Genomic DNA, 57671 nt, shown 5'->3' on the forward strand with positions numbered 1-57671 from the left:
GCTAAAACGCTGGCGGTATTGATATATGCTGGAAGAGAAAACACCTCGCTGTTATCCGAAAATAAAGACTTTAAATACTTTAAACTGTTTATAAAGTTCGATTTTCCACCTGCATTTTCTCCGACAATAATCGCCGTTTTCAAACAGTTGCAGTCACAGGAATGAGTTACATAATTATCTGGAAATCGATTTTTAACTTTGCCTTTTGCCGCTTCAAGTGAGAACTCAGTATTGCCCCAAAACGAACAAAAGTTATTGAACCGGTATCGAATTAGCATTTTCCATCCCTCCATTTTCAGCTTGCTAACCACAATCAAAGTATACCACTTTCAACCCAAATAAACCATATTATTGTTTTATACATTATATTTATACGAAAACGTTCCTATTTTTATTGTTTGAAAATCTTATTTTTCACTTTCATTATTAATTTGCAGGCAAATCTTACACAAAATTTCAAAACCGATAAACGACCTTTCTTTTTCATTCACTTCACACCTGCCACTTATGTTATGATATTGATAATTATAGATAGAAATCCAAGGTGAATTTCATGAAATCAATTTTGCGTAAAATCACGCTTTTGCTTCCGCTCTTCTTTCTGGCGTCCTGTGCGGTGACACCCCTAAGCACCAATGAAGCGCCAGTCGCGGAATACCTCAGCGCGCAGCAGCGGATCAAGCCTCTGATCGACGCCTATACTGAAATCAGCGCCCACTCTACTTTTTGGCATCAACAGCCGGATTTCCCTTATTCAGAAATGCTAGCCGAGATCATCATGCAGGCCGCAGAATCCATTGATGTCTACGATTACTGCACGCTGTTAGAAAGATTAACTGCGGTGACCGGTGATGCGCATAATCATTTCGGCTATAATACAGCGATGTTGAATTCCTTTGGCTATCTGAGCTATGAGCTGCAATATCTGGATGGACGTTATATCGTCACCGGCGTCAGTGAAACGTCTCAGATTCCCCTGGGTTCAGAGTTGATTCAAATCCAGGATCAGACGCCGCAGACTTATCTGGAAGAAAACATGGCACCGTTGGTTGCCGCAGAATCCTACCGGCTCAAGCAAAATCGAATGCTGGAACGTTTCACTTACAACCGCAAAGGAGAAAAAATTCTGCTGACCTGGAAAACCCCTGACAATCAAGAACGGACAACAGAGGAAGTCTATGTTTCCGGCGGGCGACGGATTATCGAAACCTACGATCAGCCTGAACTTGGAAATTATGTTACCGAAGTAATTCGTCAGGCTTCGGATTATGACGTTCTGATTCTTGAAAATCAGATCGTTTACATGCGTATCCGACAGATGAGTGATATTAGTGGCTCTTATTTTACAGAAGTTCTGCCCAAGATTGGAAGTGCTCGAAAGTTCATCCTGGATATCCGCGGGAATCGCGGCGGCAACGACATTGGAGCCTTTCAGCTGTTATCGGCTTTCTACGATGAAATTGAGAACTTCGCGACCTTTGAGCTGGCTGAAAGTCCGGAAAGCTTTGGCAATCACTCGGCTACTTTTCCACAGCGTTCTTTCGATTATTCCAAACCGGAAATCCTTGACTTAAAAACCCTTTTCCGCAGTGCTGAGATTCCAACAATTCCCTCTGATCAGCTTGTTTTATTAACCGATTACAACACGATGTCCGCCGCGGAAAGTCTAGCTCTGCTGGCTTCTTCGTTGAATAAGTTCACCTTGATCGGCACACCCACCGCCGGTTCCTGCGGACTTCGTTATGATGTCATTTTGGAAGACCTCGGTTTCTCTTTCGCCTTCACCACACGAAATTCGCTCGACTACGATGGGCAGTCTCTCTATGGAAAAGGGATCGAGCCTGACAAACTCGTTGAACAGAATGTCGATGATTTAAAACAGGGCATCGACACGGTGCTGGAAGCCGCGTTAGCTTTCCTGCATGATTCCCAGCCGGTGCAAAAGGAATAACAAATCAAAAAATCGCCGGATAGGAAGTTCAGCGCAGCTCCGCTCTTCCCGCCACAGCGATTTTTTTCTGACTTTGTTTTCAGGCTTTGCTACAAACTCATCGCAAAGAAATATCCGTCATGGGTAGCCTCCATAACACGGCCGACGCGTTTGCAGTCACCGATCAAGGCTGTCTGCGGAGTAATGCCGTAGAAGGCCAGCGCTTCTTCACGCTTAGACTTCATGCCCACAGCATAGATCACCGTATCCGCATTTACGATCTGTTCCTGCCCCTTGTCATCGACAACTTTCACATCCGTATCCAGCACTTCCAGACAACGGGTCTTTAACAGGGTATGAAAATTTTCCTTTACATCAAGAATCGCATGCTTCAGTCCGATCTTGTAGAAGAAATGCCCTTGGGCAGCCAATTCGTCATTCATCTCAATAACGGTTACATCATGCCCTTTTTCCGCTAACGTCAACGCCATTTCCGCACCGATGGTACCGCCGCCGATGATCGCGACGCGCTGTCCAATTTCTTCCATGTGCGTGTAGAGCGACGTTGCCTCCTGTGCCTTTTCAATCCCCGGGATGCGCGGCAGAACCGGTTCTGCCCCAACCGCAATCACCAGGGCGTCCGGATTCATCGCTTTCACCATTTCCGGGGTTGCGATGGTGTTGAACATCACCTGTACCTTGGACTTGGCAATCTGCACCTGAAGATATTTCTTATAATTATCGAGATCTTCCTTATGATTATCGAACGGGGCGTGCTTCAGCTGTCCGCCGACCGCATCGCTTTTTTCAATCAGGATGACCTCATGTCCGCGCTCTGCCGCAGTCAGCGCCGCCTTGCATCCGCCCGGTCCGCCCCCAATGACAACGACCTTTTTCATATTTTTAGCCGGAGTGATTTCCTGCGGTACCCGCCGTTCCCGGAACAGCCGCGGATTGACGGAACAGAACAAATTCATGTGATCTGTCGCACTGTGATAGCAATAATCACAGCGTAGACACGGTACAATATCCTCTTCCCGGCCTTCCATTGCTTTCTTCGGCCAGTTGGGATCGGCCACAAAGGAACGGCCGACGCAGACCGCATCGCCCCAGCCCTCAGCCAGCACTTCTTCCGCCAGCTGCACCGTGTTAATGCCGCCGCGGGGAATCGCGATCAGCTGCGGTGCTTCCTTTTTCATCCGCTTTGAGAATTCAACGGTAAAATCTTTCTTCTGGAAAATCGTTCCGCAATGAAAGACATTTTCATTCCACAGGTTGGTCGTATCCATACCGGAAGAGATGATAACCAGATCCAGAATTCCCTGCGCCCGTTTCAGAAATTCCATCATTTCCTCTTCCGTATGCGACAGATCGGCACTGCGCTGATCATACAGCTGACTGGAAATCGTGATGGCCATCGGCATGTCCTCGCCGATCGCTTCCCGTACTGCCCGCAATAACATCAGCGGATATCGGCAGCGATTCTCCATGGACCCGCCAAACTTATCCATTCGGTGATTTTCCTTCGCTGACAGAAACGAAGCGATTGCACTGCCATGGGCAAAGCCGCCGACCTCGACGTAATCAAAGCCAAATTCACGGGCGGCCTTAGCGCTGCGGCAGGCTGTTTCGATGGATTCCAGGATCATGGCTTCCGGCATCTCTTCACACGGATAGCCATCCCACATGCCTTTGGAAGCTCGATAATTCGGCAGCATCGGCTGGTTGCCGCTGCTTGGCTGACCTTTCGGCGTACCGCCCTCGATCTTCGCATAGTTGGGCTCAATGTCGGTGATCGGCGGAATTTTATCCGGATGGAAAGCAAACGGCATCACCCCGGCAGCGACCTTAGCCCCGGTCTGCGTAGCCATCGACATCAGCTCACGGATTTGATCGCGGGCATATTTTTCATAACGACCGTCAGCCTGAACCGGCCCTGTGGCAATCGTACAGCCGCCAAAGCCGCCCTGGGATTTGTCAAAGAACAACATCCCGGCATCGTAGAGAGAATCATAGGAAGAGGGATGACGATGCTTCGGCGAATGCCCCTGCGGAGAAAGGAATATCCGGTTGGGAAACATAATGCCGCGCACCCGCAGCGGTGTGAATAATTCTGGAAAATGAGTTTGCATAACGCTCCTTCTTTCTTTTTTTGATGCACAGCTGTTTTCGCAGAAAACAGCGCGCAGTGAGAATCATCATGATCCTTAAATTAGGCAGCGGGCTTAAGATTCTGCCAAATCGCTTTGATTCTGCCTGAACCCGCTCTTTTGAAAAGATGAACGGAGGGAGGTTTCCATTCATCTTTCCTTACACTTACCCGTAATAAAGCAGACTTCCGTGCGGGACGACACGAAACGCAACCGATTTGCCCAAACGGGCTTTGATCATTTTTTCAGCCTGATGAATCACAGCCTGCGTATCCTGCGCCTGTACCTCAAACACCAGCGCAATCGGATTATTTTTGTCCTTCCCGCAGTAAACTGCGTTTAACGGCGGCTGCTGCAAAGCCTCAATGATGGCGTCCATCGCCGCACGCTTGCCGGTTTCCACATTGATCTTCATGCGTTTGCCCGGCTTTCTAAAATACCGATGACTTCCTCGGCAATGACTTTAAAATCTTCAGCACTCATCATCTGACATTCGGCATGGACAAGAAGGAGGTCGACATGAACCTCAGTCCCAGCTGCAAATTGCGACAAAAGCTCTCCATGTGCCTGATGTCCTTGATTAAAGATCTGTTCACCCTCTGCCAGATGAGCGCGGGCGTTTTCCAGCTGTCCCGCCGCAGCCAATTCAATCGCTTCCACAAACAAACCTTTGGCGGTTCCTACTTTAGCGATAATTTCACAGCTGACCTTTGCCAATCCCTGTTCCATTCGTTTTCCTCCTTCCGCAGACGCTTTTACGCTTCCAAAAGGGCCTGAACTTGTTTAATCATCGCTTCGCCATCCATGGCGGCGTATAAGCGCATATCCATCAGAATCACCGGGGTATTCGGATAATCCTGTTGGACATGTTTCAAATTGTACCGAATCTGCGGTCCCAATAAGATGACGTCCGCTTTCGGTCCTTCATCCCGGACTTTGGCATACGGAAACGCCTTGATCTCATACTCCAGACCGAGCTTGTCCGCCGCCTGCTGCATTTTTTTGGTCATCATTTCCGTCGTAAAACCGTTGGCACAGAACAAACGTATTATTTTCATAAAGTTCCTCTTTCTTTAAGCTGCGTTTTCAATCTCACCCAAAGCCATCGCTTCCTGTTCCTCACGCAGACATTTTCGATCCCAGATCATTAAGAACGGGTACCAGATTGCGATCGCCACAATCAACATCACCGCAAAGACCAGAAATACACGGAAGTCTCCATAACAGGCAACAAAGGTTGAGAATGGCTGCGGCAAAGCAGCGATTCCGGACATCGCAGAGCGGTTCATGAAACCATATTTGACGGCTGCCATGTTGATCGAAACGATGATCGGCTGGTACAAAATAAACGGAATACCAAGAATTGGATTCAAGACGATGGGAATACCGAAGGTCATCGGTTCAGAAATGTTGAACAAAGTTGGAATAAAAGTCATCCGCCCAATTGCCTTGTTGCGCTTGGCTTTACAGGCAAACATCAGGATCAGCGGGATGAAGTAAAAGACGTTGCACATGTTGACGCCGCCGGTCGTGAAGTACGGCAGATCGGCAATCGCTGTTCCGGAAGCATACGCCGCCGACTGTTCCGCCAACAGCGCATTGGAAATCGGCATCGAGAAACCGGCCGTAATCGCCCAGCCATGCATTCCCAGCCAGAAGAACAGCTGCATTAAGAAGTGCAGAACAGCCTGGTACCAGATCGAATCGGAACCTTGGATCGCCGGCGTGACCAGCGATTGAATTAAGGCTGGAATGGAATTGCCGCTCAGACTGACAATCAGGCAGTTGCCGCCATAGAACACCGCAACCAGAATCATCAGTGGGATCAGCGCTTCAAACGACTTGCTGACAAGCGGCGGAACGGAGTCCGGCATGCGGATGCGCAGGTTGTGTTTCACTAAGAAATGATAAAGCTCAACGGAAACCAGCGCGGTCAGCACCGCCGCAAAGATTCCGGCATAACCGAAATACTGAGCGGAGAAGGCCATGTTTTCATAGGTCGACGCCATCAGCACGAAGCACAGCAGTGAAAGCAATCCGTTCATCATGCTGTCGGAATCTTCATAGTTTTTAGAATGCTGATACGCGACCGTGAACGAAACAATCAGCGCCATTAAGCCAAAGATGACATTGTAGGGAACAAGCAAGGCCGCATCCACGGCTTCGCTCCATTGCGGCAAAAACGACGCGACTTTCGGCAAAGCCTCCAAAATACTGAATATCGCAGCGACCATCGTCAGCGGCATCAGGCAGATCAGACCATTGGCAATCGAACGGAGAAATTTGTTGTTGGAGAGTACATCAGCGATCGGTGATAAAGCATGATCGAGTTTGTCTAAGAAATTATTCATGAGCTTCCCCTTTCCTCAAGATCCATGAGTTTCTCAAAAAACATTTGAAATGTCAGCACCTCCATCCTTTCTCCCGTATTCTTGACTTCAGTATAGCGGGAGTGACGGTGCGCCGCAATTTAAGGTTTGCCGCCTAGGCGGCAGGCGTTGCCCCGCAAAGCAGCACACTTATTTTGAAGGACTGTGATGGCTTCGCTCAGACCAGCGCCGGCCTTTTCACGGTGCGGCGGATCTGCCGGGCTGCGGCCATCATCCGCAAACGCATCATCAGCGACGGTTGTTTTTCCTTGTCGGCAGGATCTATCACCTTCCACACAAGTTTGCCGTCCTCCCCCCGCACCTGCTTTTCCGTCTGCTGGGTCATGATGAAACGGCAGCCGCGGGCTTCCTCGATCACATCATACACGGCGGTTCTCCGCAGATTTTCACGTGTGTAAACAACAGCGTAATGATGTGGATAACTGTACTCTGTCAGCCGTACCGAGGCGATCCGCGGCTTTTTCGGATTGTTGGAAATATTTTTCTGATACGTGAAACCTACTTTCAGCTGTGCGGGCGTAACCGTCCGTCCGGTATAAGCTAAAACATCCTGAAGCAAGACCGCGATGAAGTAATCAAAGATTTCTGCGCCTTTGACTTTCAGATGAAATGTATTTTTCATGATGCCGCTCCTTCCGCAACAATTTTGTTTTTCTTCCATTTCCCAGACAGATAGCGCGGCCAGGCGATCACGATGGAACAGAACCAGCCAAACGGATAACTCAGCCATAAAGCATAGCGGCCTAAGATGCCAACTAGGGCATAGGCGAAGCCCGCCCGCATCAGAAGATCGGTAATGGAGCAGAGAAACACCAGTTTGGCATCCCCCGCGCCTTTAAGAACACCGGTTAAAATAAACATGACGGCCATGACGAAGTAACTGAAGACCGCGACATGCAGATATTCCGCACCGATGTCGAACAGTTCCCGACTGGCCCCGCTGCTGACAAATAAGCCAAGAATCGCATCCGAAGCCCCATAGATCAGCACGCCTGTGACTAAGCAGCAGATGAAGGCAAAGAATACGGTGAAGCGCAGCCCGGTTTTGATCCGATCATACTGCTGCGCTCCGATGTTCTGCGCGGCATAGGTCGAAATTGCCGTCCCGAGCGAAACCATCGGCGACATTGCGATGCCATCGACCTTATTCGCGGCGGTATAGGCCGCAACCGTCACACTGCCGAAGCTGTTCAGAAGACTTTGCACCGCCAGCATCCCGGAGGCCGAGATCGCATTTTGGGCTACCGCAGGCAGACCGATCGCACAGATCGATTTGAACATCTGCTTATCAAACCAAGCCGGAGGTTCGGTTTTCATCTGATCCAGACGTTTCTGAATCAGCCGCCAGCAGGACAAGGCGGCAAATCCCTGACCCAAGACAGTCGCCGCCGCAACCCCAGCCGTACCCCAATGCAGGCCCAGCGTAAACACCAGATCGAGCACCACGTTGATGGCACTGGCGATCAGCAGCATCAGCATCGGTGTTTTGGAATCTCCCAATGCAATCGACACCTGATTGAACATGTTGTAAAGCATGACAAACACGACACCGATAAAGATCACACCCAGATAAGACAAAGCATACGGCATCATTTCAGCCGGGGTGTTCATCAGCTGCAGCATTGGATTCATGATCAATAACCCCAGCATACCGCCCGCCAGGCCCAGCGCTACAAACACGATCAGCGACGTATGAATTGCCGTTTTGACTTCTTTCAGTTTCTGGGCACCAAAATATTGGGCCGTAACCACTGAGGTGCCCACCGCCAGACCCATGCCAGCCATCGTCACGATGTTCATCATAACTCCGCTGGTCCCCACCGCCGCAAGCGCATCACTGTTGATAAAATTGCCGACAACGATGGTGTCAACCAGACTGTATGCTTGTTGAAACAACGCGCCGATCAGCATCGGCACCGCAAATTTCAGGATTGCCGAGGACGGCTTGTCCCGCAGCAGATCCAGTTCTTTTTTAGCCATCCGCTTCTTTCCTCTCTGCTTTCTTTTTTCGCTAGCTCAGATCTTCACCCTCACTGGCGATTACCTTGCGGTACCAGTCAAAGCTGTCTTTTTTAATTCGTTTCAGCGTACCCTGACCTTCATTATCGCGGTCGACATAGATCATGCCGTAGCGTTTTTTCATTTCTCCGCTGCCCGCACTGATGAAATCAATGCAGCCCCAGGCGGTATAGCCCATAACCTCAACCCCATCTTCATGGATCGCTTTGAGCAGTTCCCGAATGTTTTGACGATAATAATCAATTCGATAGGGATCATGAACCTGACCGTCGGCACTGACCACATCCTCTGCGCCAAAGCCATTTTCCACGCAGAACACCGGAATTTGATAACGGTCGTAAAACTGATTGAGGGCAAACCGCAGTCCGTACGGATCAATTCCCCAGCCCCATTCACTTTCCTGCAGATATGGATTTTTAACCATCCGCATCATATTGCCCTGGACTTTTTCAACAGGCCGGGTTGAGGAAACACCTGACATATAATAGCTGAAGCCGACGAAATCCACGCAGCCCGCACGTAAGATCTGCGCATCCTCCGGTTCCATGACCAGCTCGACGCCGCGGCGTTCCCATCGTTTCTTCGCCTTGTTGGAATAATAACCGCGCACCTGTGTATCACTGAAATAGAACATGTCATCGTTGTCCTTCATCGCCTGAATCTGATCCTCAGGCTTACAGGTTTCCGGATAAAACAAAGGATTGCAGACCATGCAGCCAATTTTGTTCTCCGGATCGATTTCATGCCCCAGCTTAACCGCTTTGGCACTGGCTAAAAGCAGATGATGCGCTACCTGAAGCAGCACCTGATCCCGATCAGCGCCTTCCGGAATCCGTACGCCGGTCTGTTGTTCACCGCCATGCATCATCGTGTTAATCTCATTGAAGGTCATCCAGATTTTAACCTTGCCCTTATACCGGCTGAAAACCGTACGGCAGTAGCGTTCAAAAAAATCAACGCAGCGCCGGTCGGCAAAGGAATTGTATTTCTGGACTAAAGCGTAAGGAACCTCATAGTGCGTCAATGTGATCACCGGCTCAATCCCATAGCGCAGCAGTTCGTCAAAGAGTTCATCATAGAAGCGCAGTCCGGCTTCATTGGGCTGTTCATCATCGCCATGCGGATAAATCCGGCTCCATGCAATGGAGGTTCGGAAAGCTTTATAGCCCATTTCCGCAAACAGTTTGACATCTTCTTTCCAATGATGATAGAAATCCGTCGCAATGTGCGAGGGATAGTATTTTCCTTCCTCGACCCCATCGGTGTACTCACGGCGCTGAGAGCGCGAACCTGCCGTAAAGCAGTCTGCCACGCTCAGCCCCTTGCCGTCTTCCAAATAAGCCCCTTCAAATTGATTGGCTGCCGAAGCTCCGCCCCAGAGGAACCCTTTCGGTGTTTTCATTCTTTTTGACTCCTTCCCCGCTGACTCTGCAGCTTAATTCTGGATGAAGAGCGCCTGACATCCGACAGATAAAGGCCCCATCTCAGGCAGAGTCCGATTCAAGCCGCTCTTCACTGAAGAAAGAAATACGGGATTTTCTTCATCCTCAGCATACTCGTTTTGCCTGCCGGCTCACAAACACGATTTTGCCTCAGTCGCGGCAACCGGAATCACCGGAAATCCTGCCCATTTAGATCTGGCTTGACTTCATCTATTCATCCGAATGATTTTCAACACTCAATAGAATTAAAAAAACTGGACTCCGTCGATGTCCGTCTCCTGCCTTTTGATCAAGGCCATCTCAGATCATTCTTATTCGGTTCCAGTTCTTTTACGTAAATCCTTAAAAGTTTCTTCAATTCTTCCGTTTTAGCCAGGGATCAAGAACCAACAGGAAATTACTTGTTGTTCTGCGCTGAGCATTTTCATTCATGAATACGGATTCAGGCAGGGATTGAATCCGCCCGGAAGTTTTAAAACGAATGGCTTCTTTGACTTTGTTTCCATTTTCCACTTTCCTTCCCCAGAAAACTTCCTCGATATTTCGATTCATCCAAATCAGAAAATATCCCTTTTGCTGGCAATAAGCCTTAATCTGTGAAGCATGGCGAAAATCACTGGGAAGTTCTTCATCTTTATCACACACATAAAAGACATAAGCCTGATCCTCGGCTGCTAATTGATCCATAAATTTTTCAATTGGACTTGAATTTGTCTTTTGGCGTAGTTGTATTTTCCATTCATATAGATAAACCGCAGAATCGTTTTGTGCTGATCAAACTGATAAAAATGATTCAGCGCCTGTTTTATATACAAACCGTCACTGTCATGATGTGCATCCTGACTTTCAACACAAAATATTAAAAGTTGTTTCACTGATCCTCATCCTCAAACAAGCCAAGAAAATCAAAAGGTTCAATATTAAAGGGGGAATTATCAATCATTCCATTTCGATATAAATTAATCACAGAATAATTCCCTTTCTTCTTCCAGGAAATAATTTCAGAATTATCAGACAAGAAGTCAATCGAATGTTTGCGTTTGCTTAATACTTCCATCGGTCCAAGATTATGCGTTGTAAAACAGAGCTGTCCTTTTCCATAAGCACAAAAATAATCCAGTAAACGACAGAGATAAACATCATGCAGATTCGCATCCAGTTCATCAATAAAGACAAGATCTCCGTTCATGAAACGCTTAAAAGCATTAAATAAAGTGATCAGCTTTTTGATTTCGGTGCTTTCAAATTCACTGGCGATTCTAAAGTCTTTGTAGACCAAATACTTTGTAATAACAAGATTTCCCTGAACTTCTTTGCATTCATTTTCAATACCAAGCAAATCCATCTTAAAGATCTGAATAAACTCTGCGAGTCGTTGGATTTGCCGCTGATATTGAGGATAGGCGGGAATTGGGATCACATCATCTTCCGTATTAAACTCAAATGAAGCTGAGCTTGTTTCTTCCCGCAGATCATCCAGCGTCCAATCGCTGAGCTGTTTTTGTTTTTGCCGAATCCAGCCACGATGCAGATCAGAAGTGGAAAGTTCAATATGCAGCGTTTCTGCAAAAAAATAAACAGAAAGAATGTTTTTTATGAACGTTGATAAAGGAATCTGCGCCTTATTTTCAATCGTATGTTGAATTAGAATAGCCGGAATTGTTTGTTTTTTCATTAAATTGGCGGTCATTGTTTTCAAAGATTCGATTTCTTTAAAATCTGAAGACTTCAGACTTCCCTCTTCAACATGGTATACGGTTTGTGTTTTTCCAGTATCCAGGGTTTGACCTGTATGCTTTTTTAACTGTTCCTCAGCAATCACGAAATCTTTAAAACCCGTTTGTTTCAGACAAATAGAATGGATAAGAATGGTCTGTATCTGTGCCTGGGCGTTCAGAATTAAAAAAGTCACCTCCATCTGCAGCTTTCGAGTTTTCTTATTGATGATTTCATTCAGAAATAACGTCGTTTCATGATCATAGAGATAATTACTGTTCATGACCAGTTCTTTATAAATGGCCATGGCATTTATAATCGCGGACTTTCCAGAACCATTAGACCCATAAATAGCCTTGATATTGGATTGACTCCAATCCAAATGGGATCTTATGGTTTTATCACAGAAATCCAGTTGAATCCTCTGATCTAAGTTTTTAATTCCAGCGACTTTAAAACGGGCTAAGTAATAACGCATGCTCTCACCTCGTTATTATTATACAACATAAATTTGTATTAAAAGTACATTTTGTATTTATTTCATATTTTTTTCAAATACAAGTCGATCGGCCTTGTTTTATTTCCTCAAATCAAACCTGAATTTAGAACACTGCAAACTCAATCTGATTCGCCTTTTGCGATTCCTGAAATTCTGCCCACCAAATGCCGATTAAAAACTTGCCGCGATCCTGGCAAATTTTAAATTTCACCTTTCCTTGTGTTTTAGTAAGGATTTTGATAATAATGATATTGAACAAGCAGGGGAGGGAAAATCATGATTGAACTTTCTCAGCGGCAATATTTGGCACTGCGTCTATTGCGGGAATATCAAAAGCCGATTCCGGGTCAGCAGTTCAGCCAGCTGCTGAATGTCTCACCGCGAACGCTTCGTTATGAAGTCAAAGCGATCAACCAGATTGCCGGTCAGCCGATCATCCTGTCCAGTAAAGAAGGTTATTCGCTGAGTGAAGAACCGGCGGTTCTTCAACAGATTCAGGACTGCCGGGTGGACGATGACCAACAGTTGGAAAAACAGCTGATTTTATCCCTGCTCGAATGCAAAGAAGCATCGATTTATGATTTGGCGCAGGAATACTATGTCAGCGAATCGACGATCTATGGTCTGATTAAGCGAATTATGCCGAAATTTCACAGTTTCTCCTTAAGTCTGCAGCGGCATGGCGAATGGTTGAGCTGTCAGGGAAAAGAAACCGACAAGCGTCGGATGCTTTCCCATTTCTTCTTTGCCGAAGCCAATTCGCTCGCGACTACGCTCGTGAACTTTGACGATTACTTTTCACCGTTCAGCTTAGCGGAGCTGGCACAGATGATCCATCAAACATTGGAAGAACTGAATGTTCAGATTGATGATATCTATATCAAAAACATCATCATCTGCATTGCCGTCTGTGTCCAGCGAATGCTTAACGGATATCCCAGCGACCGCAGTGAAGCCGAAGAAAACAAGTTAATCCTATCCTGTTCCCCACGCCTTACCCGCTTTGTCGATTCGGTTTGCGGACAGCTGGAAAATCAGCTGAAACTGACGTTTACCGAAGCCGATAAAGCTACGATTCTTGCCTTTATTACCGGATCCTTCCCAGAAGAAAACGAACAGATTCTTCAAAACGAATCCTTTCGCGGTCAAATTCGGAAGCTCCTGGATAAAACCTTCCGTCATTTCCAGCTGGAACTGGACTACTCCGCGGTCTTTGATAATTTTATACTGCACGTCCACTTTCTGCTGCTGCGCTGCCGCCATCAAAATTTTTTCCACAATGATTTCGCGACGTCGCTGCGGACTTCCCATCCTTTTATTTACGATGTTGCGGTTTATCTGGCCTATCAGCTGGAAAAAACATTTGAAGTGATCATTCCCGGAGATGAAATTGGATTGATCGCGATTTATCTCGGATCCATCGCCACCTATGTTCCGACTTACGATCTTCCCCGCGTGATCTGCATCTGTCCGCAATACCATGAACTGCGCAAGCTGATGGTCCAACAGCTCACGGAAAAGTTAAGCTGTACTCTCGATATTATAAAAATAGTATCCAGTCTGTCGGAAATCACAGATCAGGATCATGCGGATTTTTATCTTTCCACGGTCAGGACCGAAAAGAATCTCAACGATCTGATTCAGATCAGTCCGATTTTATCGCCTATCGAAATTCATCGCATTGAAAAGAAAAACCTCGAATTCATGAAAGTTCAGAAACGCCGTCGGCTGCGCCAGAATCTGCTTCGCTTCTTCGATGACCAGTTGTTTTTCTGCAATCATGGCCTGACTAACGAAGGTGAAATCCTCGCCTTCTTTGACAAACAGCTTCAGCAGATGGGTGTGATTGACGATCAGTTTATGGATTCTGTCCGGCAGCGGGAAGCGTTATCTTCCACGGCGTTCTTCAATCGTTTTGCCGTTCCTCATTCATTAGAAAAAGCGGCGCTGTCGACCAAAGTCGTCTATTATTACAGCGATGAGCCGATTCGCTGGTATGATTCCCGAGTCAATTTAGTCTTGTTGATCTTAAGCTCCAACGATGATGAACAATCCTCCAAGATCTACAACCTCATTTTTGACATTCTGATTGATGAAAGCTGTTATAAAAAGATGATCCTGTGCCGTTCCCGCAAAGAACTCATGGACTTTCTGGAAATTCACTCGGACTGAACTCGTTTTCAAGATTCTTCAGACTTCACCGACCTGGTGAAGTCTTTTGTCATTTTTACGCGCTCTCCGGCAAATTTCCATGCTAAAATAAGAAAAAGACAGGAAGGAGGATCAGCCATGATTCACATTGCGATTGCCGAGGATATCCCTGCTGAACGGGATCAGCTTGTCGCTGCCCTGCGCCAAGCGGAACAACAGCTGAATGAAGAATTTCAGATACAGACATTCAGTGATGGTTCCGAGCTGCTTCAAAAGTATCCCCATCCGCTGGATATCCTGCTGCTGGACATCCAGATGGCTGAAATCTCCGGAATGGAAGCCGCCCGTCAGATCCGTCAGTTTGACGATCAGGTCATTCTCATCTTTGTCACCAGTCTGGCTCAGTATGCCCTCGACGGGTATGCCGTACGGGCTATGGATTATCTGATCAAGCCGGTTCGTCCGGCGGCTTTAACTCAAACCTTGCGCTTAGCGTTATCCCACTTGAAAAAACAAGGGGGCCGGCCGCTGAAGGTCAGGACAACCGAGGGGCTGGCTGTTGTGGATCCGACAACCCTCAAGTATGCGGAAGCAGTGAATCATAAAGTGGTCCTGCATTGTCGTCAAAGGCAGCTGACCATCAGCGACAGTCTGCAGAATTTAGAAAAACAATTAGCCGGAGAACGTTTTTTCAGAATTCACTCGGCATTTCTGGTGAACTTAAACCAGGTCAGCGGGGTTCAGGGCAGTGATGTGATCGTCAGCCAAGACCGGCTGCCGCTGTCAAAGCATCGCCGCAAAGCCTTTATGGAAGCATTAGCAGAAGCGGCAGGCAGCTGGCTATGAGAATCGAATTTCAAATCAGCTCGCTGATCAGCGAACTCAACACGTTAATTCTGACCGGCCTGTTGTTAGCCCCGCTGCGGAAAAAGCTTTCTTTTCGGGATGCGCTGATGTTCGCGGGCTGTGCGCTGCTGAGCTCCCTGTTCGTTTCTGAATGGACAATCTTCGGCTTCTATCTGCCGATGATCCTCAGAATTTTGATTCTGACCCTGGCGGTAAGACAGTATAGCGAACGATCCTATTCCGCCTGTGTTTACTATGCCCTTGTCAGTTTTCTGTTCTTCAACGCGACGGCCACGCTGGCTTCCTTTTTCGTGATGAAAGTTTTTCAAACCGATTGGTTTGTGGATGCTTCTCTGCTGCATAATCTGACGGCCAATCTCATCCTCGACGCACTTCGCCTGTTGCCCGGATATGTCGTCCAGTTTTTTCTCTTTCGCCAACAAAAAGCAGAGATTCCCTGGAAACAGCTTCCGCTGCTGATCCTGTCCACTCTGCCGTATTTGTTTGTCCGCGGAATTATCCTGTTTCTGCCTTTGAGCAACGAAGATCTCAGCGTTGAAATTTCGATCATGATTACCGTGACAACGCTTGTCGGATTGACGTTGATGATCATGAACGTCAACATGCTGAGTGAACAAAAACAACGATTGGAACTGCAGCAGCGCAATCGGCTGCTGCGGCAGCAATATGATCAGGTCCGGTTTGTAAAAACCCAGATGGATCAGGTCAACCAGAAATATCATGATCTTAAAAATATCCTGACGGTTTTGGAAGGCGGCGCCTCCAGCCAACAGATTCAGGCTTCCCTGCAAACGCTGCAGGCTGAGATTCAGCCTTATGAGACTTGTATTCAAACAGGGGATGAAACCTTAGATATGATTTTAGGCGTGAAGCTGGAACAGTGCCGGCAAAAACAAATCACCTGTGTCCCTATGATCGAAGGCTCCCTCCTTTCATTTATGGATCCGGTCGATCTGGCGACCTGTTTAGGCAACGCTCTGGACAATGCGATGGAAGCGGTTGAAGTCTTGCCGCAAGCACAGCGGCGAATACGTCTGACAATCCAGCGGCATGATCAGCTGGTTCGGATTCAGGTAACCAATCCCTGTGTTTCACAAACGACTTTAGAATATCAAGATCAGTCTGATCGGTTGCTGCCCCCAACAACCAAAGCGGCAAAAGAAAATCATGGCTTCGGCTTGCAAAGCATGAAGGCAACGGCAGAAAAATACGGCGGAGCCCTGGCGCTGCACCAAAAGGACGAGCAATTTCAGCTCACACTGCTGATTCCGATGCCCAGTTAAGTCTGATCTGCGACCAGTTAGTCGCATTGTGAATTTTTTAGTTTCCTCTCTGCTATAATGTCGGCACAAGAAACGAGGGAGAGAGTATGACTAAAATTTCACGTCGAGATTTCATCAAAGGAACGCTGGCTACGACCGCTTCCCTTGCCGCAGCTGGATTATTGAGCGGCTGTTCCACCCAGGAACCAACGGCTACGCCGACGCCGGACAGTTCTTCCACTACCCCTTCCGCAGGTTCATGGCGCATTCCGATGGCGCCGGTCGCACAGAGCGAAATTGCGGAAACCGTTGAAACTACAGTTCTGGTTATCGGTTCGGGACACGCCGGTATTGCCGCGGCCCGTCAGGTTGCAGAAAGCGGCGTCGATGTGATTCTGATTGAAAATCAGGATGCCGACATTTATCAGGCCATGGGCAATGCTGCCGGCTGCATCAACAGCCAGTATCTCCTGAACAAAGGCGTCGAAGCTGTCGATCCGGTTGATTTCTACAACAATTGGCAGATCAACACCAACAACGGCGGCCAGCCTGATCTGGTCATGAAATATGCCCAGCACAGCGGTGAAGCCTGCGATTGGTTTATTACCGAACTGGCAAGCGAGGAAGAAATGGCAACCACTTCCACCCAATACTGGCCTTTGAATGAAAACAACCGTGAACACATGCTGGGACAGATCGGGGTTCATAAGTTCTGGTCTTCTTCTATTGATCTGTACGGCGATTTGAAAATGACCGATATCCATAAGCGCAACCATGCAAAAATTGAAGAATCCGGTCACGGTCAGGTCATCTTCAATACCAAAGCGCAGTATCTGCTTCAGGATGAGAGCGGAAAAACGACCGGCTGCGTTGCGAAAAACGGCGACCGCTATGTCTGTTACAAGGCGAAAGCTGTCGTTTTGGCGACCGGTGGTTTTGGCAGCAATGACGATATGATGCAGGATCTGTTAGCGGATCTGATTGACGAAATGCAGGAAGGCGATCAGCTAAGCAACATGCGCATGGACCGCGATGGTTCCGGAATCGCCATGGGCTATTGGGCCGGCGGCAAGCTGGAGCATACGATTGCGACAATGGACGGCCGTACTCCTTGGATCGGCGGCAAGCCAGGTCTGGCATTGAGCATCGGTCACCCACAGGGAATGTGGATGAACGCCAAAGGCAAGCGCTTTATGAATGAATATTGGGGTCCGATTGAGTTCCGCAACAAGCCGGTACTGCATATGAACCGCGATCGTTTCTATGCGGTCTATGATTCCCAACTGCCGGAACATCTGAAATATGTAGCACCGAATCACGGCACCAAAGATCCGACAGACGCTTTCTTAGGCAATGTCCAGAAGGCCATGGATGAAGCCGTTCAAGCGGGATCCGCCGGTGTTCAGGTCGAAGATCCGACATCCTTCTGGTATGGTGCGGAGAGCCTGGAAGAGCTGGTCAGCTTCATCGATGCCGATGAAAAAGTAAAACAGAATATTCTGACTTCAATTGAACGGTATAACGCATTATGCAAAGAAGGAAAGGATCAGGATTACGGCCGGGAACCAAGCCTGATGTTCCCGATTGAACAGGGGCCTTTCTTCCTGCAGGTCATCGACCATGACAGCAGTATCGGCAATCTGATGTGTACCATGGGCGGCTTGATTGTCGACGGTGATCAGAAGGTACTGGGTGATCAGTTTAATCCGATCCCAGGTCTGTTTGCGACCGGCAACTGCTCGGGCGGCCGCTTTGGCGAAGATTATTTCACTCCGCTGTTTGGAGCCTCCATCGGCATGTGCATTACACTGGGACGGGAATGCGGCAAGTCCGTTGTGGACTATCTCAACGAAGAAGCAATCTAATTCTATTGATTTTTAAGCGAAACTCCGAAGCCTCGGAGTTTTTCTCTTTCCGCTAACTATCGGTCCGCAGAATGGTTGATACAATTTGTCCCTGCCCCTTAGTGAACGCACGCTTCGATGAAAATTCTGCCCGTCCGCTTTCTCCGATTCCAACGATCTTCCATTTCTTTCACTGTCATTTCCCGCTTCGTGATACAATAAGAGAAACAGGAGGATAGACATTATGGAAATTAAAACCTGTGTCGAAAACCAGCGAACTTACTTTAAGACCCATGCGACGCTGAGCTATGCGTTTCGTTATGAAGCGCTGACCTTATTACAGCGTGTGATTCGGGATCATGAACTGGAAATCATGGAGGCCCTGAAACAAGATCTGGGCAAGTCGGATTTTGAATCCTATATGAGCGAAATCGGGATCGTCCTTGAAGAATTAAATTATGCCAAAAAACACTTAAAACAGTGGATGAAACCGCAACGTGTGCCGACGCCGCTCGCCCAATTTCCGGCGGTCAGCTTTACCCTGGCCGAGCCGTATGGCGTCGCGTTAATCATGGCGCCCTGGAATTACCCCTTCCAGCTGACTTTGAGTCCGTTGATTGGAGCGATTGCCGCCGGCAACTGCGCGATTGTCAAGCCCTCCGCGTATGCCCCGGCAACCTCACACCTGATTGCTGAGCTGTTAGGCACCATCTATGATGAAAACTACATCGCTGTCATTGAAGGCGGCCGGGAAGAAAATTCCGAATTGCTTCAACAGCGCTTTGATACGATCTTTTTCACCGGCGGCGTTCAGGTTGGCCGGCTGGTGATGAAACAGGCGTCCAAGTGGCTGACCCCGGTGACGCTGGAGTTAGGCGGCAAGAGTCCTTGCCTGGTGGATGCTTCAGCCGATATTCAGCTGGCTGCCAGAAGAATTATTTTCGGCAAACTGCTCAATGCCGGTCAAACCTGTGTGGCCCCGGACTACATCCTGGTGGATCAGCGAGTCAAAGCGCCGTTGATTGAAGCTCTGCGCTCTGAGATCCACCGTCAGTACGGTACAAATCCAACATTGAATGAGAATTATCCGCGGATCATCAACGAAAAACATGAACAACGCTTATCCGCAGCGTTGGCTGGTCAGCCAATCTTATGCGGCGGTCTTTGGAATCAGCACAAACTGATGCCAACGCTGGTTGATGAACCGGAATCAGATTCCATTTTAATGCAGGAAGAAATCTTCGGCCCAATCCTGCCAATTCTCTCCTACACCCATTTCAGCGAAGCGCTGCGGTTTGTGGAGCAGCGGGAAAAACCGCTGGCAGCCTATCTGTTCAGTGAAAACCAAAAACATCGGGATCGCTTCCTGCGTGAATGTTCGTTTGGGGGAGGCTGCATTAATGATACGATTATTCATCTGGCAACCTCCGCGATGCCGTTTGGCGGCGTGGGACAGAGCGGCATGGGCGGCTATCATGGATTGGCCAGCTTCAACGCTTTCTCCCATACCAAAAGCATTGTTGACAAGTCAACCTGGATTGATCTGCCTGTCCGATATCAGCCGGTTGCTCCTTGGAAATCAAAACTGCTGCGGAAATTCATGAAATAATAAATTGCTAAACTTCAACCATCAGAAAACGGCAGCGTCAATCTGCCGTTTTTTCATTTCCAATCGTTTCACTGCAGGGAATATTATTCGCCTTTCTTGCGCTGATCATAATCCGCATTCAGTTCTGCAGCCCAGTCGTCATCTAGTTCTTCCATGCCCTGAATTTTTGATATTACCGAATCGATTGCTTTATATTTTGCCTTTAATCCACTTTTATCCGCGTGGAAATTCGCTGAACGATTCGCACGGATGCCCATCGAGTCCGCAGTCTTGACTGCATCAATATTCGCGCCCAGAAAGAGAAACTCCCAATGATACCACTCTTTCTGTTTTTCAATCAGATTTCTAACCTGAGATAGGGAATATTCCTGGCTGGAATTTTCCATTCCATCTGTGGTGATAATGAACAATGTCTTTTCCGGTCGGTTCTCTTTTCTCATGGACTGATGCAGCCAGGAAAAGTGAGTGATAGATTTGCCCACCGCATCCAACAAAGCGGTGCTGCCGCGGACATAATATTCATCCTCGCTCAAGGCTCCCACCTGCATGATCGGAACTCGATCTAAAACAACATCCGTCTGATCATCAAATAAAATCAGCGAGATCCGTGCCGCACTTCCCTGTCGTTTCTGCTTTTCAATGAGTGCGTTAAAACCTCCTATCGTATCGCTTTCTAATCCTGCCATGCTTCCGCTGCGGTCTAAAATAAAAACAATTTCTGTCGTCGCTTTCATCGTCTTGCCTCCTTTGTGCTTTCAGTTTAACCTGAAACGGACCCGCAAAGGTCGCATTCAAAGCGACAATGATCATTAAAAGGAACGGCCGCCCAACAACGGCTGATCCAAGGCAAACAGCACTTCGTTAATCTGCGTGATATCATAGATTTCCTGCTCCACAAAGTACTCGACAATGATATCCAGCTTACTGGCGTGGGTCAGCGCGTAGCCTGCCCGTCCGATTAAATCTTTTATCTCGTCTAAATTCAGTTCCAGTGCTATCGCTAGAGCCAGCGCGGTGGTTTTGCTTGGACGGTAATCTTTCTCAGTCCTGATTTTTGAAAACAGTCGACGGTCAATGTTAGCGCCTTTATAAACCTGAGGATCGGTCTTTCCTTTTTCATCAATCAGCCGCAGCAGTGATTGGGAAAAAGACGCTTCCCGTTGGGCAAGCAGCTGGTTTAATGACCGCGATTTTAGGGTTTCCCCGATCCGCTGAAAATCCTGTTCGTTTGTTTCGGGCTCCATATCGCTCAGAACGGTTTCATTCAGTTCCCATCCATCCTGAACCGCTTCCTCTTCCTGCTCCTCCTCCAGAGGAGCGATGAAGTTTTTCATTTTTGCGAAGACCCGCCCCGTTGGGAATATGGACAGATCGCTGATATAGCGTTCGTCAATATAGCTTTGAATTGACGTCAGCAAAGAACCAGAAAGCTCCCAGGTCTGTCGGCGATCAACGGCCAATGTCACACTCATTTCATGATTCATCAGAAATTCGTTGATCGTACCAATCAGCCTTCGCAGGATTACAGCCTGAGATTCTGAGCTCAATTCAAGCTCAGGAAAAGGAATTACCACTGAGGCACAGTTTTCCTCAGCGGCTTCCGTTAACGCTTGTTTATAGCTTTGCGCAAGCGTCTCGCCTTGGTTGCATGGATCGCTTTGTTCCCGTACAAAAATCAGAAGCGGCGCGTCAGCCTGTTTAAGCCGCTGAGTCCTGCCTGCGTTTTGTTTTATTTTTATGTCACGCTGATCAAAAGGAGCTGCATACTGGATAAGGGCATCCGCATGGATCAGCCCTGACTCCTTGCTTACAATCTCAAACGGCATTCTTTCACTCACTTTCGCTGATCGAAGTTCTTCGTTTTCCAAGCCCTCCGCCAAGCAACGCGATCAGCGCGTAGGCCGGGCAATAAATCCAGGCACTTTCATTAAAATACAGGAAGATCGCAGGCAGAAAAAGCAGACCTGTAACCAATGCAAAAGCTGTTACGGCCCCTGCTTTGCGGGCATGGGCAGCTGCGATGATCAGCGTGATCAAAGGCATGCCCACCAGCATCATGACCATCGCCATGCCGGTATTGCGAATCAATAGCGGAAGCAGAGTAAAGTTAAGCAGCATGAGAAGCAAATAGGGTAAATGAACTTGAATGCGCATTGTTTTTCTCCCTCTCTTGAAATTCGGTGTTTCGATCAAAGCTGATCTGCTGTCTGGTCTGGATTCTGCCGATCTTCAGTCAGGATTCCAGCTTCCATCAGAACCGCTTCCAGAATATCCGCACAGTTTTCGACTGTCGCTGCACAACGGCGTTCCGGTCGAAAAAGACGCGGCTTAATTTCATCACAGCGCAACGATCCCAAGCGCGTCCGCACCTGTTCGACAACGGCTTGGGTCAGCGGTTTTAATTCTGGACAATCATGCGCTTTGGTTTTGACAATCAAATATCCTAACGCACAGACAGCGCCGGTCAGGGCTCCGCAGACATCGCCAACCTGCAGCCCGCCGCCTAGTCCCGCCATCAGATGACAGGCATTTTCATCCAAATTGAGTTTCAGTGCGGCATTGGTTCCATAAACCAAGCTTTCCGCACAATTATATCCCTGTTCATAATAGTGAAGCGCCTGTTCTTTCAACATTTCCCATTCCTCCTGCTTTTTCTTAATGATACCGAAGTTCCTGTACTTTGAAAAGAAAAATTCCTGACGGTGTGACAGAAAACTAAGGCAATTCCATCTTCCAAGTTTATTTTAGCTGAAATAAAAGGAACTGCGTACTCCCTACTGGTGAATTCTGGCCGCTTCGCAACGAGCAGCCCATCTTCGTCCTCCTTCGGGTTTGCAATTCCTTTTGATCTTCGTTTTCCTTTAAGTTCCTGTAAGCTCCAACATGGGTTCGGCCTTATTTCGCTTTCCTCTCCTGCGGAAGGATCCGGGAGAAATCAACGTGGCAATAGCCGTGCGGATGGTGCACGAGATAGTCCTGATGTTCTTCTTCGGCGTCATAAAAGCGGACTAACCGCTGCACCTCAGTGACAATTGGACGATCATAGAACTTCTGCCGTTCAGCCACAAACTGCCTTGCCGTAATCCAGTCTTCCTCATTGTCCGGATAAATGCCGGTACGATAGGAAGTTCCCACATCGTTGCCCTGCCGGTTCAGCGAAGTCGGATCGATGATTCTGAACAAGTGATCCAGCAGCTGCGGCAGAGAGATCTCATTTTCATCATATTGGATCCATACGCATTCCGCATGACCGCTGATCTGCCGCTTTACCTGATCATAGACGGGATTTTCCAAAGTTCCCTGAGCATAACCGACACGGGTTTTAACAACGCCTTTTAAGCGCCGGTAATACTCCTGAACGCCCCAGAAGCACCCGCCGGCGACAACGATTTCCTTCATTCTTCCGCTTCCTTTCCCTGTTCTTTTTCCGCTTTCCACAGCCGTGCCCGGCGGATGAGCTTGGCATAGACCGGCAGCATCAGTGCTTCACTGACCACCTGCGGCAGATCCTCGACCGGAATCCAAGCCACAGCGCTGTTTTCATCTACTTTGACAGTCAGTTTCTGATCCATTGGCGCAATAAACAGATAGGTCACGTTGAGATGATCATGCGCCTTGACCGGCTTGCCATGTTTCGTGTGCGCGGGTACCGGCAGAACATCCAGCGCCAGAATTTCCCGGGAAAACGGCGTCAGCTCCGTGATCCCGCTTTCTTCCTTGGCCTCCCGCAGTGCCACCGCAAACAGATCCGATTCCCCATCGGCATGTCCGCCCAGCCAGGAATACGACTGATAAATGTTATGATAGGCCATTAAAACCTGATCCATCGCCTCGTTCATCACCCAAGCTGAGGAAGAAACATGCGCTTCTTCATTTTCCCGGATCAGAACGTTGTCCATGTCAAGATAGTTCAAAAACTGTTCCTTGTCGGTTTTTTCCTGCTCATTGAACGGGATATAACTGCGGATCGCATCACGCCATGTCTTGTTCTGCATTTGGATTCTCCTTTGGATATTCTGCATCCACTTCGTCCAGCCAGTTATGCAGCAGGATATGGAACTGACTTACTAAATCAGGATGTTCGGCCGCTACATTATGAGCTTCCGAAAGATCCTGTTCCAGATCAAACAGCCGCACACTTTGATCTTCATAAAATTCAATATATTTCCATTTCCCGCAGCGCAGCGAAGATCCCGGCGTTCCGCCCTGATTGCCATAGTGCGGATAATGCCAGAAAATCGGCCCGCGGTCCAATTTCGTTTCTGGATGAAGCAGCACCGGCGCCAGACTCATGCCGTCTTTATGCTGCTCAGGGCGCAGCGGCAGACCACACAGCTCCAGCAAGGTTGGGTAAAAATCCGGGCTCGTCGCTAACGCGTGACTTACACTGCCCGCCGCGATTTTCCCCGGCCAGCGGAAAAATAGAGGTTCCCGTACTGCCCCTTCAAACATCCAACCCTTGCCTTCGGATAGTGGAAAATTACAGGTTGGGGAATGTTCCGCCGTGGCCAGACCGCCATTGTCGGACGTAAAGATCACGATCGTATTTTCATCCAGCGCCTCCGCTTTCAGTGTTTCCATCAGACAGCCTACTCCATCATCCAAGGCCTTGATCATCGCTGCATAAACCGGATCCGACTGGATGATCCGGCGGGTAACACGCTGGTTCTTTTTCTGCATGATCGGAAAGGCTTCCCCAATTTCAAACGGCTCCTGCTGATCCAGACCCATGCGCTTCGCCTTCGCTTCAAAATAGGCAATATCCTCGGCTTTGGCCTGCAGCGGCGTATGGACCGCATAATGCCAGAGATTCAGGAAAAACGGACGCTGCCGATCCCGCTGCTGAATCAGCGAAATTGCCTCGGAGCTGATCCGATCCGTCAGATATTCCCCTTCCGGGCCATCACTGAGATTTTCCATGTGGTATGGACTGAAATAACCTTTCTTCGGATGTCCCCACCAGCTTCCGCCGAGGTTGACGTCAAAGCCATGGAACTGCGGATAAGTGGCGGCTTTCCCTAGGTGCCATTTTCCCACATGCCAGGTTTGATAACCCGCTTCCTGAAATGCCTTGGCCAGCGAGAATTCACTGAGCGGCAGCTCTTTCACATAGGGGGCGTCGATCAGCTTGCCCCGACATGGATGATAGTTTTCATGATCAATCCAATCGGTTACTTTTAAGCGTGCCGGATATTTTCCGGTTAAGATACTGGCACGGCTGGGAGAACAAACCGGACAGGCCGCATAAGCCTGATCAAATGCCATCCCTTCCGCACACAGCTTGTCGATATTCGGCGTTTCGTAAAAGGAACTGCCCTGGCAGCTTAAGTCCATCCATCCCAGGTCGTCGATTAAAATCATAATTACATTGGGCTGCATCACTTTTCCTCCTTGTTGTAATCCGCTCTCGATCATTGAACAGAGTACGCTCCGTCTTTCGACGCGTTGATTGATTTCATGTCAGTGAGGAATACCGAGGTCTCTTTATCCGCCACTGCCGTTCCTGTTGTTTTTCGTGATTTCGCTTTCCATCGATCGAAATGAAAGAGTCCTGATTCTTATTGAACGCTTGATCGCATCGATCCCAGCTTAACTTCTCAGATTAAAACAAAATTCTCAGCCGCTGCAGATAGGCCAAATCTCGATAGCGTGCAATTTGAACCTGTTTCTGACTTTGCAGCACTTCAATTTCCGTTTCCGCATTTAAATTAAAGCACAGATGATCATAACAGAGAAAGGCCCCTTCAAAGCTGGCAGAACGCAGGCGAATCACCGACTCCGGCCGCAGGATCAGCGGTGAAGCCAGGGACCGGTAAGCCCGATGATGAATCCCGGTAATTTCACTGAGCTGCAAAAGCGGAAGACCACTTTCGATCACAGCGCCGCCTAACGAACGATTATACGCGGTGGAGCCGATCTGCGTACACAAACACAGCCCTGTTCCGCGGAAGGTTTCAAAAAACGAACCGTTGATATCAATGTCCATTAACTGCGTTTTCGTTACGTTTTCAATCCGCATTTCATTTAAGGCATAGACCGTTTTTTCCTGATTCTCACCGCGAACCGTCACCTGAAGCAGCCGAGCAGATTCACATTGCGGACTTCGATGCGTAACATCCTGGACGCACAGATCCATTTCGTCACAGCGGTAATCGCAGAAAAATCCGAGAGTTCCGCTGTGGATCCCGACAAATTTAACACTTTCCAGCTGATCCAGATATTCGTGAACGGCATACAAAAAGGTTCCGTCTCCGCCAATCGCGAAAACCAGATCCGGCTGTTTTTCATCTTCTGCCCAGCCTTTTTCGCTCAGCTTCGCAGCCAGCTCGCTTTTGAGCTGCCGGGAGGTTTCATCCGGCCGATGAACGACCGCAAATGTTTGCTTCATATTCTCTCTCGCTTTCTTCGCTGTTTCTTTTACCGTTAGGGGATAAACGCGGTTAATCTATACTCACCCCTGGTTGATTAGCCTTTCTCAAAAACAACCGCTTTCTTCTTATTCCAAATTGGAAACTTCGCAATTCAGCAAGGCTTCAATTTCACTCAGCTGATCGCATTGCCAAAACGGTGTCGCGGAAGAACCATGCACGATCAGCGGCTGAATCCCCACTTGATAAGCACCCCATCCGTCCGCTCTCGGATTATCACCGATCATCACAGCGGATGCCGGGTTTCCCAAGGCTTCCCTGGCCAGCGCAAAAGCCTGCGGATGCGGCTTTTCCACGGCCGTCTGCGCCGATCCCAAAACAGCCTCAAACAGCTCCGTCAATCCCAGATCCTGCACAATCTGCGGCAGCTCCGGAACATGATTGGACAGAATAACCATTCGATATCCTTGTTCTTTCAGACTGACAAGCGTTGACAGGGTATCCGGATACAGGTGATAGGAACGGCTGTCAGCCTGTACGGCATGCACCCGCTTCGCAATCTTTTCAGCAAGTTCCATCTGAAATCCCAATGCGACCGCTACCCGTACCAGATACGCTTCAAGAAAATCCCACCACGCTTGGGGATCACACAATTCAGGATGCAGCCGATCCGGCTGATCCCAGGGAAATCCGCTGCTCATCAAGGGCCGGACATCGCTTAATGTTAAGCCATGGCCGCAGGCAAGCTCATCCATCGCGGCGATCATCGCACCCGACCACTTTCCTTCTTGATAAGCGAGGGTTCCATCAAAATCCCAGATCAAAGCCGGTCGTTGACTCATGAGTTTTCCTAGCACCACCCGTATTCGATCACGGTGGTTTTCCTTTCTTTTTCTGCTCCCTTATTATATCATACAGGGAAGAGGTGAACTTTCCAATGAATGAAAATCTTGAAATTGAATATAAAATGTTGGTCAGCGAGCAAGAGTTCAATCAGCTGCGGGATCAGGTGGGCGTAGACCGCGTCCTAATCCAAACCAATGTGTATTATGACTGCACGCCCAGCTCCACCTTGAAGCAGATTGCCATGCGCATCCGCGACGTTCAGGGCAAGCATGTTTTTACGATGAAGATTCCTCAGGCTGAGGGCGTGCGGGAAATTGAAATGGAGCTGCCGGAAAACAGCCCGGAAGCCTTTCAGCATCCCGAAATCCGCGCTTTGTTTGCGTCGCTGGGGCTTACCCTGCCGGTGCATGTCTGCGGTGCCATGACCACGCATCGGCATCTGCGGATTTATCCCTGCGGTGAATTATGTATGGATCACAGCCTGATCAACGGCCGCAGTGATTATGAAATCGAATTTGAAATCACCGGGGATCCACAGGCCGGCAAAGCTTTTTTCCTCAATCTGCTTGAACAGGCCGGACTGACCTATCAGGAAAACAAACGTTCCAAATATGCGCGCTGCGTTTTGGATCAATAATTCGCTCTTTTCCTTCTTTTTTCGGCATATTTAACAAAGCGGAAAAGAAATCAGATCAATTCCTGATATAATAGAATAAGAGGTGATATTTTTGATCAAGATCCTATTCTCCGATCTGGACGGCACGTTGTTATACATCCCGCCGGTACTGACCAGCGGCGTCAGCGAGGAAAACCGCGCGGCGATCCGCAGACTGCAGGAATCGGGTGTGCGGTTTGCGATTGCCACCGGACGCTCTGTGAACTTTCTGCCTCAGCATTACGGTGCTGACTTAGTTTTCGATACGGTCGGCATCTGCGGCGCTTCAATCCGCCTGAACGGCCAGTTTATTTATCAGACTGATTTCGATCACGATGAGATTGACGCGCTGCTGGATGTTTTTTCCGACAGTGCTTATGAGCATCGCTTTCTTGTGGTAACCCAGGAAAATGACTATATTTTTGAGGATCCGTTTGGAGAGCAGGCCATGGAATACAAGCTCAATCCCAAGCGGCGAATCCGCGACTGCCGCCACGTCTTAGATCAATCCATCGCCGAGTATATCCGCGATCCGCATCACACGCACATCACTGCCTGTTTCTGTCACTTCCAGCAGGAAGAGGGCGTTGATTATTATAAGGACATGTTGAAACGGAAGTTCTTCGGCCGGTATCAGATCATTCAGACCAGTCCCTATTCGATTGTCATTTTAAAGGATGGGGCTAACAAAGGCACCGGTATTGCCAAGATCGCGGCACTGACCGGTATTGGATTGGATGAGGTTGCCGTCGTCGGGGATTCCGAGAATGATTTTGAAATGTTTGCGATGATCCCGCACAGCTACTGCATGAGCCATGCCCGCCCGGACATTCAGGCCAAAGCGAAGACCATCGTTTCTTCGGTGGCCGAGTGCATCGATCTCATTATAAAAGAAAATGAACAGGAGCAGCTGGAAAACCTGAATCTGCTTTAGCCTTTTCTGAGAGCAATACGACTTTTTCAATTAGAGAACAAAAAGAAGCTGCAAGTTCAGACAATGATTAAGTGGTTAGGATCCACCCTATCCATCTGCCGTTTGCAGCTTCTTTTTTTATTATCCATTTTAAACTAATCTTTCAACTAACCAGCAGCATAAATATTTGAATCAGCTGCGGCATCAATGATACTGCCGCAACCAGCCTAATTACCTGAATCAAGCCGATCTTCCCCAAATCTGCGCCTAAATCCGAAGCAATCAGAGCCATATCACTGGCGCCCGCCGGACAGGATGCAAATAGAGCTGATTGTAAATCTAACATATGCGTGCGAACACAAATCTGTGCGTAAAGAAAGTTAATAATCCAAAAACTTACCAGCAAAATGAGAACGGGAAGAATAAGCTGCGGAAGAGTAAGAAAGGTTTCCCGGGTGATGCTGACACCGACAAGCGAACCCGCAAACAATTGACCTATGCTCTTTACCCGTTTATCAACTCCAATCAAGGGTGTCGTACAGTTGAGCAGCAGAATGCCAAACATCGCGAAGATCAGAGAGCCGGCCGGAATGGGTGTCAGGCTGCCAAGATAGCTGAACAGGAAAGCAGCGGTTAGCGTCACTGGACCGTTGCCCTTACCGGACTGTGCTGCCGATTTAGAAATCTTTGCCTCCCCTTCTGGCTCCATAGCGGATTTCTTCCCCTGACCTTGAGTAAAAGCCATGATCCAAATCGGAAAAAATAACAGAGCACTGATCAGCCGTGAAGTCTGAATTAAGGCAACGGTTGAGGTTACCGCCCCCATATCCATACTGATCAGGGACATATCTGTTACTCCGCCAGCAACGCAGGACAACAGCGCTGTCAAAAGATCCATTTTGCAGATTATGGATATCGCTATACCGACAACAAAAGTATTGAGGGTGAACATCAGAACTAGCAGCAAAATGGGTTTTGCCAGTTTTTTTATATTACGCAAATCTTCAATTTTCAGCTGCATTCCAATAAACGTACCGGCTATGCCTTGGGTAAAATTCTTGATAACTAGAGGAAGCCAAGCAAAATCAAAGATCATGTTTAGAATACCGACTGCCAACATGCTGCCGATCATCGCTGGAGCCGGTATTTTTAATTTCCGGGCTATAGTCCAGCCTAAGGTGCCAACCGCTAAGGTTAACACGCATTTCATAATCATGGTCTGACCGCAGCCTGCAGTTCAGACTGCAAATCACGATAAGTGATGAGTTGGATCTGATTGTTTTTGACCCAGTCTTTCATAAAGTCGGAAGTAAAAGCCTCCAAGTCACGGCAGCGAATCAGCGTATAGGTGGACCACCGGAAAATCTCAGCATCCACATATCCACAATGACAGCCTAACATTGCAGTCCCTGCCAAATCAAGTTCACAAAGATGATTCTTGTAGTACTCTGTAACATCAGTTTTCGACTGTGCTTCCAACGAAAAGGGTTTAACATTATATTTTCCCTTAAGCCGCTGAATGGACAGCTGCGAAACAACCTCTGCTGAAAAAGGAATACCCGTTTCTTTGGATAAATCAGAGATTGCCCGAATATAGGCAGGACTGACCGGACTGATTGAATGCGTATGCAGATATTCTGGATTTTTTCCGGTAAGCTCCGTAAATTTTCGGAACTGATTCCGGATTTCTATCATGACTTCTGTATAAGGCCATAATTCTTTTTTCCCGAATTGAGGATCTTTATATTTTTCAGTGGATCGAATAAAATAGCCTTTTTCATCGACTAGGTGAGGGATTCTTTGAGGGTCGCTGACACAAGGACCACTGACGATATTGAAATCGATTCCCAGGCAAGCCTGGGGGCGTTTCAAAATTTCCTTAACTGCCCATTCGCTGCTTTCCCCCATGTTCACAAACAGACCTGTATTTCTTACAATTCCATGATCTATGGCCTCCAAAATCCCCAGTGTTGTTCCTTTTGTGAATCCATAATCATCTGACTGAACCAACAGTTTCATCATTCTTTCTCCTTCCTGCTGTAATGATTTTCAAATTTTTCTCAAAAATAAGCCGAACGAAAAGCAGCTGACGCTGCCTTTCGTTTAGAAGATTCCTAAAGCAGCCAGTACCAGGCTGGCAGCCAGAATGCCGATGACCATAGTTACAGGCCGGACACCCTTTTTAATCAGAGCCACCAAGCCGAACACAAGGATGATCGACAGAATTCCCGGCATAATTGAATTTACAATATCCAACAGCACGACCGACGTTTCTCCTATGTTAATTGTCCAAGCTAATTTGACGTTCACCATCGTCGCCACCATCGCTCCGACCATGCTAAGCCCAAGAATCGACGCTGCCTTGGTTAGCGGTTCCATCAATCCGGATGTAAATACCTCATCAATAAAACGTGTTCCCATCGAGTATCCAATCCGTAGCAAAAACCACTTTGACAACAACTGCGAACCTCCGTAAATAAGAATAAACAGCAAGGTTCCGAGAATATTGCCTTGAGAACAGAATCCGATCGCAATCCCCGCTGCGATGACCCTCACACAATTGAAGAAGATTGAATCTCCAATCCCTGCCGTGGGTCCCATCAAGGAAACTTTAATACTTTCTATCGTATCATCATCAACATTGCCCTTCGTCGTTTTTTCCCGTTCCAGCGCATAAGTCAGACCGGCGATGAAAGCAAGCATAACGGCATGGGTATTGAAGAAACTGTCATGTCGGACAAGGGCTTTGCTGCGTTCTTCAGGATCTGTATATAGTTCATCAATCGCAGCGGACATCGTGCAGCAGAAGCAGTTGCCCTGCATCTTCACGACATTGAAGGCTGCGGAAGCCAGACCGGAATACATAAACATCGAACGCAGCGTTTTTTTCTCCTGAAGACTATAATTGAATTTCATCAGAAAAAGTCCTCCCCTGTTTTTTCTTTTCCTGGTTCATTGCTCACCAGTTTTTTCAGATCTACAAGCTTTTTATCATTAAAGAAATGCATGATGGCAACCACGGTCATAATTATGGCTATTGGCAAAGTACCTAGATTGAGATATTTTGCCATTACAAATCCGACGAAGAAAAATCCACCGACCTCTTTGTCCCAGATCATCGAAGTCAGGATTGCAAAACCAATCCCTGTCATCATGCCGGAAGCGGCACTCAGTCCATTCATGGCCCAAATCGGCAAAGCGGCAATCATGGTCTGCAAGCTTTCTACACCAAAGGCAATTGAGAAGAACAGAATCAAATACTGCGGAAGCCGGTCAAAAATCAAGCCACAAAGCAGAACTTGCAGCCGGAATCGACTGATATTCCCTGAATGTGCAAGCCGTTCCCAATAGGGAGCCAGCGAAGCCTGTACCGGTTTATACATTTCTTTGATCGTTGACATTACTGTCCCAATGGGCATCGCCAAAGCTAATCCTGTTTCAACACCGGTTCCGGCAAGCACCGTCATCGCCACGGCGATGACGGAAGCCGAACTCGCGTCGGAAGGAACTGAACCGCCAATCTGCGAGATTCCCATAAAGATACCTTCCAGAGAGGCCCCCATGATCACTCCGGTCCGTACATCTCCCAACACGATCCCGGTAACGGTCGCTGCCACAATTGGCCGCTGGAAAGTCTTCCAGCCAAATAAAATATCAATCCCCTCTACGAGGAAATAAGCAAGAACTACGATCAACGCATTCTGAATCATTTTTATGTCCTCCTATCTTTGATTCAAGGTGTTGGCCGACCTCTGTCTTACCAGTTGATCGGTTTATCGCGTTCGTTTTCTGACGGATGAAGATCCATCCGAAAGGTCTTTATTTTTCGACAGTCCCTGTATCTTCCGGCTTTCAATGATCCCGGATGTCTGTCTCGGCTTGATTAACCTCCTTTGTTCAGCATTTCTGACCTATTTCGGAAACCTTCATAAATGATGGCCTTCACTTATAAGTTCAGTATAATCTGGTATTTAAAGTTTACAATGGAACTTTTTTACCTGAAATTAAAGCATTTTCCTCTTTTTTACATTAAATCGTGCACAAAATTAACCTATTTTAACACCGCTTTGACAACGCCTGCCAAATCATTCAAATTCTCCGTCCGGATCAAAGATTCCAGCTGGTTCTGATCGCTGACTAAGCCATAGGTCAGCTGTTCGATGAAACGGGCCCGCTGCGGATGATGATGAAAGTCAACAGCCAGAAACAGGATTGTCTTGATCTCCTTGCTGAGCCACATTCCTTTACGCTCCAGACGGTAAATTTCAAACACCGCTGTCCCCGTGTATTTCTGGCTGAGAATCAACACAGCCGTTTCATTATAGATGCAGCTGTCGCTGTAATGCATCAATGATTGGCGCAGGTTCTCTGTCTGATGGGGATTCCGTGCCCAGCGATAGCTGAGAACTTTGATAAAGTCCCGTCGATTGAGATAATGGAACTCATCAAAGACAAAATCTGGTTTGAATTTTATTTCCTTCAGCAAAGCATTCAGCGGATACCCATCAAGAATGATCTCAGATTCAATCTGATCCAGTTGTTTTTCGCTCGGCGTCAAATCAACACAGACATGAGGAATCGGATAAGGAAAGCGGAGAACAGAATTATTCAGAATCACCGCATCATATTGGCTTTGATCGATTTGTCGTACTTCATAGAATTCCGCGCAATCCATTCGTGCAAAAGCATCTGGACCGAATTTATGCAGCAGCTTCCTACGAAGTACAGCAGTAGACTGATAGCCAGCAGAGGAACATAGTAAAATTCTGCGCGGACGGTATTCATAATCGATTAAATTCAGGATAACAAAGAACCGTACAGCCATATCCAGCAGGAAGAATTCACTGACCGGATGCTGGGAATGGTCTTCAATCACCTGCGCTGCACTCATCGCCAAAGCTACACTCAAAGGCGAACTGCTGCCATAATTGTTTTCCACGATCTGACCAATCATTAAATTGTAGCCAATAAAATTAAAATGAATTTGTACATAATGCGGAATCAGACAAGCCTTCAAAATTCTCAGTGCTCGTGAACGATCTGGGAATTCCAATCCCCATTCCTGCCGTACGGCATTCAATATCGCAGCAGCCAAACCTTCACACGGAGCTGCAAACAGCGGATAATCCTGATCAATAGGATCATCATCACTGAGATCATTCCACATGAGGATCAACAGTTCCAGGCTCAAAATATCGCTTTCCTGCAAACAGACATCCGGCCGGCGCTTCCGCAGTTCCGCGGCGAAGTCACAAGCCAGTCCGTATTCTTTCATCGATTTCAGATCCTGTGCTGCTTTATTGTCAATTTCCACGGTATGCCCTTTCTTTTTGCGATTAAGCAAAACAAAGACAAACCGGGAAATTCGATGAATGTTATTATCCAGAATATGGATCTGATGTCGGTGAAGGCTCTCAATCAACAGCCGGCGTACGCTTCCCAGCTCCATCTCTCCCACTGTAAAATAGTCACAATAAGGTTTGTAAGTGCTCACGGAGAAGGCCGTGACGTGATGATTGGCAAATAACTCAAGTATACAGAAGCGAAGATTGAGCTCTGATCCGCTCACCTTCAGTCCTTTTCCTGGGCAGCTCAGTAATTCCAACTGAAATTCCCTAAGAATTCCGCGCATTTCCTTCAGAGCTGTTTTGATAGAACTGCGGGAAAGATGAAGCAGATCCGCAATGTCATCCACAGTCATATATCCTTGCTGAGAAATCAGGATTCGCGTGATTTCATATGCACGTTTCTTGTTTTCATCCAGTGCGTTCACCTCATTGAAATAAACGTGCATCTGCCATTCAACAGGACGGAACTGCTCTGCATTAACGATCTCAGCCCAGTATCCCTCACGTTTTTTGCTGATAATCCGAACCCCAGATTTTTCTGCAATCTCTTTGACTTTTGGCATATCATTCTTCACAGTCCGTACGCTGACATTCAGCTGTTCAGAGAGCTCGCGCGCTGTCTTAACCTGGTCCGGATTTGTACTTAATAATTGAAATAATCGAAAAGTCCGCTCATCTTCCACAATCATTCTTCTTCCCCCTTACTTCATTTCTTTATTTATATCACAGAACTGCCAAAAAGCGGACTTTCCTTTATGCTATCGATTTCAATTTTCCAACAAAATAAACATTTTATTCTTTCAAACATCTATAAATAACTGTTTTTTGAATTAGACTAATAAATTATTTTTGTCGAAAAAATATTACATTTTCAAGTTTTCTTGATCCTAATATGCTGAATGAGATTGTCCTTTCAAGGGATTAAAGGGATTTAGTGAATCATATTGCTGCCCCTTTTCTTACAGATTTTCATGCTTAGTATCTTATTTAAAACTCGTCATCCTCCAATCAACAATTGCTCAAATTCCTGTTCTGTGTTCCCAGAAAAAAAACGCTTATCATTCGGTTTTATTAAGCAAAAACCTACAGATAAACGTTTCTGATTTTTTCCTTCTTGTTCCTTGATCATATCTTTATTTTTTAGAGTTTAACTTTGATATTAAGCTTACAACAATGTACCTAGAGTAAGAAATCTGGAATAAGCCTATCAATCAAGCCGGCTGATAGCCGATTTGCAGCATCTTCTGATCCAAAGAACGGCCTTCAGCACAGGTGATCGGCAGTTTTTCTTCAGCGCTGAAGCCAATCGTTTCGCCATCATTAAGCGTTACATCCTGATCCAGCACATATCCAGCGATCGCATAGAGGAAATCACGCAGCTCCTGTGGTGAAGCAGCACTGTCCAGCACTTCCATTTCAAGTTTTCCAAACATCCGCATGCCATAGGTATAGGCACACATGCCTTTTTCACTACGGTACAGACCAAAGTAAACCCAATCCAATAATGGCAGTTCGTCATCGTTCATCATCATGGCCACTTCCAAATACATTTCCGGCTGAAAAACGGTTCCGGATGTGTAGACCCCCAGCGCCGCGACCTGTCGGCAGCAGCTGGCGCACAGCTTTGTAAACAAGGAGGCCTTTTCAATGGCGGTCTGTTCCTGACCTAAAACCGCGACTAACAGATGTGCCTGATGCTGCTTCGTCATTTCCACGGCCTGCGGCCACAGATAATTCGTTTCAGCATTGCGTTCTGCTTCCTGATCTGGAATCGGAGCCGGCATTAAACTGATCGCCGCCGTCATGCCTTCCACTTCAAAAACCAACGGCTCGCTGCTGTCCTTCGGTAACTCCGCAGCCTCAATCTGCCAATCCCTGCGCAGATCTGCCGCCAGCTTTTGCGGATCCCAGGCCGCTTCGCTTAACAGGACAAAACCCGCAAACGGTCCGTTGCCTTCGGTCTGTTCCTCGGCTTCCTTCATATAGTAGGCGCGAACCTGTTCAACCAGCTGAATTGCCTGATCCACTGCCGTTTCCGGGTTATAGACTTCCATTTCACTGAATACATGTCCGCAATGCTCCAGCTCATCCTTTTCATAACCACCCGCAACGCCCAGCAGCCAATCGGTATTTCCGGATTCCGGCTGATAACGGAAAACGTAATAGTGAAGATCGTGCAGATCAAATTCATCGGTCAGCTCGATCTGTGTGGGCAGCTTTCCCAGCTCGTGTTCATCGGCCAGCCATTCGGCCATGGCTGCGCGTGCAGCTTCTGCTTGATTCATTCAGACTTCCTCCTGCGCCTGGCTGATCCAGGCATCTTTCTGTTTTTAGAATATCATGACCGCCCGGTTTCACCAAGCGGATTTCTCAGCTTCTGATCCTGAATTCTGATTTTATATCCAAACCTTTTTGCTTCTTCGTTGTTTATAATTTCAGCGTCAGGGCGTCGTAAGCTTCGTCCAACACCCATACGCTCACGCTGCCGCCGCCGACCGGAAAACAACCGCCGCCATTTTCATCCAGTACAACGGTATCCGTCTGATTCATCAACATGTCCCGCAGGGTACTGCCGGCCAGCGCCTTTCCGACTTCCATCCACTTTGTCCCGCCGGGGGCATCGCTCATGATCACGGCCATGCCGGAATGGGGATGATCCGCTTCCCCAGAAAGGGTCCAGCCAATGATGTTGGGATCATCAAAATAATCCCGCTGCTGTCCATAGGCATAATCTTTGCGGGCCTGGATCATGCGCTTTAAACCCATCACCGGGGTAATGCGATCATGCGGAATTCCGACTAAATCGCCATAGAAAACACAGGGAACCCCTTCCTTGCGAAGCAAAATCAGCGCATACGCCAACGGCTTAAACCAGGGCGGAACCCAGGATGCCAGAGCTTGGGAAGGCTGGGTGTCATGATTATCCACAAACGTAACCGCGGACTCCGGCTCGGACTGAACCAGCGTCGAATTCAGAATTTCCCGCATATCGAACTGAGCATTGCTGGTCGCTGCCCGAACAAACTGATAGTGCAAAGGAACATCGAACAACCGCATGCAATGTCCGCAGACATCAAGATAGTGCCGCAGCTTATCCAGCTCCCAGCTCCAGTATTCGCCTACCGCCATTAACGAACGGCCGCTGTAACGACGCAGCTCCTCAAGCCAATGTGTATAGAATGTAAAATCCATGTGCTTCACGGCATCCAAACGAAAGCCATCCATCTTGACCGTATCATAATACCAACGTCCCCAGCGATCCAGTTCGGCAATCACTTCTGGATTGGATAGATCCAGATCAGCACCCATCAGGTAGTCGTAATTGCCGTTTTCACCATCCGTTTCCTGATCCCATTGTTTTCCGACAAAACGGAAAATCCCGCTGTATTTCCAATCGCTATCCCAATCGGTTCCGTCAAAATGACTCCAGTTCCAGGTGAAGTCGGAATACTTCCCTTTACGGCCAGGAAACGTAAACTTGGTCCAGGCTTGAATCGGACGCGGGTCAGCAATCGTCTGCGTCCGGTTGTCCACCGCATCCTGTACTGCCAGCACTTCCTCCTGACTGTCCGCTCCCATTCGATGATTGAGCACAATATCGGCATAGACTTCCATTCCCGCCTGATGCAAAGCCTTCATGGCTTCCAGATATTCCGTCTTTGTTCCATATTTTGTAGCGATAGTGCCTTTCTGATCAAATTCACCCAGATCATAGGTATCATACACGCCATACCCGACATCACTCTTCCCACCGGTTCCTTTATAAGCCGGCGGCAGCCAGACCCCGGTAAAGCCCAGTTCCGTCCAGCTTTTCGCCATCGCCGCACAGCGCTTCCAATGCTGCTGATCCTCCGGCAGATACCACTCAAACGCCTGCAGCAGTGTTTTATTTTTCAATACCGTCCGCCTTCTTTCGTAGAATAAGCTTACTTTATCATAAATCACTGCGTCAGATTCACAGTTCATAGAATCGTAAGAAAGCCTTTAGCGTTTCTTTTTTACTTGCGATTGCTGAAACGAGGGATCAGAAAGGGATTCGTTCACTGCCTTGATTTCGCTTTTTTCTTTTTACGGCTTCAATACACGGCTCACTTCAAAATCAATAAAACCCAAATCCGCTTTATCATAAAACGCTTTATAAGCAGTATTCTCATACGTTTTCAGCATCAGGAAATAATCGTTCTGTATCCTGTCCAGATCGTCCACACTATAGATTACATAGTCCACTATGATTTTCTGGCGATTGTTGGTTTCCTTCCCCCATTCGATCCATTCCTTAAATTGCTTCATTTCAGAAGCAAAGGATTCATCAGAGAAAAAATGAGCATTTTCTAAGGCAACATAAATTTTCATACAGCACTCAAATTTTGTATCCTGGAACAGGTCCTCGAAGTGATCACAATAAATCGGCTGGACATACAGCTTGAGCACGTAATCACTAAATATGCTCTGAATTTCCGGCCGAACTTTTTCGGTCAATAATTCAGCCTGCTGGACACAAGCTGCCGGATTCAGCAAATGATCCTTTAAATACTCTCTTGGTTGATATAGACTCTTATCCTGCCAGTCGATCTGTATGGAATCGATCCACTTATTTTCAGGATATTGAGATGTATAGGCAACATATTCCACATCCGTATATCGTTCAAAGAAATGCCGGACTTTAAACTTTTCAACGACGATCGGCGTTTGATAATAATTGCTGATATACGCGCTGAAAGAACGGGTGTTCCAGAGTATCCGCCGCTCTGCCGCTTTCATTAAAACTGGGATCAGCAGGACAAAGATCAGAAGCAGCACTTTGATTTTCTTCCCTTTCTTCATCATCATTCCCCCTTTTTAATCACACTTTTCCTGTACTGAATTTAAGTTGCAATCGTGCGCGTCCTTTAAATACTGATCAAACGCACTTGTACTCATTTAAATATTTTTGACTGACTTTAGTATATCAAAGATAGGGATTCAAAAGTGCTTCAAAAACAAAAAAACTCTCCCCATCGAGAGAGTTTAACGATCTGTAAATTTTATGCTTCAGCTTCCTCCAGCTTCGAGGTGCAATGCGGACAGCGGGTGGCGTGCAGATCAATTTCCGTTTTGCAGTATGGACACACCTTCGTCGTTTTCGGCTGCGGGGTTGGTTCTTCTTTAGCACGCAGCTTATTCATCCAGCGAATGACCAGAAAGATGACAAACGCCGTTAACAGGAAATTAATCAGACCGGTAATAAAACTGCCGTAGGCAATCGTAGATGTATGCGCCTGAGCTTCCGCCAGCGTCGTATAATGCTGACCATCCAGTGCGACAAACATATTGGTAAAATCCAGCCGTCCGGTAAACAAACTGATCACCGGCATGATGATATCATTAACCATGGAAGTCACTAACGTATTGAAGCCGCCGCCGATAATAACGCCGACTGCCAAGTCAATCATATTTCCTTTTAATGCGAATTTCTTAAACTCTTTGAGCATGATTTTTCACTCCTATCCTGTGCGTTTCATTATAGAGAACCTGCTGCGGAAAAGCAATTCCTTCCTTTCGCTTTCAGAATCAGATTGGCTGCCGATCTGATTTCCATGCATCATCATTCAATATGATTCATATTTATTGATAGTTCAATATTATAACTAATTTATCGAAAAATTAATCTTCACTTAATCCTTGATAATTCTTTATCATGATAAAATACAGACAGGATCTGCGGAGCTTGAGATGACTGCAGATCAGGAAAGGGAGGAAATGAACATGAAAAGCAGTAAAAAGCTGATGGCGCTTCTGCTTGCAGGACTGATGATGACAACTACAGCCTGCAGCACCAAGAACGAACCGACTCAGGGAAACGGTAGTTCAAAAGGCGAAGCGACGATCACAAAAACAGTTCAAGGTTTCGGCGGTGATGTAACCGTCACAGTAAACTTTGACAAAGACGGCAAGCTGGCAGGCGTAGACGCTGTCGGCGACAAAGAAACGCCGACGATCGGCGGGCAGGCATTGAACGAATTGCCAGCCAAGATTTTGGAGGCAGGAAATGCCGATATCGACGGTGTTGCAGGGGCAACAGTCACCTCAACCGCAATCAAAACCGCGGTTCAGGAAGCGATTGATGAGTACAATGGAACCTCAGCGGAAATCCCAGCCGCCAAAATGAAAGCTGGAACGTACAACGTCACAGCCAGTGGGTTCTCCTTACTTAAAGAAATGGAAGTTGCGGTGACTGTCAGCGAAGACAAAATTGAGAAAATTGAAGTTCTCGACAACGGCGATACCTATCCATTCTTAGAAGCCGCAAAAGAAAAGCTGATTCCGCGGATTCTGGAAAACCAGTCCGTCACTGTCGATTCGATTACAGGCTGCACCGGCTCCAGCACCGGCATCAAGCAGGCTACGGAAAAAGCCGTTGCCCAGGCTTTAGCAGAGGGTGGATCAGAAGCGGCAGCCATTAAAAACTTTTATAAAACACCAGCTAAATCCACAGAACAGGAAACCATTGATGTTGACGTCTTAGTTGTCGGTATGGGCGGTTCCGGTACAGCCGCAGCGATGAGCGCTGCGGAAACACAGTATGCCGCTAACGGCAATGATGCCTCCAAAGTCAGCGTTCTGGCGATTGACAAGGCCGGCAAATATGGCGGCACTTCCTGCATTACCGCCGATACAATGGGCATTAATGCTCCGGAATATGACAAGACTTACCATGGCGGCAAGGATTATGTCGACGCCGAGGCGATGAAGGAAGACTGGAACAATTTCACCAAAGGGGATGCGAAGCAGGATCTGTTGGATCTGTTCTTTGAGGAATCCGGCCCAACTGTCGACTGGCTGATCAGCCACGGCTTTGATTACGGCAAGGGTTCCCCGGAGGGAGAAGGCTACCAATACGGCGGTCCGCAGCGCGGTTTCACCGACGAGGATATCTGGTACGTCAAATTCCAGTATACCGGTCAGGGATACGGCAACTGGAAAAAGGAAACCGGCGAAATGTTTGACAGCATGATCGCAGACTATGAAAAAGTCGGCGGCCGCTACATGCTGGAAGTCGAAGCCAAAGAATTGATCTATGATCAAGCTTCCAATGCCGTAACGGGTGTGAAAGCAGAAGGCTATGACGGCAAGCAGTACACGATCAATGCCAAGAAAGTCATCATCGGCACCGGCGGGTTCTCCAACAATGCCGCCCTGCAGGAAAAATACCTGTCAAACGAATATTATCCGTTAAAAGGCAGCTGGCTGATGTACGGCATGCAGCAGAACGACGGAACAATGATCGGATCCGCCTTGGATCTGGGCGCCGGCACCTACAATATTGGAATGCCGCCGATGGTTCACTTACAGGGTGCACCGATTACATTGCACGAATATCCAGTTGAAGTGGTTGGCGATGAAAACGACCTGGGCTTCTGGACACAGCTGCCGCGCAGAAATTCTCTGAACGACTTCCCGAACGCTTTGGCTAGTGCGGCTTACGCGCTGCAGGTCAACATGAAGGGTGAACGGTTCTCCAACGAAGCTGGAACCTTCCAGACCTGGAAATCTGGCCCGCGTTATTACACGATCTGGTCAGACGACTTCTTCCGTGAAGTTGAGAAGAACGGTCTGCCTGTCAGCTTCGGCGACGATCTGACCTGCCAGGGCGGCATCGACGCAGGCAAACCGCTGCCGGTCGATGAACTGATCAATCTGTGTGTTGAAAAAGGCATTGCCTATAAGGGTGATACATTAGAAGATCTGGCCAAGCAGCTGAGCATCGATCCAGCCGTTTTACAGGACAATATCGACCGCTACAACGCCGCTGTTGAGGCTGGCAGCGACGAAGAATTCGGCAAAGCGGCTGACTTCTTAACAATGAAGATCAATGAAGAAGGCCCGTACTATGCTTTCGTAGGTGCTTCTTACATTTACTCCACAGTCGGCGGTCTGGATGTCAACACGGATATGCAGGTCTTAGGTTCTGACAATGCGACACCGATTAACGGTCTGTACGCGGTAGGTACCGATTCACTGGGTGTTCTGTTCTCTGAACAGCGTGAATACGTCACCTATGGCGGCGCAGCTCAGGGCTGGGCTTATACTTCCGGACGTCTGGCAGGCGCCAGTGCCGTGAACAGCTTAGGCGAATAAACTCCGCCTCCACTGTTTACTGTCTATAAACGATTCAGGTCTGTCCTTTTTAAGTACAGACCTTTTATTTTAGCTCTCATCTGTTTCTACAGTAAAAATTTCTTCAATCGTCACGTCAAATACCTTAGTTCTATTCCAGGCTAAGACCAAAGAAGGATTGTACCTTCCCTTTTCTAGGTTGCCAATCGTTTTCCGGTCTTTTTTCTCGTTCTCCTGAATTTCCCGGTTTACTTTCCTTTCTCAATCTCGCATAATGAAATCAGCCGCTGTCTGCAAGACAGTGAAGATGAACAAGGAGAAAGACTATGGCATTTTGGAATCCCTGGCGTGGCTGTCATCGGAAAAGTGAAGGCTGCCGCTATTGTTACATCCATAAAGGCGATGCCCGGCGCGGTGTCGATACGGATATGATCATGCGCAGTGAGCGTTTTGATGCCCCTTTGGAAAAAAAGGCCAACGGTGACTGGAAGATGAAAAGCGGCCAGATCGTTTATGTCTGCTTTTCTTCAGATTTCTTTGTTGAAGATGCCGATCCCTGGCGTCCTGAAGCCTGGCAGATCATCCGTCAGCGGCCTGATCTTCACTTTCTGTTTCTGACCAAGCGCATTGAACGCTTCACTATCGGACTTCCCGAGGATTGGGGGAATGGATATCCCAATGTCACCATTGGGTGTACGGTGGAAAATCAACAGCGGGCAGATGAAAGATTAACCCTATTTTCCACGCTGCCCATTGTCCACAAGAATATTATCTGTCAGCCCATGCTGGAAGCGATTCAGCTGGAAGACTGGCTGAAAAGCGGGGAGATTGAGTTAGTCGTAGCCGGCGGCGAATCTGACCGCTGCGCCCGACCCTTGGATTATGCCTGGATTCTTGATCTGCACGATCAATGCCAGCGTCAGAACACACACTTTGAATTTCGGCAGTGCGGTACCCACTTCATCAAAGACGGAAAGTGTTATACCCTGCCCTACAAGGAACTCTGCCGGCAAGCCCGCAAAGCAGACATCAATCTTTGAAACTCGCTTTTTCTGGCCGGGAAATGCGAGGAAATTTACACCGGCTTTGAGTACAATAAAATTACAGAAAGGATCTGAAGACTATGGAATGGATTGAACGGCTCAATGCTTCGCTGAATTACATCGAGGAACATCTCACCGAAGCGATCGAGATCGATGACCTTGCTCAAATTGCCTGTTGTTCCAGTTATCACTATCAGCGCATGTTCACTTATATCGCAGGAATCCCGCTATCGGAATATATGCGCCGGCGGCGGATGTCAATTGCCGCCGTTGAGCTGCAGCAAAGTGAAATCAAAATTATTGATTTGGCGCTGAAATATGGATACAACTCACCGACAGCGTTTAACCGTGCCTTTCAAAGCGTGCATGGGATCGCCCCTTCGGCAGTCCGCAAAGCGGGCAGCGTTGTCAAAACTTTTCCTCCAATCAGTTTTCGGATCACTGTTAAAGGAGTGGAAGAAATGAATTATCGGATTGAAAAGAAAGAAGCATTTCGAATCGTGGGCTTATCCGCCCCAATGAAAAACAACACGGAGGAAAACTTTTCTGTCGTTCCTCAGCTGTGGGGCAAAGCGGCTCAGGAAGGATTCATCCCCAAGTTGGCATCGATGATGAACACCTCGATCATGGGAATTTTAGGTGTCAGCGCCTGTTTTGACAATGAGCAATGGAAATACTTCATCTCTGTGGCAACCAGCCTTCCTGCGGAAGCTCCGTTGGAAGAATACACTGTTCCGGCTTATACCTGGGCAATTTTTTCCGGCGAAGGCGCTTGTCCGCAGGCTATTCAGGAGTTGGAGCGCCGGATCGTTACCGAATGGCTGCCGACTTCCGGGTATGAATATGACAATGGTCCGGATATCGAGGTTTATCTGGAACCTGACCCATCCAAAGCACGTTTCGAAGTCTGGATTCCAGTGGTACGGGCAAAATCAAGTGATGCGCAATGAGTGCTGAATTTGAAAATTTTAAGCAGAGCTTAAAACCCGATGAACAAACTTGCGTTCAGGCGCTGCATGAAGCCTTTTTAAAGCAAGGCTGTCAGGCTGAAATCAAAGAAGCGAAAAGCGGGTATACTGTGAGTTATATCAACTCTGCCCGCAAAACGGCTGCCAACTTTGTCTGCCGCAAGACCGGCGTCAAACTGCGTTTGTATCCGGAGAGCTTAGACCAATATGAATCCTTTTTAAATACCCTTCCGGAAAAAATGAAAAAAAAAATTCGCAAAGCTTCCGTCTGTAAGCGGCTGATCGATCCCACTGACTGCAATCCGCGTTGTCAAATGGGATATACGTTCACCCTGGATGGAGAACAATTTCAGAAATGTCGGTACATGGCCTTTTTCCTAAGTGTTAATGAGCTTTCTACACCTTATCTGTTGGAATTTCTCGATCACGAAAGCCAAGCTCATCAGTAACCCGAGAAGACAGCGGTCTTAAAAGTAGTTGATACTTAATCTATAGTTCTAAAAACTGCACTGGCGCAATCCAAAATCAGCGTTCCCTATTTAATTAGGGAATGCTTTTTTTATGGCTTCAATCCCATCAAAATGTAAAATATTTCAACACTTTTCTTCCATTTGTCTAAAATAATGAATTTTCTTCGATTTTCGGCGGGGCTTTTTCCATTTTTCCGCAATATGTATAATGGAGGGTTAATGATAAACATGAATTCGGTTAACACAAAATACAAATCGTCCCGCGTGAAAAGAAAAAAGTTATTATCTTTAACGGAAGACTGGATCTTCAAACATGTCTTCTGTAATCCTTTTAATCTGGAAATTCTTAAATTCCTGCTTCAAGCGATCCATCCCCAGCTCGTCATCAAAAAGATTGTGTTGTTTCCCAATGAAGAAACAGTAAACTTTGAAGATCAAAAAGCCAACCGCTATGACGCCCGCGGCTTGATCAACGATCATCTGATGTTTAATGTTGAAATGCAGCGCTCAGGAAGCAAAGCTTTACAAGGGATCCGTATTGCCTTTTACGCCTCCCGCCTGTTCAGCAGTCAGCCTATCCGTGGTGTGGACTTCTCAAAATTAAAACCGATTTGGGTCTTAATGATTGCGGATTTCCCATTTTTTGATGATCCGGATCAATATTTTGAAGACTATTCCTTTGTCGGCAGCCGCAATGCGAAATCCTTGACAGAATATATTCAATTGAGTATTATTGAGATAGATAGAGCGGAACGCTTAGCGAAGAAACCGACAGAGCAGCTGACGGCTTTAGAGCGGTGGGTAGTCGTCCTAAAATATGCAGGAGACCCATCAAAAAGAGCGTGGATCCGCAAGATTATGGAATTGGACGAAGGATGTTGAAAGGCGGTGGAAATAATGGAAGCTATCCCTCGTGAAACAGTTGAATTCATGCGGCAGACAGACGAAATGGCGCATGAAATGGAATTAATGGGACAATACTTTAATGGCATGAAAAAGGGCGAGCGAAAAGGCAGAATAGAAGGAAAACTCGAAGGAAGACAGGAGGGACTCCAACAAGGAATTTTGATCAACAAGGTTCATCTGATCCGCAAAAAAGCGGCGAAAGGCAAGACAGCCGAAGCTATCGCTGAAGCTTTAGAAGAAGAAATCACTCTCATTGAAAAGATATTAAAAATAATTCAGGCCCATCCCAATTTCTCTGATTCTCAAATCGCTAAGCGACTGACTAAAAACAAGCGGTCTAACAAGAAGGACAACACCGTAAGATTGATATATCCATGATGAATCCCTTTAGCTAAGCAAAAAAAGCTTCAAAGCGAAGCTTTTTTTATTATGTATTTATTTTTCAAGCAGCGCTCGAATAGCGGGTTCCAGTGCTGATAATTCCGAGGTATCTTTGCGAATCCAACAGGATAGGGTCATGCCATGAATCAGAGCACAGATCTGCGGAGCTAAATTGGCAGCTTTTTCTTCACTGTAGCCACAGGCTGTCAGTTTATCCTGATACAGGCGAATCCAGCGAATATAGACCTGCTTGGCGGCGGCTTCCATTTCAGCACTGATATCCGATGCTTCGATTCCAATAAACGTAATGACCAGCGAAGTAGCATATCCCTTATTATTGGTCAGCATATCCGCAATATGATGAGCCATCTTCACAAACACTTCCACCGCATTATCTGAAACAGGAAAGATGGAAGTCAAGATTCCCTTTTCCATCCGTTCATAGGCGTAATTCAGCACCTCAACCCCAAGCTGATTCTTACCATCAGGAAAGAAATAATAAAAGGAACCTTTCGGGATCCCGCACGTATCCAGGATTTCTTTTAACCCTACTCCATAATATCCCTTCTGTGCAATTAAGTTAGCCGCTGATTTCAAAATTCGAAGCCTTTTTTCACTGGTTTTTTCCTGATTCATTCTTTTCTCCCCTATCGATATCTTCCGTCATCTTTATTTCTCTTTCTTTTTATTATAAACTAGAATCAGGACAGAGCGAAAGCGCTATTGTCAAATTGATACTTAAAACCTAAGAAAACACACGGATTATAAACAGGATCTGACCTGGCTCAATACAAATTACTTAAGCCCGATCAACATCCACCATCACTCCATTAAGAAAGGCACTTACAAGAATGCAAAAACATCGAAGCTGGATTTTAAAAATGATGATTGGCAGCGCAATACTCCTGTTGAGTTTCTTTCTTTTGACTGGACTGCGGATCATCCAAGTCATGCGTTGGCGCGATATAGATCAAACATTGACAATGCGGTGCCTGGGTGCCTGTTCCTCGGAAAATCTCGAATTACACCTGCAGGGAACAGTAAATCAATCCAACCTATTTCATGGGAGTCTGCATGCCGGTGAAATTGAAATCCAGCTTAAAAATATCAAAATGACGCCCAGCACGCTTTTCCCGGATTCTGAATATCAATATTGGGATCTCGATAGTTCACGCGGATCTCCCGACTTAAAAATGGTGATGAACCGCTCGTTAACCCAATGGTTTCTTTTTGATTCGAAACGTTCCTTTTTAATCCTGCCGGCGGATTTCAATCTGAATGAACTGGACAAGGTTGAAAATGCGGCGGGAGTCCGGATTCGGCTTAACCCATAAATTCTAGCCGTTTGATTTTTGAGAAGTATTTTCACTGAGTATACAAGCAGAAGTGTGCTTCTGTCATTTTCTTCTGCACTGAGGAATCAATCATTTTTGTCACATTCGCCTTTTCTCTCGTTTTTTTAGTTATAATAAAGAAAAGGGAGGATGACTAATGAATAAAATATGGATCATTGAGGACGATCCCAGTCTTGCCCGTCTGATTTCGGAAAACTTAACGAAATGGGGATATCCATGTGAAGCCGCTGTGGATTTCGATCAATTAGACAAAGAATTCTTAAAGGTTCAGCCGCAGCTGATCATCATGGATGTTTCACTGCCGGGAAAAAGCGGTCATGCCTGGTGTGCTGAGATCCGCAAGCTTTCCAAAGTTCCGATTCTTTTTTTGTCTTCTCACAGTGAAAATCTCGATATTATCATGGCCTTGAACCAGGGTGGGGATGATTATCTGACAAAACCCTTTTCGATGGAAATTCTGGTTGCCCGGATTCAGGCCCTGCTGCGCAGGACCTATAGTTATGAACCTTCCGGAACCCTGATGGAATTTCAGGGCGCTGTCTTTAATCTTGCTGATGCTTCCTTAAGCAAAGAAGGACGCCAGTGTGAATTAACTAAAAATGAGTTTAAAATTCTGCAGCTGCTTTTGGAAAATAAAAATAAAGTCGTTTCCCGGGAGAAAATCATGCTTAAGCTGTGGAACAGCGACTGTTTCGTGGATGAAAATACCTTAACCGTAAACGTCAACCGTCTGCGCCGCAAGATGGAACAACTGGGAATCGAGGACTGCATCGAAACACGCAAGGGATTGGGGTATCTGCTTCATGCTTAGAAGTTATCTGCGGCATCGTCAATTTTTGTTTCTGTGGACAGCTGTTGTCCTGATCATTTTTCTTTTCCTGCAGTATCTCTATTGGTATCCGCTGGCATCGATTGGCTATACCGCGCTGATCGTCGTTACTGTATTGGCAATCATTACGGCGTTTGACTACCGCAATTATCGCAGTCGTCTGAATCAGCTCGATGCCTTGGAAGAAGCCTGGATCAGTTTGGAACGGGAGATGCCGGATACGCAGGATCCCCTGGAACAGCGTTATCAGCAGCTGATCCTCAAACAGCGCAAAATTTTAACTTCCGAAAAACAAAAACAACTGACTGCTCAGCAGCAGCGGGAAGAACTGGTTACGATGTGGATGCATCAGATTAAGCTGCCCCTGGCTTCGCTCAGCTTGATCATTGAAAGTCTGGAACCTGATGATATCCTTTCCGCCAGTCATCTTAATGAGATGAAGCTGGCTTTAATGCGCACTGAACAATATGCGCAAACAGCACTCAAAGCTATCCAAATTGAGAATTTAAAAGAAGATTTAATCCTGGAACCTTGTGATCTGGGGGAACTCTGCGCGGAAGTGATCCGCAAACAGGCGCTTCCATTTATCCTGAAAAAGCTGCAGCTGGATTTCATTCCGTTTCACCAGACCGTGATCACCGACCGGAAATGGCTTGGCTTCATGGTGGAACAGCTGTTGTCCAACGCTTTAAAATATACCGATTCCGGAACGATCAGCGTAACATTTCAGTCAGATCCCGCACCGCACCTGATCATCGCCGACACCGGCAAGGGCATTTCCGCTGCCGATCAGCAGCGTTTGTTTGAGCATGGATATACCGGATATAATGGCCATCAGGATTTTAAAGCTAGCGGGATCGGCTTAACCCTCTGCAAAAAAACCGCGGATTCCTTAAACATCAAGCTGGTTCTGGAATCGGAAAAGGACAAAGGGACTCAGGTTCATCTGATTTTCCCTCAATCCGACCTGTTTTTCTATCGTTGATCCGGTGCTTTCCATCGTGACAAAAATGTTTGATTTCCTGGGAAATTGTTCGTTAAGTCGATGGAGCGAATTTTCTGATCACGATAAAATGGAGGCAGATGAAAGAAATGAGGGATGCAAAATGGAACTGCTTCGTGCAGAGAACATTCAAAAAGTGTATAACACCCGCGCCGGAGGAAAGCCTTGCCGCGCTTTGGCCGGGGTCAGCTTCTCCGTGGAAGCCGGTGAATTCGTTGCGATTATGGGAGCTTCCGGATCCGGTAAATCAACACTGCTGAATATCCTGGCAACACTGGATATGCCCACCAGCGGTGAGGTTTATCTGGAAGGAAAGTCCATGAAGTTGGTGAAGGGAAAAAATCTGGCCGCTTTCCGGCGGGAAAAGCTGGGCTTTGTATTCCAGGATTTTAATCTTCTGGACACCTTCACTGTCCGCGACAACATTCTTCTGCCGTTAGTGCTCTCCCGTACCCCGCTGGCAGAGATGCAGCGCCGGCTGAAACCCGTTGTCGATCGTTTAGGGATTGAAGCGTTATTGGAGCATTATCCGGTTGAAATTTCCGGCGGTGAAAAGCAGCGGACTGCCGTTGCCCGAGCGGTGATCACACAGCCGCGTCTGATCCTGGCGGATGAGCCTACCGGAGCCTTGGATTCCCGTTCTTCCCAACAGCTGCTAAGCATTTTTGATCAGCTCAACAAGCAAGGTCAGACACTGCTTATGGTCACGCACAGCTCCTTGGCTGCCAGTCATGCCCAACGGGTATTGTTTATCCGCGACGGCAAGCTGTTTGCCGAATTGTGCCGCGGCGATCAGTCGCAGCAGGTCTTTTATGACCGCATCACCGCCTCCTTATCCATGGCGACCCGGCAAGGAGAAGAATGCCTATGATCCGCTATGCATTCCGGCTGGCCTGGTCCAATCTCAGGCGCACGCAGAACGTCACACTGCCCTTTTTTCTGGCCAGTACCGTGACCGTATTTCTGCATTTTCTGATCATGACGATGATGTTTAACCCGCATGTCCCGGAAATCCGCGGCGGGGCCACGCTGGCTTTTATCTTCCAGCTAGGCGTCTTCGTCATCACTACGTTTGCGATTCTGTTTATGATCTCCATCCATCAGATGTTGTTGAAAAAACGAAAGAAGGAATTGGGATTATATACGATCCTGGGCATGGAAAAAAAGCATATTTCACTGATTCTGTTCTGGGAAAATGCGATCCAGACAACGGCCTCGCTGGCCTTGGGGTTGATTCTGGGCTTTGTCGGCGGTCAGCTGATGTGGATGATCCTGCTGCGGATGCTCAACAGTCCTGATGGGCTTCCGTATACCTTTTCCCTGACAGCGCTGATCTGCACAACCGTCGTCTTTCTCGGATTATTTATCGTCACAACTGCGGTTTCCTTGTTCCAGATTCATCGGATCAATCCGATTGAACTGCTTCACAGCGAAAAACAAGCCGACAAACCAGTGCGGTTTCTCGCTGTGAAAACGGGAATCGGCGTGATTGTGCTTGGGATCGCTTACGCCATTGCCCTCTTGACCAACAATATGTTTACCGCGTTGATGGTGTTTTTTTTCGATTGTCTGTTAGTCATCTTTGCAACTTCGATCTTGTTTGAATCCGGAATCACATTCTTTCTGCGCTGGCTGAAAAAACGCAGATCCTTCTATTACAAGCCCAACAATTTCGTCGCGGTTTCGATGTTGTCCCATCGGATTCGCCGTAATGCGGCCAGTCTGACGACGATTTGCATCCTCAGTACGATGCTGTTAGTCACGATGGGCGGGAGTGCGGCCTTATTCTTCGGCGAGGATAACGCCCTATCCGAATCCAATCCGGATGATCTGACCTATACGCTGACAGGAGAGCTGACTTCTTCCAAACAGGATGAGCTTGCCGCAGCCGCTGAACAACTGGCTGCGGAAAATAACGTGGTTCTCGAAGACGTCCAGATTTACAGCTACGCCGATGCTTATTCCAAGCTGCAGGATAATGTGTTAAGCCCCTTTGTTGACAGCGATTTTCTTATCGGCCTGCGCAGCGCGGTGATTGATTATGGCTATGATGTCTTTTTGATCCAGGCTGATACGTATCGGCGGATTAGCGGACAAACCGCCAAGCTGCAGGAAGATGAAATCTTGATTCTCACGGGAAATAAACAGCTTCAGCTTTCAAATTTAACGATTCAGGGAAAAACCTATGCGGTTCAAGATATCCAGCGCGATACTCCCTTTTCCTGCCGCAAGTACAACAACGGCGGGGGTACGAATACTTCGAATTCCAGTGAACTGTTATTTCTGGTCTTCGCGGACGAAGCGTCGCTGATGTCTGTTCAGGATTATCTGCAGGAAGGCGAGTGGGAAAGCAATACACGAATCGGCGTCAATTATGCTGGAACATTAGAAGATCGAACAGCCTTTTACGAAGCTTTCAATCAGAAAGTCCGCGCTCTGGATGCACCTGTCCGTTATGCAACCTGTCTGGATTATGACCGTCAGGAATTCAAAAGCATGTATGGCGGATTGTTGTTTGTCGGCGTTTTCTTCTCCGTCTTATTTCTGACCGCCACGGTTCTGATCATCTACTTCAAACAGATTTCAGAAGCAATGGATGATCGTGAACAATACTTCATCCTGCAGAAGGTCGGCATGGATGAACAGGAGGTTTCCGCAACCATCAACCGTCAGGTTGTCCTGGTCTTCTTCCTTCCTCTGATCACTGCCCTGCTTCATACCGGTTTTGCGATGCCGTTGATGCAGACTCTGCTGGTCGCGCTGAAACTGACCAATCCCATCTTCACCTATACCTGCGTCAGTATATGCGCCATCCTCTTTACAATCTTCTATCTCATCTTCTATCGCATGACTTCCCAGATCATTAAGAAAGAAGTTGCATTTTAACCGACAGTAAAAAGACTGCCCTAAATCCTGAATTCATAAATCATCAGGACAGGTGCAGTCTTTTCTTTTGTTCTTCTTGCTTATGCGGTCAACTTTCTTTTTCGACTTGGTTATTCGTACTTTCTGCCTAAATAAAACATCGGAATCAACAATGTGCCCAAAAACGGAAGAACCCAGGCTAAAACCACACCGTAGTTCGGCAGCGGCAGCGTGTCGATCCACACGTAATAGGGAGGCATGACAACCATCGTGACCAACGACCAGATCCGTCCGGCTTGGACTATATGCGGCCAGTTGCGATTGTTGAAATGAACGCCGGCCAGATTGATTCTGAAAATGCCGTCGCTGTAGGCGCTGATTGAATTTTCATCGTAGTAAGCCGGAAGCTTTTCCTTGATTCCTACACAGAAATAGATTCCAAAAATGATGCTGAGCAGTTCCATCACGGCGATATTGCTGACGCTGACAAGCTGTCCATAGCCGCTTTTGAGCAAGATCCAAAACTCGGCAGCGGTCAAAATCAGACATCCGATCAATAACCGGCAATATGTCTTACGCCGCTGCTTGAGAACCTGAGAATCCTCCTCCGTCATCGTGATGGCTTTTTTCACCAGCGCCTCAACCTGTGTGACATTCATCGGTTCGTTGCTTGGCATCCGGCGGCCTTCCAGCAGTTCCGTCACACTGACGCCCAAGGCCTGAGCCAGAGGAATCAACAACGTAATATCCGGCATGTTCAGTCCCCGCTCCCACTTGCTTACCGCTTTATCCGACACAAACAATTGCTGTGCCAGTTCTTTCTGCGTCATTTTCTTTTGTTTTCTTAATTCCACGAGGAATGCTCCAAATTCTTTCTTATCCAATTCGTACATTGCTTTGTCCTCCTGCCTTTATTTTAGCGTAATTCAGTTTGACTTTCGACCGACGTGCGGTTGAGTTTGACCGCCGAGCGTCCTTTATTGCCAGGAAACGTCAGGTTGATTGTATTTCATTGCTTTATCAGATCATTTTCTGTCACAGTCCATTTTATCTTTCGTCTAATGAAAGGAAAGAGATTCTTAAGGAGGAGAAATGATGAACTTTTTTATTGCCTGTCTGATCGGCGTCATCGCTGGTGTGATCGACATTCTGCCGATGATCAAAATGAAATTGGATACCTATTCGATAACATCCGCATTTTTGTTTTATGTGATCCTGACCTTCATGATTGTCTATACCCAGGTCGCCGGACTGGCCTGGTGGCTGAAAGGGCTGATGGGACCGATTCTGGCCTTGCCGACGATCATCCTGGCTGCGAAAGAAGATAAAAAATCCTGGATGCCCATGCTGGTGATGTCCGCCGTATTGGGGACAGTGATCGCAGCTGCCGCGCATTTTCTTATTCATTAAGATTACGCTTTGTGCTTTGCATCAAAATCAAAAGAAAAAGGAAAATCCCGAACTCGGACTTTCCTTTCTTTTTTTATTCAGCTTAGGGCTGCGGCAGAGCTTTCAGCTGCTGATGACGGCTGAATATTTCCATAAACTCTTCGCCGGTTATCGTTTCTTTCTGAAGCAGATATTCCGCTTCTTCATGCAGCAGCTGCGCATTGTCTTCCAGAATCTTGCGGGCTTCGGCATGGGCGTTCTTGATGATCGCCATGACTTCTTTATCCACCAGAGCTGCGGTTTCATTCGAACAGATCAAGGAAGCATCACCGCTGAGATAACGGTTGTTGACTGTTTCCAGGGCAGTCATTCCGAATTGATCGCTCATGCCTAACTGGGCAACCATCGCCCGCGCCAGCCGTGTGGCTTGTTCAATATCGTTGGAAGCGCCGGAAGTGACGATGTTGAACATGAATTCTTCCGCCGCTCTTCCGCCCGTCAGTGTGCGGATCTTTTCCAGAATTTCATCCTTACTCATCAGCACGCTCTCCTGCTCGGCAACCTGCATGGTATAGCCAAGCGAACCATTGGTGTGCGGGATAATCGTAATCTTATGCACCGGCGCCGAATTTTTGGAAACCGCCGCGACTAAGGCATGGCCGATTTCATGATAGGCGATGATTCGTTTTTCCTTTTCGGAAATCACAGCGCCCTTGCGTTCCTTGCCCGCGATGACCGTATCGACCGCTTCATCAAAATCCGGCTGCATGACCTGCGTATGGCCGTTGCGCACAGCGGCCAGTGCGGCTTCATTGACGATATTGGCCAACTCCGCTCCGGAAGCCCCGGAGGTGGACAGCGCAATCGTGCGGTAATCGATGTCCTCACTGACAACAATTTCCTTGACATGCACTTTCAGGATCTCTTCCCGCCCTTTTAAATCCGGCAGTTCTACCGGTATCCGCCGATCAAACCGACCCGGTCTTAACAAAGCCTTATCCAACGTTTCCGGACGGTTGGTCGCTGCCAGAATCACAACGCCCTTGCTTCCGTCAAAGCCATCCATTTCGGCTAACAGCTGATTCAGGGTCTGTTCCCGTTCATCATTGCCGCCCATGCCGTTGGCACTGTCACGTTTCTTGCCAATCGTATCAATTTCATCAATAAACACGATACACGGTGCTTTTTCCTGCGCCTGTTTGAACAGATCACGAACCCGCGCCGCACCCATGCCGACAAACATTTCCACAAATTCCGAGCCGGAGATGGAGAAGAACGGAACACTCGCTTCCCCCGCTACGGCTTTGGCTAACAGCGTTTTGCCAGTACCCGGAGGCCCGACTAACAACGCGCCTTTCGGCATCTTGGCGCCCAGCTTCTTATATTTATCCGGATTGTGCAGAAAGTCCACAATCTCGCTCAGCGCTTCCTTGGCTTCATCCTGTCCAGCTACGTCTTTGAACGTCTTGCCGGTTTCTGCCGAAACATAGATCTTGGCATTGGATTTGCCGAAGGTCATCGTGTTGGCACCCATCTTTTTTGCCAGCTGCTTGGAGAACAGCTGTCCAACACCCAGGATGATGATGATCGGCACCAGCCACATCAACATATCCATAAGGAAAGAATTCTGCTGCGGAATCACCGCGGTATACTGGGCCCCGCTTTGTTCCAGACGATCTGTCAGCGCCGGGTCGTTCGGCATAATTCCGGTGACAAAGACATTTTTCTTGTTGTCCTTAATCGTATAGGCGATTTTCCCGGTCTGATTATCGACTTCAACTTCATCGACCTGCTTTTCATCCAAAGCGGCAAGCAGATCGCTGTAGCCGACTTCCTTGATCCGCTGATTCTGAATCATCGGCGTAACAAAGAGATTAAACGCCATCAAGGCGATCATCATCACAAAGTAATAATAAATTAACGGCTTTTTATTTTTTGGTTTTTCTGTTTTCATAAATCCTCCCGATCCAGGAACTCATTGAGTTTGTGCAGACCTGCGCAGATTTCTTCCAGATCCTGCAGCGTCATTTTCGCTGAAAGCTGATCGCTTTGCAGCTGCAGCTGCTGATCACAGTCGGCAATCAGCTGTTTGGCCTTGGCTGACAGACAGATATGGACTGTCCGCTGATCCTTCTGCGAACGAATGCGGTGCAGAAAGCCGTTGCGCTCCAGGCGCTGGCATATTGCCGAGATGTTGCTGACAGTCATGCCGGAAGCCGCCGCCAGATCACATATCCGCTGCTCATCCTGCTGAAACAGCTCAAGCATGACAATCGCCTGCGGACCTGTCAGACCCAATGGTTCATAGACTTCCCGTAAGCAGCGATGCAGACGCATGTTGATCTGCCGCATCAGCGTCATCATTTCCATGACTTGTTCGCTCATAATTCCTCCATTTCTAAATATTCAATGCATTGAATATCTATTTATTGATGATTATAGGCGTTGTTTCTTATTCTGACAAGACTTCTGCCCCACTTCACACAATCTCACAAAATCATTCCATTTTTTCCGGCAGTTCTTCCAATCTTACCAACGATGATGATACTTTCTCAGAGAAACGAATGGCTGGATTCTGAGTTTTCAGAAAACGCATAACGGTTTTTGCATCCTTGTCCTTCTGCAGCTGAATTAAGGTCGTTCTGCCATCTTGGGTATTGATCTGCAGCTGACAAGGGGCGTAGAGCTTTTCGGATTTTCTTAACGGCACCAGAGCATAGCTGCACATTGTAATTTCATCATAAGTTCCCTGTACGCCCTGCTTATTAAACCAGGAAAGCCAGCCGTCTTCCATAAAAAACGTCGTGTCTACCTGACGGTAAAGCAGCCGCTGCGGTCCGCGCAGCTGCTGGGTAAACCGTTTGACCTGACCTAATTCATGAACAGCCTGGATCAGTCGGACAGCTAAAGCTGCAAGCCAAACGATAAGAAACAAGCCAACATAGATGGATTGGCTTACCCAAGCTAAAAACGCGGTGATGATCAATAAAAGCAAATAGAAAATTAAGGCGCGGCTGTGTTTTTTGACAACCTGCTTCTGAATGAGTTCCGTGATGTGTTTCATTCCCCTCACCTCCATTGACTTCATTGTATCATATTTTTCTTATTTCTCGTATTCATTATTCTTTTCTTATACAAAAGACTGAAATTGTAAAAGAAAACCCGAACCGCTGTCGTTCAGCCTATCCGGGTTTATTCAAATTCAGGTAATTCCTCCAGCGTTAACGGCTTGTTCGGCACCTCATAATAGACCGTCAGTGCGGGATTCATCGTTTTCAGAAACCGCAGAACCAACATACAGTCCGCTTTGTGTTCCAATGCAATCACGGTATAGCGCTGATCCCGACAATTGATCTGTAATTTCCAGCTGCGCCGCCGGCTGTCAAATTTCATTCGGGAATTCTCATTGATCTGATTGAGATAACAAGTTTTAATCTGTTCATAGCGGACACACAGACCCTGTCCGCGGTACCAGGAAATAAGCTTATTGGGCAGAAAGAACGTATTGTCCGCCTGCCTGCACACCGGATAGGAATCATTCAGTTCCAGCGTTTGAACAAAACGTTTAACCCGCGCCTTTTGCACGAGTGCTTGCAAACTCACAAGGACGTCGACGATCAAACTAACGGCGAATAACAGCCATAGAGTTCCGCTGAACCAGGAGATCACCAGTGTCAGTAAATTCAGCGTGAACGCAAAGCTCAGCTTTTCCCAGGGTTCCCTCATCGCTTTTTGAATTAATCCCGCCTCGATCCGCTGCATCCCGGTCATCTCCTTTTCCTTATTATAGCAGGAAACAACAGGATTTCAGCGAAACTATTCTATTTTACCGCCTCATTGGGTTCATCGAATTCGCTTCATTTTCCAGCTTATTCATAACGCAGTGCGTCAATCGGATCCAGCTTGGCGGCTTTGTTAGCCGGATAGTAACCGAAGAACACGCCGATTGCCATACTGAAGCCGACCGCCAGCGAACAGGCCGCGGCTGAAGGCTTAGCCGGATATCCAAGCAGATTAGCCGCACCTGCTCCCATCGCTACGCCCAACAGGACGCCTAACAGACCTGCGATCATGCAGATAATCATCGCTTCAATAATAAACTGAACGCGAATCGCCAGATTCGGCGCGCCCAGCGCCTTGCGGGTACCGATCTCACGCGTCCGTTCCGTGATGCTGACAAGCATGATGTTCATCACGCCGATCCCGCCGACCAACAGGCTGATCGCCGCAATGCCGGCAATCGCCACCTTCACTGTATCGAGCATCTCCGTCATTGTTTCCAGCATTTCCTTCATGCTGGATGCAGAAATGGTGTAGGTCTCATTGTGGGTGTAAAAGCTGGTGAAAAAAGCTTCG

General features: G+C 47.5%; 57 protein-coding genes (2 of these 57 running past the window's edge). 20 read left to right on the forward strand and 37 right to left on the reverse strand.

Annotated features, from left to right (window positions below):
- Positions 1-278: the 5' portion of an AAA family ATPase gene (locus MCG46_RS18235; protein ID WP_240281238.1), read on the reverse strand. Its footprint begins 892 nt before the window's first position; the window shows 278 of its 1170 coding nt (coding positions 1-278); the start codon lies at positions 276-278; the stop codon falls past the left edge of the window.
- A gap of 275 nt (positions 279-553) precedes the next feature.
- Here MCG46_RS18235 and MCG46_RS18240 point away from each other — a divergent pair, with 275 nt between their 5' ends.
- Positions 554-1951, forward strand: a complete 1398-nt coding sequence (locus MCG46_RS18240; protein WP_240281239.1) for a S41 family peptidase — start codon at positions 554-556, stop codon at positions 1949-1951.
- An 89-nt stretch (positions 1952-2040) separates the two neighbouring features.
- Here the strand turns inward: MCG46_RS18240 and MCG46_RS18245 are convergent, their stop codons facing one another.
- The 11 genes from MCG46_RS18245 to MCG46_RS18295 all read right to left on the reverse strand — a co-directional run bounded on the left by MCG46_RS18245 (position 2041) and on the right by MCG46_RS18295 (position 12125).
- Positions 2041-4062, reverse strand: coding sequence for an FAD-dependent oxidoreductase (locus tag MCG46_RS18245; protein WP_240281240.1), 2022 nt, complete (start codon positions 4060-4062; stop codon positions 2041-2043).
- Between the two features lie 184 nt (positions 4063-4246).
- The gene (locus tag MCG46_RS18250) at positions 4247-4495 is read right to left on the reverse strand and encodes a hypothetical protein (RefSeq protein WP_240281241.1); all 249 of its coding nucleotides are present in this window, start codon (positions 4493-4495) and stop codon (positions 4247-4249) included.
- Positions 4492-4809: a PTS lactose/cellobiose transporter subunit IIA gene (locus tag MCG46_RS18255; protein ID WP_020225960.1), complete on the reverse strand. Its 318-nt coding sequence runs from the start codon at positions 4807-4809 to the stop codon at positions 4492-4494. The genes MCG46_RS18250 and MCG46_RS18255 overlap by 4 nt, the downstream gene beginning before the upstream one ends.
- 26 nt (positions 4810-4835) lie before the next feature.
- The gene (locus MCG46_RS18260; RefSeq protein ID WP_020225959.1) at positions 4836-5138 is read right to left on the reverse strand and encodes a PTS sugar transporter subunit IIB; all 303 of its coding nucleotides are present in this window, start codon (positions 5136-5138) and stop codon (positions 4836-4838) included.
- A gap of 15 nt (positions 5139-5153) precedes the next feature.
- Positions 5154-6431, reverse strand: a complete 1278-nt coding sequence (locus MCG46_RS18265) for a PTS sugar transporter subunit IIC (RefSeq protein WP_240281242.1) — start codon at positions 6429-6431, stop codon at positions 5154-5156.
- Positions 6432-6627: 196 nt separating this feature from the next.
- Complete coding sequence (locus tag MCG46_RS18270) at positions 6628-7092, reverse strand: DUF3284 domain-containing protein (RefSeq protein WP_240281243.1); 465 nt, start codon at positions 7090-7092, stop codon at positions 6628-6630.
- Entirely contained in the window at positions 7089-8450 is a 1362-nt protein-coding gene (locus MCG46_RS18275; protein ID WP_240281244.1) for an MATE family efflux transporter, read from the reverse strand. The genes MCG46_RS18270 and MCG46_RS18275 overlap by 4 nt, the downstream gene beginning before the upstream one ends.
- Positions 8451-8481: 31 nt before the next feature.
- Complete coding sequence (locus MCG46_RS18280; RefSeq protein WP_240281245.1) at positions 8482-9891, reverse strand: 6-phospho-beta-glucosidase; 1410 nt, start codon at positions 9889-9891, stop codon at positions 8482-8484.
- A gap of 394 nt (positions 9892-10285) precedes the next feature.
- Positions 10286-10618, reverse strand: a complete 333-nt coding sequence (locus tag MCG46_RS18285; protein ID WP_240281246.1) for a hypothetical protein — start codon at positions 10616-10618, stop codon at positions 10286-10288.
- Positions 10606-10806, reverse strand: a complete 201-nt coding sequence (locus MCG46_RS18290; protein ID WP_240281247.1) for a hypothetical protein — start codon at positions 10804-10806, stop codon at positions 10606-10608. Before MCG46_RS18290 ends, MCG46_RS18285 begins: the two co-directional genes overlap by 13 nt.
- A complete protein-coding gene (locus MCG46_RS18295) occupies positions 10803-12125 on the reverse strand; it encodes an ATP-binding protein (protein WP_240281248.1) in 1323 nt (440 codons plus the stop codon). The genes MCG46_RS18290 and MCG46_RS18295 overlap by 4 nt, the downstream gene beginning before the upstream one ends.
- A gap of 297 nt (positions 12126-12422) precedes the next feature.
- Here MCG46_RS18295 and MCG46_RS18300 point away from each other — a divergent pair, with 297 nt between their 5' ends.
- From MCG46_RS18300 to MCG46_RS18320, 5 genes are all read left to right on the forward strand, one after another.
- Positions 12423-14318, forward strand: coding sequence for a BglG family transcription antiterminator (locus MCG46_RS18300; RefSeq protein WP_240281249.1), 1896 nt, complete (start codon positions 12423-12425; stop codon positions 14316-14318).
- A gap of 117 nt (positions 14319-14435) precedes the next feature.
- Complete coding sequence (locus tag MCG46_RS18305) at positions 14436-15143, forward strand: LytR/AlgR family response regulator transcription factor (RefSeq protein WP_240281250.1); 708 nt, start codon at positions 14436-14438, stop codon at positions 15141-15143.
- Positions 15140-16447, forward strand: coding sequence for a sensor histidine kinase (locus MCG46_RS18310; protein WP_240281251.1), 1308 nt, complete (start codon positions 15140-15142; stop codon positions 16445-16447). The genes MCG46_RS18305 and MCG46_RS18310 overlap by 4 nt, the downstream gene beginning before the upstream one ends.
- Before the next feature lie 86 nt (positions 16448-16533).
- On the forward strand, positions 16534-18291 hold the full coding sequence (locus tag MCG46_RS18315) for an FAD-dependent oxidoreductase (RefSeq protein ID WP_240281252.1): 1758 nt from the start codon (positions 16534-16536) through the stop codon (positions 18289-18291).
- Between the two features lie 223 nt (positions 18292-18514).
- Entirely contained in the window at positions 18515-19879 is a 1365-nt protein-coding gene (locus MCG46_RS18320) for an aldehyde dehydrogenase (RefSeq protein WP_240281253.1), read from the forward strand.
- Between the two features lie 83 nt (positions 19880-19962).
- On the opposite strand, the gene MCG46_RS18325 is transcribed toward MCG46_RS18320, so the two are convergent.
- The 9 genes from MCG46_RS18325 to MCG46_RS18365 form a co-directional block, all read right to left on the reverse strand.
- On the reverse strand, positions 19963-20613 hold the full coding sequence (locus MCG46_RS18325; RefSeq protein ID WP_240281254.1) for a vWA domain-containing protein: 651 nt from the start codon (positions 20611-20613) through the stop codon (positions 19963-19965).
- Positions 20614-20688: 75 nt separating this feature from the next.
- On the reverse strand, positions 20689-21705 hold the full coding sequence (locus tag MCG46_RS18330) for an RNase III inhibitor (RefSeq protein WP_240281255.1): 1017 nt from the start codon (positions 21703-21705) through the stop codon (positions 20689-20691).
- A 4-nt stretch (positions 21706-21709) separates the two neighbouring features.
- Positions 21710-22033 carry a hypothetical protein gene (locus MCG46_RS18335; RefSeq protein ID WP_240281256.1) on the reverse strand — a complete coding sequence of 108 codons (324 nt, stop codon included), beginning with the start codon at positions 22031-22033 and terminating at the stop codon, positions 21710-21712.
- Positions 22034-22068: 35 nt separating this feature from the next.
- Entirely contained in the window at positions 22069-22512 is a 444-nt protein-coding gene (locus MCG46_RS18340; protein ID WP_240281257.1) for a C-GCAxxG-C-C family (seleno)protein, read from the reverse strand.
- A gap of 262 nt (positions 22513-22774) precedes the next feature.
- A complete protein-coding gene (gene msrA / locus MCG46_RS18345) occupies positions 22775-23278 on the reverse strand; it encodes a peptide-methionine (S)-S-oxide reductase MsrA (RefSeq protein ID WP_240281258.1) in 504 nt (167 codons plus the stop codon).
- On the reverse strand, positions 23275-23874 hold the full coding sequence (locus tag MCG46_RS18350; RefSeq protein WP_240281259.1) for an NUDIX hydrolase: 600 nt from the start codon (positions 23872-23874) through the stop codon (positions 23275-23277). The genes msrA and MCG46_RS18350 overlap by 4 nt, the downstream gene beginning before the upstream one ends.
- Positions 23852-25258 carry a sulfatase gene (locus MCG46_RS18355; protein ID WP_240281260.1) on the reverse strand — a complete coding sequence of 469 codons (1407 nt, stop codon included), beginning with the start codon at positions 25256-25258 and terminating at the stop codon, positions 23852-23854. Before MCG46_RS18355 ends, MCG46_RS18350 begins: the two co-directional genes overlap by 23 nt.
- A 223-nt stretch (positions 25259-25481) precedes the next feature.
- Positions 25482-26267, reverse strand: a complete 786-nt coding sequence (locus tag MCG46_RS18360; RefSeq protein WP_240281261.1) for an NAD kinase — start codon at positions 26265-26267, stop codon at positions 25482-25484.
- A gap of 108 nt (positions 26268-26375) precedes the next feature.
- Complete coding sequence (locus MCG46_RS18365) at positions 26376-27089, reverse strand: HAD family hydrolase (RefSeq protein WP_240281262.1); 714 nt, start codon at positions 27087-27089, stop codon at positions 26376-26378.
- 95 nt (positions 27090-27184) lie between these two features.
- Between MCG46_RS18365 and MCG46_RS18370 the strand changes: the two genes are divergently transcribed.
- Both MCG46_RS18370 and MCG46_RS18375 read left to right on the forward strand, forming a co-directional pair.
- On the forward strand, positions 27185-27730 hold the full coding sequence (locus MCG46_RS18370; protein ID WP_240281263.1) for a CYTH domain-containing protein: 546 nt from the start codon (positions 27185-27187) through the stop codon (positions 27728-27730).
- A gap of 91 nt (positions 27731-27821) precedes the next feature.
- Positions 27822-28682, forward strand: a complete 861-nt coding sequence (locus MCG46_RS18375) for an HAD-IIB family hydrolase (protein WP_240281264.1) — start codon at positions 27822-27824, stop codon at positions 28680-28682.
- A gap of 142 nt (positions 28683-28824) precedes the next feature.
- Here the strand turns inward: MCG46_RS18375 and MCG46_RS18380 are convergent, their stop codons facing one another.
- The 9 genes from MCG46_RS18380 to mscL form a co-directional block, all read right to left on the reverse strand.
- The gene (locus MCG46_RS18380) at positions 28825-29877 is read right to left on the reverse strand and encodes an AbrB family transcriptional regulator (RefSeq protein WP_240281265.1); all 1053 of its coding nucleotides are present in this window, start codon (positions 29875-29877) and stop codon (positions 28825-28827) included.
- Complete coding sequence (locus tag MCG46_RS18385) at positions 29874-30683, reverse strand: ChbG/HpnK family deacetylase (RefSeq protein WP_240281266.1); 810 nt, start codon at positions 30681-30683, stop codon at positions 29874-29876. Before MCG46_RS18385 ends, MCG46_RS18380 begins: the two co-directional genes overlap by 4 nt.
- Before the next feature lie 81 nt (positions 30684-30764).
- Entirely contained in the window at positions 30765-31577 is an 813-nt protein-coding gene (locus MCG46_RS18390; RefSeq protein WP_240281267.1) for a PTS system mannose/fructose/sorbose family transporter subunit IID, read from the reverse strand.
- Positions 31577-32371 carry a PTS mannose/fructose/sorbose/N-acetylgalactosamine transporter subunit IIC gene (locus MCG46_RS18395; protein ID WP_240281268.1) on the reverse strand — a complete coding sequence of 265 codons (795 nt, stop codon included), beginning with the start codon at positions 32369-32371 and terminating at the stop codon, positions 31577-31579. The genes MCG46_RS18390 and MCG46_RS18395 overlap by 1 nt, the downstream gene beginning before the upstream one ends.
- A gap of 341 nt (positions 32372-32712) precedes the next feature.
- Complete coding sequence (locus MCG46_RS18400; RefSeq protein ID WP_240281269.1) at positions 32713-34698, reverse strand: BglG family transcription antiterminator; 1986 nt, start codon at positions 34696-34698, stop codon at positions 32713-32715.
- Between the two features lie 522 nt (positions 34699-35220).
- A complete protein-coding gene (locus MCG46_RS18405) occupies positions 35221-36294 on the reverse strand; it encodes a DUF4261 domain-containing protein (protein WP_240281270.1) in 1074 nt (357 codons plus the stop codon).
- A gap of 142 nt (positions 36295-36436) precedes the next feature.
- Positions 36437-37906, reverse strand: a complete 1470-nt coding sequence (locus MCG46_RS18410) for an alpha-amylase (RefSeq protein ID WP_240281271.1) — start codon at positions 37904-37906, stop codon at positions 36437-36439.
- A gap of 171 nt (positions 37907-38077) precedes the next feature.
- Entirely contained in the window at positions 38078-38833 is a 756-nt protein-coding gene (locus MCG46_RS18415; protein ID WP_240281272.1) for a hypothetical protein, read from the reverse strand.
- A gap of 200 nt (positions 38834-39033) precedes the next feature.
- On the reverse strand, positions 39034-39480 hold the full coding sequence (gene mscL, locus MCG46_RS18420; RefSeq protein WP_240281273.1) for a large conductance mechanosensitive channel protein MscL: 447 nt from the start codon (positions 39478-39480) through the stop codon (positions 39034-39036).
- A gap of 274 nt (positions 39481-39754) precedes the next feature.
- Between mscL and MCG46_RS18425 the strand changes: the two genes are divergently transcribed.
- The 6 genes from MCG46_RS18425 (at position 39755) to MCG46_RS18450 (ending at position 45871) form a co-directional block, all read left to right on the forward strand.
- Complete coding sequence (locus tag MCG46_RS18425; protein ID WP_240281274.1) at positions 39755-42127, forward strand: FMN-binding protein; 2373 nt, start codon at positions 39755-39757, stop codon at positions 42125-42127.
- Positions 42128-42432: 305 nt separating this feature from the next.
- Positions 42433-43146, forward strand: coding sequence for a DUF5131 family protein (locus tag MCG46_RS18430; protein WP_240281275.1), 714 nt, complete (start codon positions 42433-42435; stop codon positions 43144-43146).
- A gap of 83 nt (positions 43147-43229) precedes the next feature.
- Positions 43230-44099: an AraC family transcriptional regulator gene (locus MCG46_RS18435; RefSeq protein WP_240281276.1), complete on the forward strand. Its 870-nt coding sequence runs from the start codon at positions 43230-43232 to the stop codon at positions 44097-44099.
- Entirely contained in the window at positions 44096-44566 is a 471-nt protein-coding gene (locus tag MCG46_RS18440) for a hypothetical protein (protein WP_240281277.1), read from the forward strand. Before MCG46_RS18435 ends, MCG46_RS18440 begins: the two co-directional genes overlap by 4 nt.
- Positions 44567-44806: 240 nt before the next feature.
- Positions 44807-45469, forward strand: a complete 663-nt coding sequence (locus MCG46_RS18445; RefSeq protein WP_240281278.1) for an Rpn family recombination-promoting nuclease/putative transposase — start codon at positions 44807-44809, stop codon at positions 45467-45469.
- Between the two features lie 6 nt (positions 45470-45475).
- Positions 45476-45871: a hypothetical protein gene (locus MCG46_RS18450; RefSeq protein ID WP_240281279.1), complete on the forward strand. Its 396-nt coding sequence runs from the start codon at positions 45476-45478 to the stop codon at positions 45869-45871.
- Positions 45872-45928: 57 nt separating this feature from the next.
- Here MCG46_RS18450 and MCG46_RS18455 read toward each other — a convergent pair whose 3' ends face one another.
- Complete coding sequence (locus MCG46_RS18455) at positions 45929-46510, reverse strand: TetR/AcrR family transcriptional regulator (protein WP_154240649.1); 582 nt, start codon at positions 46508-46510, stop codon at positions 45929-45931.
- Positions 46511-46725: 215 nt separating this feature from the next.
- On the opposite strand from MCG46_RS18455, the gene MCG46_RS18460 reads away from it, so the two are divergent.
- The 5 genes from MCG46_RS18460 (at position 46726) to MCG46_RS18480 (ending at position 51947) form a co-directional block, all read left to right on the forward strand.
- A complete protein-coding gene (locus tag MCG46_RS18460) occupies positions 46726-47208 on the forward strand; it encodes a hypothetical protein (protein WP_240281280.1) in 483 nt (160 codons plus the stop codon).
- A gap of 157 nt (positions 47209-47365) precedes the next feature.
- Positions 47366-48040, forward strand: coding sequence for a response regulator transcription factor (locus MCG46_RS18465; protein ID WP_020225922.1), 675 nt, complete (start codon positions 47366-47368; stop codon positions 48038-48040).
- Positions 48033-49043: a sensor histidine kinase gene (locus MCG46_RS18470; protein WP_240281281.1), complete on the forward strand. Its 1011-nt coding sequence runs from the start codon at positions 48033-48035 to the stop codon at positions 49041-49043. The genes MCG46_RS18465 and MCG46_RS18470 overlap by 8 nt, the downstream gene beginning before the upstream one ends.
- A gap of 121 nt (positions 49044-49164) precedes the next feature.
- Positions 49165-49932, forward strand: a complete 768-nt coding sequence (locus tag MCG46_RS18475; protein ID WP_240281282.1) for an ABC transporter ATP-binding protein — start codon at positions 49165-49167, stop codon at positions 49930-49932.
- On the forward strand, positions 49929-51947 hold the full coding sequence (locus tag MCG46_RS18480) for an ABC transporter permease (RefSeq protein WP_240281283.1): 2019 nt from the start codon (positions 49929-49931) through the stop codon (positions 51945-51947). The genes MCG46_RS18475 and MCG46_RS18480 overlap by 4 nt, the downstream gene beginning before the upstream one ends.
- 110 nt (positions 51948-52057) lie before the next feature.
- On the opposite strand, the gene MCG46_RS18485 is transcribed toward MCG46_RS18480, so the two are convergent.
- Complete coding sequence (locus MCG46_RS18485) at positions 52058-52819, reverse strand: helix-turn-helix domain-containing protein (RefSeq protein WP_240281284.1); 762 nt, start codon at positions 52817-52819, stop codon at positions 52058-52060.
- A gap of 202 nt (positions 52820-53021) precedes the next feature.
- Here MCG46_RS18485 and MCG46_RS18490 point away from each other — a divergent pair, with 202 nt between their 5' ends.
- Positions 53022-53336, forward strand: a complete 315-nt coding sequence (locus tag MCG46_RS18490; protein WP_240281285.1) for a hypothetical protein — start codon at positions 53022-53024, stop codon at positions 53334-53336.
- Between the two features lie 82 nt (positions 53337-53418).
- On the opposite strand, the gene ftsH is transcribed toward MCG46_RS18490, so the two are convergent.
- The 5 genes from ftsH to MCG46_RS18515 all read right to left on the reverse strand — a co-directional run.
- Positions 53419-55269 (reverse strand): ATP-dependent zinc metalloprotease FtsH, encoded by a 1851-nt coding sequence (gene ftsH / locus MCG46_RS18495; protein ID WP_240281286.1) that lies wholly within the window; start codon positions 55267-55269, stop codon positions 53419-53421.
- Complete coding sequence (locus MCG46_RS18500; RefSeq protein WP_240281287.1) at positions 55266-55700, reverse strand: MarR family winged helix-turn-helix transcriptional regulator; 435 nt, start codon at positions 55698-55700, stop codon at positions 55266-55268. Before MCG46_RS18500 ends, ftsH begins: the two co-directional genes overlap by 4 nt.
- A 112-nt stretch (positions 55701-55812) precedes the next feature.
- Positions 55813-56379 (reverse strand): hypothetical protein, encoded by a 567-nt coding sequence (locus MCG46_RS18505; protein WP_240281288.1) that lies wholly within the window; start codon positions 56377-56379, stop codon positions 55813-55815.
- A 128-nt stretch (positions 56380-56507) separates the two neighbouring features.
- Positions 56508-57077, reverse strand: a complete 570-nt coding sequence (locus MCG46_RS18510) for a hypothetical protein (protein ID WP_240281289.1) — start codon at positions 57075-57077, stop codon at positions 56508-56510.
- Positions 57078-57184: 107 nt separating this feature from the next.
- Positions 57185-57671: the 3' portion of an ABC transporter permease gene (locus tag MCG46_RS18515; protein WP_240281290.1), read on the reverse strand. The gene runs 803 nt beyond the window's last position; only the last 487 of its 1290 coding nucleotides appear in the window; its start codon lies beyond the right edge, outside the window; the stop codon is at positions 57185-57187.

This window comes from Holdemania massiliensis, assembly GCF_022440805.1.
In the GTDB taxonomy this organism is placed as follows: Bacteria; Bacillota_I; Bacilli_A; order Erysipelotrichales; family Erysipelotrichaceae; genus Holdemania; species Holdemania massiliensis_A.

Coding starts and splice junctions, on each gene's coding strand:
- MCG46_RS18350 (WP_240281259.1), bottom strand. CDS start 23,874: ATGCAGAACAAGACATGGCGTGATGCGATCCGCAGTTATATCCCGTTC.
- MCG46_RS18330 (WP_240281255.1), bottom strand. CDS start 21,705: ATGCCGTTTGAGATTGTAAGCAAGGAGTCAGGGCTGATCCATGCGGAT.
- MCG46_RS18455 (WP_154240649.1), bottom strand. CDS start 46,510: ATGAATCAGGAAAAAACCAGTGAAAAAAGGCTTCGAATTTTGAAATCA.
- MCG46_RS18340 (WP_240281257.1), bottom strand. CDS start 22,512: ATGTTGAAAGAACAGGCGCTTCACTATTATGAACAGGGATATAATTGT.
- MCG46_RS18480 (WP_240281283.1), top strand. CDS start 49,929: ATGATCCGCTATGCATTCCGGCTGGCCTGGTCCAATCTCAGGCGCACG.
- MCG46_RS18305 (WP_240281250.1), top strand. CDS start 14,436: ATGATTCACATTGCGATTGCCGAGGATATCCCTGCTGAACGGGATCAG.
- mscL (WP_240281273.1), bottom strand. CDS start 39,480: ATGCTCAAAGAGTTTAAGAAATTCGCATTAAAAGGAAATATGATTGAC.
- MCG46_RS18320 (WP_240281253.1), top strand. CDS start 18,515: ATGGAAATTAAAACCTGTGTCGAAAACCAGCGAACTTACTTTAAGACC.
- MCG46_RS18445 (WP_240281278.1), top strand. CDS start 44,807: ATGATAAACATGAATTCGGTTAACACAAAATACAAATCGTCCCGCGTG.
- MCG46_RS18325 (WP_240281254.1), bottom strand. CDS start 20,613: ATGAAAGCGACGACAGAAATTGTTTTTATTTTAGACCGCAGCGGAAGC.
- MCG46_RS18240 (WP_240281239.1), top strand. CDS start 554: ATGAAATCAATTTTGCGTAAAATCACGCTTTTGCTTCCGCTCTTCTTT.
- MCG46_RS18295 (WP_240281248.1), bottom strand. CDS start 12,125: ATGCGTTATTACTTAGCCCGTTTTAAAGTCGCTGGAATTAAAAACTTA.
- MCG46_RS18430 (WP_240281275.1), top strand. CDS start 42,433: ATGGCATTTTGGAATCCCTGGCGTGGCTGTCATCGGAAAAGTGAAGGC.
- MCG46_RS18460 (WP_240281280.1), top strand. CDS start 46,726: ATGCAAAAACATCGAAGCTGGATTTTAAAAATGATGATTGGCAGCGCA.
- MCG46_RS18315 (WP_240281252.1), top strand. CDS start 16,534: ATGACTAAAATTTCACGTCGAGATTTCATCAAAGGAACGCTGGCTACG.
- MCG46_RS18365 (WP_240281262.1), bottom strand. CDS start 27,089: ATGAGTCAACGACCGGCTTTGATCTGGGATTTTGATGGAACCCTCGCT.
- MCG46_RS18400 (WP_240281269.1), bottom strand. CDS start 34,698: ATGATTGTGGAAGATGAGCGGACTTTTCGATTATTTCAATTATTAAGT.
- MCG46_RS18385 (WP_240281266.1), bottom strand. CDS start 30,683: ATGATGAAACTGTTGGTTCAGTCAGATGATTATGGATTCACAAAAGGA.
- MCG46_RS18505 (WP_240281288.1), bottom strand. CDS start 56,379: ATGAAACACATCACGGAACTCATTCAGAAGCAGGTTGTCAAAAAACAC.
- MCG46_RS18475 (WP_240281282.1), top strand. CDS start 49,165: ATGGAACTGCTTCGTGCAGAGAACATTCAAAAAGTGTATAACACCCGC.
- MCG46_RS18415 (WP_240281272.1), bottom strand. CDS start 38,833: ATGAAGAAAGGGAAGAAAATCAAAGTGCTGCTTCTGATCTTTGTCCTG.
- MCG46_RS18405 (WP_240281270.1), bottom strand. CDS start 36,294: ATGAATCAAGCAGAAGCTGCACGCGCAGCCATGGCCGAATGGCTGGCC.
- MCG46_RS18380 (WP_240281265.1), bottom strand. CDS start 29,877: ATGATTATGAAATGCGTGTTAACCTTAGCGGTTGGCACCTTAGGCTGG.
- MCG46_RS18355 (WP_240281260.1), bottom strand. CDS start 25,258: ATGCAGCCCAATGTAATTATGATTTTAATCGACGACCTGGGATGGATG.
- MCG46_RS18360 (WP_240281261.1), bottom strand. CDS start 26,267: ATGAAGCAAACATTTGCGGTCGTTCATCGGCCGGATGAAACCTCCCGG.
- ftsH (WP_240281286.1), bottom strand. CDS start 55,269: ATGAAAACAGAAAAACCAAAAAATAAAAAGCCGTTAATTTATTATTAC.
- MCG46_RS18470 (WP_240281281.1), top strand. CDS start 48,033: ATGCTTAGAAGTTATCTGCGGCATCGTCAATTTTTGTTTCTGTGGACA.
- MCG46_RS18465 (WP_020225922.1), top strand. CDS start 47,366: ATGAATAAAATATGGATCATTGAGGACGATCCCAGTCTTGCCCGTCTG.
- MCG46_RS18390 (WP_240281267.1), bottom strand. CDS start 31,577: ATGAAATTCAATTATAGTCTTCAGGAGAAAAAAACGCTGCGTTCGATG.
- MCG46_RS18485 (WP_240281284.1), bottom strand. CDS start 52,819: ATGTACGAATTGGATAAGAAAGAATTTGGAGCATTCCTCGTGGAATTA.
- MCG46_RS18435 (WP_240281276.1), top strand. CDS start 43,230: ATGGAATGGATTGAACGGCTCAATGCTTCGCTGAATTACATCGAGGAA.
- MCG46_RS18425 (WP_240281274.1), top strand. CDS start 39,755: ATGAAAAGCAGTAAAAAGCTGATGGCGCTTCTGCTTGCAGGACTGATG.
- MCG46_RS18265 (WP_240281242.1), bottom strand. CDS start 6,431: ATGAATAATTTCTTAGACAAACTCGATCATGCTTTATCACCGATCGCT.
- MCG46_RS18275 (WP_240281244.1), bottom strand. CDS start 8,450: ATGGCTAAAAAAGAACTGGATCTGCTGCGGGACAAGCCGTCCTCGGCA.
- MCG46_RS18490 (WP_240281285.1), top strand. CDS start 53,022: ATGAACTTTTTTATTGCCTGTCTGATCGGCGTCATCGCTGGTGTGATC.
- MCG46_RS18335 (WP_240281256.1), bottom strand. CDS start 22,033: ATGCGCATTCAAGTTCATTTACCCTATTTGCTTCTCATGCTGCTTAAC.
- MCG46_RS18260 (WP_020225959.1), bottom strand. CDS start 5,138: ATGAAAATAATACGTTTGTTCTGTGCCAACGGTTTTACGACGGAAATG.
- MCG46_RS18395 (WP_240281268.1), bottom strand. CDS start 32,371: ATGATTCAGAATGCGTTGATCGTAGTTCTTGCTTATTTCCTCGTAGAG.
- MCG46_RS18500 (WP_240281287.1), bottom strand. CDS start 55,700: ATGAGCGAACAAGTCATGGAAATGATGACGCTGATGCGGCAGATCAAC.
- MCG46_RS18285 (WP_240281246.1), bottom strand. CDS start 10,618: ATGGATCAATTAGCAGCCGAGGATCAGGCTTATGTCTTTTATGTGTGT.
- MCG46_RS18310 (WP_240281251.1), top strand. CDS start 15,140: ATGAGAATCGAATTTCAAATCAGCTCGCTGATCAGCGAACTCAACACG.
- MCG46_RS18510 (WP_240281289.1), bottom strand. CDS start 57,077: ATGCAGCGGATCGAGGCGGGATTAATTCAAAAAGCGATGAGGGAACCC.
- MCG46_RS18270 (WP_240281243.1), bottom strand. CDS start 7,092: ATGAAAAATACATTTCATCTGAAAGTCAAAGGCGCAGAAATCTTTGAT.
- MCG46_RS18280 (WP_240281245.1), bottom strand. CDS start 9,891: ATGAAAACACCGAAAGGGTTCCTCTGGGGCGGAGCTTCGGCAGCCAAT.
- MCG46_RS18255 (WP_020225960.1), bottom strand. CDS start 4,809: ATGGAACAGGGATTGGCAAAGGTCAGCTGTGAAATTATCGCTAAAGTA.
- MCG46_RS18440 (WP_240281277.1), top strand. CDS start 44,096: ATGAGTGCTGAATTTGAAAATTTTAAGCAGAGCTTAAAACCCGATGAA.
- MCG46_RS18245 (WP_240281240.1), bottom strand. CDS start 4,062: ATGCAAACTCATTTTCCAGAATTATTCACACCGCTGCGGGTGCGCGGC.
- MCG46_RS18300 (WP_240281249.1), top strand. CDS start 12,423: ATGATTGAACTTTCTCAGCGGCAATATTTGGCACTGCGTCTATTGCGG.
- MCG46_RS18250 (WP_240281241.1), bottom strand. CDS start 4,495: ATGAAGATCAATGTGGAAACCGGCAAGCGTGCGGCGATGGACGCCATC.
- MCG46_RS18370 (WP_240281263.1), top strand. CDS start 27,185: ATGAATGAAAATCTTGAAATTGAATATAAAATGTTGGTCAGCGAGCAA.
- msrA (WP_240281258.1), bottom strand. CDS start 23,278: ATGAAGGAAATCGTTGTCGCCGGCGGGTGCTTCTGGGGCGTTCAGGAG.